This is a genomic window from Ruminococcus sp. zg-924 (genome assembly GCF_024433635.1).
Taxonomy (GTDB): domain Bacteria; phylum Bacillota; class Clostridia; order Oscillospirales; family Acutalibacteraceae; genus UBA7067.
The window spans coordinates 1-57,671 of sequence record NZ_WNJZ01000003.1 but is presented as its reverse complement, the minus strand read 5'-3'; the positions used below and the strand labels follow the sequence as shown (position 1 = coordinate 57,671).

Sequence of the window (57,671 nt, the reverse complement as noted above, 5' to 3'; positions counted from 1 at the left end):
CGGTGCATTTTTGCCGTTCTCTTTAATTTTTTCAGCATATCATCAACCTCCCTGCACGCACAAACGCTTCATTGCAATGCGCCATATCAGCTTGCTGAGCGCCCAGAAAAAGATAAGCCAGAAAAGCTGAAGCGCAATGCTGCATATAATTTCACTCACATCATACATACCCATATAAAGCATAACGGGAGTATAGCTCAGAGATGCAAACGGCAGAATTGAAAGCACTGCCGAAAGCACTGGCGGCATAAACGCAAGCGGAATTTTTGAGCCTGACAAAAAGCTTATAACAGCGTCCTTAAGCACGCTGGAGCCCCAAAGGTTTTTGAGGAAAAACGCCAGAAAGCCGTAGCATACATTAAAGTAAAACGATATGAGGTATGCTATGATAACGCTCACCAAAAACAGAGAGAAGTTTGGCAGGCTGAACATTACAGTACCCGTGACGCAGAACTTATAAAGCTCTACGCCTATACACATAGGTGCAAGAACTATGCCCGTTTCAACTGCACGGCTTCCAAGCTCGTGAAACAGAAAATACATATCAAAGTTTACCGGCTTTATCATTCGCATAACAATTGAGCCGTCACGGATTTCCTCGCCTATTGCTATAGCACCGTCGCTGTATGTAAGAAAGCTTGCAGTAAACGATATAAAAAGGTACACCGTCATATCAATCATTGAAAAGCCCATAAAGGTGGAGCTGTCTGAGCTTTCAAAAACAGCAAGCCACACAAAGTACATTACAAAGCAGGAGAGCATTTCGCCTATAAGATGAAAGAAGAAATTAAAGCGGTACGCCATCATCTCCTGAATACCCGCCTTTGAAAACGGCAGGTAAATTCTTAAAAATCTACGCATCCGCAATCACCTCTTTTTTATAAAGGCGGCGGATAATTTCCTCTATATCGGCGTCCCTAACGCTTATATCCTGAACGTGGATTGATGAAAGCGTATAGGAGAGCATATCTCCAACGGGAACACAGTCGCTGTTAAAGCGGACGGTAACCTTGCTTTTATCGTTCTTTACGGTTACGTCCTCGTCCGTCAGCCCGAATTTAGCCTTGTATTCAAGCTTTGTCAAATCACCCTCGTTTGCAAGCTCAAAGTGAAGCTCTCTCATCTGACCGAAATTAGACTTAAGCTCATCTACTGTTCCGTCAAAAACATTTCTGCCCTTGTCTATCATAACAATTCGCTTTGACAAAAGCTCAATGTCGCTCAAATCATGGGTTGTCAGTACAACAGTTGTCTGCTCCTCCTCATTTATTTGTGCGATTGCACGTCTGATATTGTCCTTAACAACAACGTCAAGACCGATAGTCGGCTCGTCAAGGAACAAAACCTTTGGACTGTGCAGCAACGATGCGGCTATATCCGCTCTCATTCTCTGACCGAGCGATAATGTTCGCACAGGACTTTTGATAAAATCCTGCAAATCAAGAACCTCATTTAATAGGTCCATTTTCCTTTTGTAGGCACTGTCCTCCACCTCGTATATTTCCTTTAACACCGCATAGGTTTCACAAAGCGGAAGGTCCCACCACAACTGAGTGCGCTGACCGAAAACAACGCCGATTTCCTTAACATAGCTTTTCCTGTTTTTCTGCGGATTTTTACCGTTGATAGTGCAGGAACCGGCTGTTGGCGTGAGGATGCCCGTGAGCATTTTTATAACGGTAGATTTACCTGCTCCGTTAGGCCCGATAAAGCCGAGTATTTCCCCCTTCGGCACGTGAAAGGATATGTTATCTACTGCCACGACCTTTTCTGTTTTCGGCTTGAACAGTGACTTTACACTGCCGAGCAGACCCGGCTGCTTTATAGTCTTTTTAAACTCTTTTCTTATGCTGTCAACATAAATCATTTGTTCTCACCTTTCCTTTCAGCCGTTTATTACACAATGGCAATATAAGCCTATTCTGTAAAAAAACGACTACACAATAATAACACACCGATAAGCGTCTGTCAGCAAACTGCGGTTTACAAACAGGCAAATTATAGTTGCAAATATGCGCTTCGGTATGCGGCAGCTCTGTGCAAACTTAAACATTCAAGCTGCCCTTTAGGAATTTGCCGCGGTAAGACAGCGCTTAGGCAAATGCATGGAATTCACGGTTTCACATATAAAACCTTATCTCAGGGACTGAATCAGGCGGTTGACAACGACCCAACCGCCGCCGCATTATGAGGCTGAAATTTGAGTACTTTTTATGCGGCAGAAACGCATAAAAGCGTTTGCTGTTGATAAAGGCTTTATAGCTTTGCTTTGCGCCGTAAAAAGATAATACTACAAATTGTTTCAACTATCAATAAAAAATGTTAAAAAAGTAAAAAACAGGAATTAAGAGTCGGGAAACTTTGTTTTATCAAGAGCAAAAAGACCGAAACGCAATAATAAAATCGCATTTCGGTCCTTTGATTTTTGCCGTTGTTATTTCTATTACGGTTTTGATTACGCCTTTTCCGGCTCGTCGTACTCCACTCCGAAGGTTTCTGCTGTTACGCTCTTTATAACCTGCGGGTCAAGCGGCTTGTCGGCATAGTCTGTGTCGCACTCGGCTATCTCGTTTACAACTTCCATACCCTCTGTGATTTTGCCGAAGGCGGCATACTGACCGTCAAGATGAGGTGCGTTCTTGTGCATAATAAAAAACTGTGAGCCGGCGCTGTTCGGCATCATAGACCTTGCCATTGAAAGTACGCCTTCTGTGTGCTTCAACTCGTTTTTAAAGCCGTTTGTGCTGAATTCGCCCTTAATGCTGTAACCTGGGCCGCCTGTGCCTGTGCCGTGAGGACAGCCGCCCTGAATCATAAAGCCGTATATTACACGGTGAAAGGTAAGACCGTTGTAATAGCCCTTGTTTACAAGGCTTAAAAAGTTGTTTACTGTGTTCGGTGCAATTTCAGGGTACAGCTCGGCTTTGAACACCTTGCCGTTTTCCATTGTAAAGGTTACTATTGGGTTTTGTGACATAAAAATCATCCTTTCAGATTTTGTTTATGAGGAAATTATAGCATATTAAGGATAATATTGTTTACGGAATTGTTAAGGATTCAGGGGCAGAAAATTTTTATATTACAAATAATACGTAATTATGCACACATTGATATTAATTTAACATTATCCATTTTCTCTTACGGAAACAACCTATTCAATTGACTTAAGTGACTCTACCATATCAATATTCTTCATTTTAAAGTACATAAAGAAGTTTACTATAATTGCAAAGAGGAACGTAAGGCCAAGAGCATACAAAAAGCTCTGCGGCATTATTTCTCTGCCGAACATTACAATATCAACCTCAACCGTCCGGACTATAAATCCTGTCAGGAATATTCCAAGCACCAGTCCGGCTAATGCGCCTAAGATGGTGAGGATTACGTTTTCACGGTAAATATATCCGCCGACCTCTCGGTTGTAAAAGCCCAACACCTTTATTGTTGCAATCTCTCTTGCTCTTTCGGCTATGTTGATATTCGTAAGATTGTAAAGCACAACAAACGCAAGAGCACCTGCGCTGACTATCATAACATAGACAACCATATTCAGAGTGCTGAGCATCTTGCGGAAATTGTCAACGCCGGATTCGGTGTAGTTTACCGCAACAATCTCCTTATCCTCAAGCAGAGTATTCGCAAGGGCGTCACGCTGTTGCTCGGTTTCATAGTTAAAGTGCGTGTCTACCATATTGTACTCAACGTCTTTACCGAAGCACTCGTTATAATAGTTAGGCGTGATATATACGTAACTGTAAAGATAGTTTTCGCATATTGCAGAAAGCCTTAGTGTAATTATATCATCATTGACGTCCTTTATTTTGAATTCGTCGCCAACTGCAAGACCCATATTATCGGCAAGCTTCTCACTCATAACACAGCCGCCGTCATCAAGCTCAATTTTCTCGCCCGTCTGCCTGCTGTGCAAATCTATTATACTGCGAAGCTCCGACGGTCTTGACGGAACAATAAGGTATGTGTCACCGTAGGTACTATCACTTTTATTATCATACACCGTAATTTCATTCTGATACACCGGCATTGAGCTTTCAAGATTGTACCGGTCTGTCAGGCTTTCAACAAAGCTGTCAGCGTCGTCAACTGTTTTACTGTCAGAAAATACTATACTCAGATTATAGCTGTTTATCTCTCCGAATTGCTTATCGACGATACTGCCGATTGCGTCCTTCAAGCCGAATGCCGCCACAATAAGCGCAGTACAGCCTGCAACGCCGATTACTGTCATAAAAAATCTCGCCTTGTAGCGGAACAGGTTTCTCGCTGTAACCTTTGAGGTAAACTTCATTTTATTCCAGATAAAGCCTATTCTCTCCAGCAGGTTGCGCTTGCCTGCCTTTGGAGCTTTTGGACGCATAAGACTTGCCGGAGAGCGCTTAAGCTCACTGCGGCAGGTAAACCACGAAACAATTGCCGTACATATAATGGCAACAATAAAGCCGCCGATTATACATTCCCAGGGCGTAACCTCGTCCATAGCCTTTATCTGGTACATCATAGCGTAGGCGTTAAATATAATTCTCGGCAGTGTGGCACAGCCAACTGCACAGCCAACTGCACAACCTATTACGCCTGCTGTGGTTGAGTAGATAACATACTTTGAGATTATCGTGCCGTTTGAGTAGCCCAGAGCCTTGAACGTGCCTATTTCCGTTCTGCGCTCCTCAACCATTCTTGTCATTGTTGTAACGCACACAAGAATTGCAACAAGCACAAAGAAAACCGGAAACACTGTTGCAACTGCCTCAACTCGGCCTGCGTTGTCCTGAAATTCAGAGTAGCCAGGACTGTCATCTCTTGTTGTTACAACCGATTTCAAATCGTCAAACTGCTCAAGCTCCTTTTGTGCGTCAAACAGCTTTTTCTTTTCCTGTGCAAATTTATGATCCGCCTTTATTTGATTGCTCTGAAATTGCTTTCGTGCAGCGTCAAGCTGTGATTTACTTCTTGCTATCATAGCTTTGTTTCCGCTTGGCACTACAAGCTTTTCAAACTGCGTTTGTGAAGAGTTTATATTATTATAAGCTGTTGCAAACTCGTCGTTTGCATCTTTTTCTGCCTTTATGAGGTCGTCTTTTCCGTCGGCAAGCTCCTGACGTTTCGGCTCAATTTCATTTTTGTCAAACACCTTAAGGCGTTCATCACATACAGTTTCAAGCCGTTTCTTTAGTTCGGCAATCTCGTTATTATATTCATCGCTGTAAGGGTATACGCCGTTTTTTGTGCAGTCCGACACAAGATACAGCTCGGTGTAGCGTTCACTTGTGAAATCCTGCGGCAGTATCAGCATATAGTAGGAAATTGTGCCGTTGCCAACCGTTGTCTTTCCCTTCTGGAAAGAAATGTAAAGCGGCGACTTCACCTTTCCCACAACGGTAAATTCATTACATTCAAGGGGTATTTCCTCTTCCTTGCCGCTTGTCCGTGACATAATGGTACTTTCAAGCGTTATCTTTGAGCCTATCTCAATCGGATTGGCGTAGGACGCCTCTTCCACCACAATCTCGCCTGAGCGCTGCGGCAACCTGCCCTCAACCAGCAAAGGAACATTCATTTTATCGTCCTCGCCCAAGCTGTGAAGCCTGACAACGCTTTTTTTGCTTTGGTCACTCATAACAGCGTCGGTGAAATAACCCGCCTGAACCTCGGCAACTCCCTGAGTTTTAGCTATCTCAGAAACATCGTCATCGTCAAAGCCAACGCTTGACACAAGGCGAATGTCCATCATATTCTGTTCATCGACATAATTGACAAGGGTATTTACCATTGACGGACCTGCCGCCTTAACGCCGACAAAAAAGCCGGCGCCAAGCCCGATTATCGCTAAAATAGAAAGAAACCGAGCCTTGGTGTCCCATATTTCCCGTATGATATTTTTAAAAACTGAGCCTTTCAAATTAACCACCCCTATCGAGAATTACCATTCAATGTTCTCAACCGAAATCGGACTTTGATTAATTTCATTGCTCGTTATTTTGCCGCTTTTCATTTTTATAACCCTGTCTGCCATAGGCGTTATAGCCGAGTTATGGGTGATAAGCACAACAGTCATACCGTCGCTTCGGCATTTATCCTGCAAAAGCTTCAATATCGTTTTGCCGGTATTGTAGTCAAGCGCACCGGTCGGCTCGTCGCACAAAAGAAGCTTTGGCCGCTTTGCAAGCGCCCTGGCTATTGACACTCTCTGCTGTTCGCCGCCTGAAAGCTGGGCAGGAAAGTTGTTAACCCTGTCGCTTAAGCCTACGCTTTCAAGCGCCGCCAATGCGTCCATTGGGTCTTTGCAAATCTGTGCGGCAAGCTCAACATTTTCCTTGGCGGTAAGGTTAGGAACAAGGTTATAAAACTGGAAAACAAAGCCTATATCAAATCGGCGGTAAGCGATAAGCTCTTTGTTTTTAAGAGAAGTTATATTTTGCCCATCAACCGTAACAGTGCCGCTGCTTGCGCTGTCCATACCGCCGAGTATATTCAGCACCGTTGTTTTGCCCGCTCCGCTTGAACCGACAACAACTGCAAATTCACCCTCGTTTATCTCAAAGCTCACGCCGTCAAGAGCGTTAATCTCGACCTCACCCATTTTATATGTTTTCTTTACGTCCTCAAATTTAACAAGCGCCGACATAACTATCCCTCATTTTCAATGTGTATTCATAATAAAATTATACCATTCTGAGGTAAATAATTTTTACGGAATTGTTAATATTTATCAATCTGAGTCAGAAAATGGTTAAAGCTTAACGTCACCGAGTACAAATTGTTATGTGTTTCGGTTAAGGGCTAAGCTTACTTTCTTGTCAGCTTATTCTGTTCAAGGTACTCGTCATAGCTCTGGGTTATATCCTGTATACCCTGCGGCTTGATGAATATGATTCTGTTTGCGACCGTTGAGATAAACTCGTGGTCGTGTGAGGAGAACAGAACAATTCCCTTGAAGTTTGTAAGGCCGTTGTTTACGGCTGTGATTGACTCAAGGTCAAGGTGGTTTGTCGGCTGGTCAAGCACCAAAACATTAGAGCCGAACATCATCATTCTTGCAAGCATACACCTTACCTTTTCGCCGCCGGACAAAACCTTAACAGGCTTGAACACGTCCTCGCCTGAGAACAACATTCTGCCAAGGAAGCCTCTTAAGTAGGTTTCTGTTCTGTCGTTGCTTTCATTGTAGTCGCCGAGCCACTCAAGAATACTCTTGTCACAGCCATCAAAGTATGATGTGTTGTCAAGCGGGAAGTATGACTGGCTGGTGCTTACCCCCCATTTAAACGTTCCCTCGTCAGGCTCTAAGTTGCCCATAAGTATTTCAAACAGCGTTGTTATTGCAATTTCGTTATCACTCAAAAATGCAATCTTGTTGCCTCTTTCAACCCTGAACGATACGTTGTCAAGCACCTTAACGCCGTCCACTGTTTTTGTAAGACCCTCAACCGTCAGAATCTCCTTGCCGACCTCTCTGTCCTGATTAAAGCCTACAAACGGATAGCGACGGCTTGAAGCCGGCATTTCCTCAACAGTCAGCTTTTCAAGAAGCTTCTTTCTTGATGTAGCCTGCTTTGATTTTGACTTGTTAGCCGAGAAACGCTGAATAAAGCTTTGCAGCTCCTTGATTTTCTCCTCTGCCTTTTTATTCTGCTGTTTCATCATAGCCTGCATCATCTGGCTTGACTCGTACCAGAATTCATAGTTGCCGACATACATTTTAATCTTTGTGTAGTCAACGTCAACAATATGTGTGCAGACGGTGTTCAGAAAGTGTCGGTCATGGCTTACGACAATAACCGTTCCCACATAGTCAAGCAGGAAATCTTCAAGCCAGTTTATCGCCATAACGTCAAGGTTGTTGGTCGGCTCGTCAAGCAATATAATATCAGGGTTGCCGAAAAGAGCCTGTGCAAGCAAAACCTTTACCTTTTCATTACCTGTGAGTGAGCTCATCAGAGAATAGAGCAGGCTTTCGTCAAGGCCAAGACCCTGAATAAGCTTTGAAGCGTCGCTTTCAGCCTCCCAGCCGTCAAGCTCTGCAAATTCAGCTTCAAGCTCAGAGGCACGCAGTCCGTCCTCGTCGCTGAAATCCGGCTTAGCGTAGATTTCGTCCTTCTCCTTCATAATATCGTAAAGCTTTTTGTTGCCGTATATTACGGTGTCAAGAACGGTGTAGGAGTCGAACGCAAAGTGGTCCTGCTTAAGCACAGACATTCTTACGTTTTCCGGTATTGTAATTTCGCCCTTTGAGGTTTCCAGCTCGCCTGAAAGAAGCTTTAAAAAGGTTGATTTTCCGGCACCGTTAGCACCGATAATGCCGTAGCAGTTGCCCGGCGTGAATTTGAGGTTTACGTCCGTAAACAGCGGCTGTCCGCTGAAGTTCAGGCTGACATCAGTTACAGTTATCATAGTTTAATTCCTTCCTTTGACAATACAATATAATTTATGCTCAAAGCTTACGGTAAAATCAAGGCTTTCTGCGCTTAAACAGTCGCCTTGCCGCCGCCTTTGCCCGTAAAACAGACACACGGATATAAAAGAAATCGCACCACAGGTGGACATACGCCCTGTAACCCTTATGGCTTACGCTGTAAGTTTTACCGTTGCGCACAAATGCAGTCAGCACACCGATTATCTGCTCGTCTGTTACTCCGTATTCACGTCGGGTACAATGGTCGCCGCAAATTACGTAATCATTTTCACGCACCTTGAGTATCCTGTGCAGTACATACTGCCCATTTGGACGCTTATAAAGCGGTACATCATATTTTTTTAATCTGCCGTTTGGCTTTTCAATAATAATTAAATCACGCTTCTGGCGTAAAAGCGGCATCATGCTGTACCCTACGTTAGTATAAACAAGCTTGCCGTTTTTTTCAAGCTCCTGTTCAAATGTGCTTTTCATCAAGCGCACCTATTTTCCTCAGAGTTTGCAGAATTTTTGAAACATCTGCTTCAACCACAGCTTTGTCTGCAACTTCAAATTTTGCAAGAACAGCGTTAACAATCTGCTGCTGCGTAGTTTCGGTTTTTAGTTGCTCCACTATAAAAGCGGCTGTTTTGTTGCTGCGGACAATGCCGCTGAACCCTCCGCCGGTTGACACCATTATCTGTTCGCCGTCAGAATCGTATGTAACAAAATTTTCCTTTAGCTTCATATTATTCCTCATTTCATTGCGTTATATGCGATTTGAGCCGCCTGTATGTCCATATTACAGCCAAGGCGGAAAAGCCCGACGCAATCTGCAAGTCGGTCTGCAAGCTTTAATGCTTTCACTGTTTTTATCGGGTCACACGGGCGGTGAGTCTGCTGAATTAAAAGCGGCAGTGCAGTGCGCTTATCAATTCTTTCAATACTGTTTTGCTGCGCTCTGGTTAACACGCAAACAGCCTTAAGCCGTGCAGACATATTACAGCCAAGGCGGTGCTTGCCGTTCCATGGTGTGCCGTAAACAGTTGCAGCTGAGCCTTGTATGCGGATAAACGGCTTATCGTCGTTTATCATAACGGCTCGCTCGCCAAGGTATTTGCGCCAAAGAGCCGTATGGGTAGATTTGCCCGTTCCGCTTTTGGCTGTAAAAATATAAGCCTCGCCGTCAACGGCAATTGCCGATGCGTGAAACAGTATGCAATCGCTTTCCACCATATTATCCGCTATTTTACGGTAAAGTGCAAGTGTTTCAAGGTATTCATCTGAAAATTTTTGCGCCTTTCTTCCCTCAACGGCGGCTTCACGGTTTGATTTTTCACGTTCAAAGGCAATGTCGGCACTTGTGGACGTTACCGAAAAATCAGGCGAATCATCGCACAAATAGTCCCTGCACATACTGTGAACCGCCGGGTAACAAGAACTTATGCTGATTATTTTATCTGCAATTTTATATGTATATGTAATCATAGTCACCTGCTAAAAAATACGGCAGACGGATAAACCGCCTGCCGCCTTTTGATTTAATTTCTTATAAAGCTTAGTCCCACTCGCTGTCTGCCGGAGTGCTGTCAACATCATAGTTGCCATCGTCCTGAATGTCGTCGCCTGATAATGCGCTTGTTGTGATAATATCCTCAGCGTCAAAAACAACTACATCCATCTGAGCTTCTTCGTAAATGTCTTTTGTTATCATTCTTATACCTCCATACTATTATGCATATGTTCTTGAAACAACATCACTGTAAATAACGCTTGTGTTGCCGGCTCTGTCCTTTACAACAACGAAGCCTCTTGCATAAACATTATTTGTTGTATGTGTGCCAACATTGAATCTAAGCATCATTGTGCCGTAGCGGCTTGTTGATGAAGGCTGAGCCTTGTAAACCTTATTCTTAAGTGTATTGCCCTCAGCGTCGCTGAACTTGAGCGCCTCGTCTGCCTTGCCGTCGCCAAATGTGCTTGCGCTGATACCGTAAAGGATACCGTGCTTTACAACTGTATATCCGGCAGGAACAGAACGCTCAGCTCTGAAGCAAACGTAATTCTTGCTTCCGCTTTGCAAAGAATAGTTCTGAGTAATAAAGATGCTCGGCTGCGCTGTAACTTCTTCTGTGTTGTCAACATAGTTTGCAACTACTGTAACGTCTGAGTAAACACGGAAGCCGTAGCTTCTGCTTGTTGAACGAACACTGCCGTTTACAGTCCAGTTCTTAAACTTCTTGCCTTCAACGCTTACTGCATTTGCAACAGCAAATCCACCCTCTTCAACAGTTGTATCAATTTCATAGGTTGAAGCGTCTGAATCGTTAGAAATTTTTACCGAGTAAGTCGGAACTGTCGGCTGCTGCGGTACAAGTGCTACTGTGTAGCTTGTTTCGCCCGAAATGTCATTTGCGTCAAAATCATACTCTTCAAGTATCTTGTGTGTCAAAGATGTTGAACCGCTTTCTGCTATAACCTCAAACTGAGCAATTACAAGAACATCCTCTGTTCTAAAGTCTATATTGTTTGCACTCATACATGAGTATGCAATGCCAACGCCCTCTACTCCGTCAACATATTCTCTGTTAACCATGTAAGAGCCAACAGAAGAAAGCTTCTTTGAGAATGCTGCATCGTTTGTTTCAAATTCTTCCGTAAGCTTAAGGAAAGCACTGTCATACTTAATGAAGCCCTTAATACCGGAGATAAGCGTGTCGTTCTGATGTCTTACAGTAATCTGAACGATGTCACCCTTATTGTACTTTGTTCCGTTAATTTCCACTCCCAGCGGGTCTGTCTGAGGGTCTGTCTGCGGGTCTGTCTGCGGGTCTGTCTGCGGATCTGTCTGCGGGTCTGTCTGTGAGTCTGTGCCCCAGCCGTATGCGAGAAGTTTGTTTTCTTCATCACGTTTTCCATCTGTGTAATATCCCTCAAAGCCGCCAAGTGTTATGTCTTCTGTCTGGTCTGTACCGTTTGTGAAGACTACCTTTGTTGCGCCTTTAGGAATATCTACTGAGTAATTCTTCTGTCCCATACCGTTGTCTTCGGGGTTGCCCATTGCGATTCCGGGCCATGCTCCGCCGATGCCGGACTGATTGTCTGAGAAGAAGTATGCATAAATTGTGCCTGTTTCTCCCCAGCCCTGGTTGTCTGTAAACTTAACAACTTTACCTGAAGGTTCTACAGGATCTGTCTGCGGATCTGTCTGCGGATCTGTCTGCGGATCTGTCTGCGGATCTGTCTGTGGATCTGTCTGTGGATCTGTCTGTGGGTCTGTCTGAGGATCTGTCTGTGGATCTGTCTGTGGGTCTGTCTGTGGGTCTGTCTGCTGCTGCGCACCATAAGTGCTCCATGTGCCGCCGGCTTTGTCCCATACGTTATCAGCAATCTTATTCTCATATGTATAAAGGTCGCAGCCCTCAGGTATATCTGCAAATACCAAATCATCGGTCTGGTTCCACTTATTATCCCAGTTGTTCTCGCTTGCGTTAGGATTCATACGGCAGAAGATGATGGTTGTCCAGTTCTTATCCTGCGGAACTGCTACTGAATAAACATCTGTTTCGCCCTCAACCAATGTCATATCATACCATGCATTATCCATGCCTGCAAAGCAATATGCCGCATAACGAGAAGAGCTCTCCTTCCAGCCTTCATTATCGCCGAAGTTCTTAAGGCTTAAATAGTATGTTGATGTCGCAACAGGGTCTGTCGGGTCTGTTGGGTCTGTAGGATCTGTCTGTGGGTCTGTTTGCGGGTCTGTCGATGTTTCAACCTTTTCATATGTCAATGCTGTACCGTTTTTAGCGTTATCGGCAATAGACAATTTGTATGTGCCGTTTAAGACCTCTGTAAAGTTAGCAGAGCCCTTGCCGAAGCTTATGTCCCAACTATCATTTGCACGAGCTTTAAAATCATTTTTTCCGCCTGTGAATTCAATCTGAACACTCCATATGCCGTCGGCATAGGTAAGCTCATAGCTTTCACTGTCCCAACCGCCTTTACCGTTAACAGTGCCGATAATACCAACGCTGTTAAAGATATTGCCCATTGGGTTTGTTTCAGTTGGCTTAGTGGGTTCAGTTTCGCCGGCAGCGTTCTTCCAGGCGCCATCGTAATAGTTATAGGTCATATCAGACGGCCAATCCATGTCACCTGTCTGATCTGATCCGTTGTTGAAGATAACCTTGGTATAATCCTTGTCTGCCGTGTAGCTCCACAAGCCGTTGCCTTCGTCTTTCATAGCAACGCCCGGCCATTGGGCATTGTTGCCATAATCGTTCCAAGCATAGCAATTAACCTTTGCCCAATTATTTGTGTTCTTGAAATAAATTGTATCACCTGTTGCAGCAGAAGATGCAACTGTTCCAACACAAATACAGCTTACAAGCATCATAATTACAAGCACAATACTTGCAAATTTTCTGAGTGAGTTTCGCATAAATATTCCTCCTTGTATTGTATATTACTCGTGCTATTTATACACATTTTAATTATAATACACAAAAAGTTTTATTAATTCCTAATTGGAAAAAACCCTTATTATGTTCAAAATCCATTGCCAAATTTTTCTCAGCTTTTTTGTAAAAAATAACGGAAGCCACAATGTGCTTCCGCATTTTCTATATGTTTTAATTTAAGCCCGACACGGGTCAACACGCAGGCTGACCCGTATTGCCTCTTGCAGCACTAAGCTCGCCTGTGGATAGATTTTTGTATACGATAATTTCTTCTTTGGTGTCGCAGTCCGCTGCAATTGCCACTATTTTATATTCACAGCCGTCTGCTTTTTTTACGATTGCTCCAACGCTCGGCTTTAAAGATTCTTCAGCTTTCATCTCTTGTGCTGTGGGTGCATACTCAGGCTCGGTCTGCAACTGCTCTGTTTGCTGCGGCAAAGCGTTTAGGCTTTCGTTCTGAGTATATTCAAGCTTGAAATCGCCGTTATTTAGCACAAGAATTCTTGCGCTGTTGGCAGGAATGTTGATTTCAACATAGCCTGTGGCGGCAAAGCTTTCGTTATTATTGAGTACATCCGTAAGCGTGCTGCAACCGCCGTCAATATTAAATCCTATTCTCTCGTCGTGGTCGCACAGGTTAAACGCAACATATGCTGTCTGACCCTCTGCACGGCGGCAGAACACAAGCTGCTCATTCTTTATAATTGTATTTTCAAAGCTGCCGTTCATAATTGCAGGTAGCTTGCGGTGTATAAACCCAAGCTTTGAAATATACTGACACAGCTCATTATCAGCGTTTGGGATATTGTTTATGTCAAGGCAGGGTCTTAAAACCTCGTCGCTGTCCCACGTGCGCTGACCCTCTATGCCCCATTCACTGCCATAGTAGATTGACGGTGCGCCCGGCATTGTATACATAAGCGCATAGCAGTTTTTCAGGTGTCGCTTATCCTTCAGGTTACTTGCCAGACGGTTTACATCGTGATTGTCAAGGAAGTTGTATGTGTAAATATTTCTGTATATACCGCCGTTTGCAAACTGCCTTTGCAGAGAATGAGCAATCTCAAAATAGTTATGGTCATTGTGCGAGGAATAAATTCCCTTGTAGCACTCGTAGTTTGTTACGCTGTCAAGCATTTCCGGGTTTGCCCAGCGGCTGTAATCGCCGTGAATAATCTCGCCCATAAGCCAGAAGTCGCTCTTCTTGCCTTTGCAGAAGGAGCGTAAGCGGCGGAAAAAGTCGAAGTCAACGCAGTCAGCCGCATCAAGGCGCAGTCCGTCTATTCCAAATTCGTCCATCCACATTTCGACTGCACCGATAAGGTGGTCTACAACAGCAGGGTTACGCAGGTTAAGCTTTACAAGGTCATAATGACCGTTCCAGCCCTCATACCAAAACGGGTCGCCGCAAGGGCTGCCGCCGCCAAAGTTTAGGTTATAAAACCAAGAGCAATATTCACTGCTCTGACCCTTTTGCTGAACATCCTTAAACGCCCAGAATTCACGTCCAACGTGGTTGAACACGCCGTCAAGAACTATCTTTATGCCGTTTGCGTGAAGCTCGTCGCAAATTGACTTAAATGACGCATTGTCGCCCAAGCGAGTGTCTATTCTATAATAATCCTTTGTATCATATCCATGCTTAGTGGAGTCAAAAACAGGACCGAGATAAAGCGCATTTACATTAAGCTTGCGCAAATGCGGTATCCATTCCTTAATTTTGTCAAGGCGGTATTCCTGCTTGCAATCGTTATATTGCGGTGCTCCGCAAAACCCGATAGGATAAATCTGATAAAATACTGCCTCGTTAACCCAACTTCCCATTGTTATCACCTCAGAAGAAAATTCTTGCACATTATAGCATATATGTCTATTTTTTGCAAGTCCAAAAATTAAATATTTGGTATTTTTGCATTATCCTTGCGTTTTTTCTTTTAGTGTGGTACAATCTATTTAATAAACTTTTTGTATTATCAGATTTTCCGTCAAACACATTGCGCACAAACATTTTCTAAGCTACCAAAGCTATACAGAGCCAATCACTATACCGGTATTAGAAAGGATTGTTATTATTATGAATATCTGGCATGATATTGATTCATCAAGAATAGGTGAAAATGACTTTTTTGCCGTTATTGAAATTCCAAAGGGCAGTAAGTGCAAGTATGAGATGGATAAACAGACGGGTCTTTTAAAGCTTGACCGCATACTTTATACCTCAACCCACTACCCCGCAAACTACGGCTTTATCCCCCGTACCTACGGCGACGACCTTGACCCGCTGGACGTTCTTGTTTTGTGCAGTCAGGACGTATACCCGATGACGCTTATACGCTGTTATCCAATTGGCGTTATAAGAATGGTTGACAACGGCAGAAACGACGAGAAGATTATTGCAATTCCGTTTAATGACCCAACCTACAACGAGTACACCGATATTTCACAGCTGCCAAAGCATATTTTCACCGAAATGTGCCACTTCTTTACTGTTTATAAAAGCCTTGAAAACAAGGACACCGCCGTTGACGAGGTTCAGGACGCCAACACCGCAAAAGAGATAATCAAAGCGGCAATTGAGGCATACAACGATAAGTTCAACGTAAAGGAATAAACATATACTTATAATGTGAGGTAAAAATGTCTAACAAAGCTATAAGAAAAATTTCACAGCAGGATGAAGTGCTTGAGTCTAAACGGACAAAGCGCATAAGGCTTGCAATTTGCGTATTCTATATTATAACAATGGTGATGTGCGCTTTTCCATATGTACAGATGAAAGCGCCTGACGGAAGTATTCAGTTCTTCACCGTATTCAATATGATTTTTGACGGTCTGCGCCTTGCAGACGGAACGGCAGGCATAGTAATTTACGGCATTATACTGTTTGCTCTGCCGGCTGTCGGGTTCTTGTTTGAGTCATTCGACAAAACAAGGTGCTTTAAATGTCTTACAGGCATTTTATGCCCTATTGCCGCCGTTGCGCTTATTTGCTTCGGGCCGGGCAGAATGTTCAGCCTTGGCGCTATGCTTTCTATTTTGTTCTATATTATTATCACATTTATGTCGGTTTACCTCTTTCTTGTTGTTCAGGAGGAAAAGCGGCAGGCGTTGCAGGCGAAAAGCGACGGTAAGCCACAGCATAATTTTAAGGTGGAAAAGTAAAATAACAGAATATATAAACGAGCCGGAACATTCAGCGTTCCGGCTCTTGCTTTACCCCTCAATCTCTGAGCTTAATAAACATTCCGGAGTAAATTGTGTTGGGGTCGTCAAAATTGTTTTTTTCTATTATTTCGTTCACAGTTATGCCGTAGTTGGCGGCTATGGTGTGAAGCGTGTCGCCCGGACGTACTGCGTACCACTGCGGAACATTTCTGTTGCCTATCGGTATTCTCAGCCTCTGACCAGGATAAATTCTGTCCGGAAAGGCAAGTCCGTTGTATCTTGCTATATCATTTACCGTTACGCCAAAAAACTGCGCTATGCCCCACAGGGTATCGCCCGGCTCAACGGTGTAGCTTACTGTTGTCATTATAATACTCCCTTCAATTTCAGCTCAATATATGATATGAAAACTTCATTTTTTCGGTGAATACTCTGCCCTGCCTTTGGCAATAATAACAGAAAACAAGGAGGACGAAATTATGAGCTTTTTCATTAAAAGAGTACGTGGACGAGAGATTATTGATTCAAGGGGCAACCCGACAGTTGAGGCAGAGGTTACGCTTGAATGTGGCATAAGCGCCCGTGCCGGCGTTCCGTCGGGTGCATCTACGGGTGAGTTTGAGGCGGTAGAGCTTCGTGACGGCGACAAAAAGCGTTTTAACGGTCTTGGCGTGCAAAAAGCTGTTGAGAACATCAGCCGTAAAATTTCACCTGCTTTGTGCGGCAAAAATCCGCTTAAGCAGGAGGAGCTTGACAATATTATGATTGAGCTTGACGGCACTGACAACAAGTCAAGGCTCGGCGCAAACGCAACCTTGGCGGTGTCAATTGCCTGTGCAAGGGCTGCCTCGGCAATGCTGGAAATTCCGCTTTACCGCTATATCGGCGGCTGTTTCTCTCACACTTTGCCTATGCCGATGATGAACATTTTAAACGGCGGCGCACACGCCGACAACAACCTTGACGTTCAGGAATTTATGATTTTACCCGTAGGAGCAGGAAGCTTTGCAAACGGTTTGCGACAGTGCTGTGAGGTTTACCACACTCTTAAAAAGATACTAAAAAGCAACGGCTTGTCAACGGCTATCGGCGATGAAGGCGGCTTTGCTCCGTCACTTCAAAGCGAGAACGAGGCAATCGACCTTATATTGCAGGCGGTTGAGCAATCAGGCTACGAGCCGGGCAAGGATTTTATGATTTCACTTGACGCTGCTGCAAGCGAATGGAAGGGCGAAAAAAGCGGCGAATATTTCCTGCCGAAAAAACAGACGAAAAAGACAAGCAAGGAGCTTTTAAGCTACTGGAGCGAGCTTAGGGACAATTACCCGATTTTCTCAATAGAGGACCCTCTTGACGAGAACGATTGGGACGGCTGGGCAATGATGACTCAAAAGCTTGACAACCGCCTTGCGCTTGTAGGTGACGATTTATTCGTTACGAACTATCAGCGGCTCAAAAAGGGAATTGCACTGCACTGCGGCAACGCTATATTGATTAAGCCGAATCAGATAGGCACGCTCAGCGAAACCGCAAGGGCTGTATTTGCCGCCAAGACGCACGGATACAGAACAATAATGTCGCACCGTTCCGGTGAAACCGAGGACACAACAATAGCCGATTTGGCGGTTGGTCTTTCCACAGGCTTCATCAAGACAGGAGCGCCGTGCAGAACGGACAGAACCGCAAAGTACAACCGCCTGCTTAGAATTGAGGAACAGCTCGGCAAAACAGCGGAGTATGGGATAAAATAAACAGTTAATATTCGGCACAGCCGCTTTCGTGTATAACGGAGGCGGCTTTTTTGTACAAAGCAACGGCTCTTCATATTATATATTGTACGATTATTCTATTATTGTTTTTAAGTTATTGACAAGAAAATCCACAAATGATATATTTGAACTGACTTAAGGTTTTATGGAAATTTTAAATTACAGGCTATAATGGCACCTCTGATTTTTGTGAACCAACCGGACGGGTCGCTTTTGAACGCTTTAGGATTGTCGGCTTTGTCGGGGTATGTTTAATATTATCTATATAAAATTTGAAACGAGGTAAAGTAATGAAAAGATTTAAAAGAAGCTTTGCGGTTCTAATGGCGGCGGCTATGGTTGCCGGAACTTTGGCGACGTCGCAGCTATCCGTAGGCGCAGTAAGTGCAAACAATGTATACGCAGGCGAAACGGCGTCAGAACAGTCAGATAACCAGGACGGTCGCTATGAGTACGTTATTCTTGATGACGGCACAATAATGCTCACAAAGTATATCTACTCACTTTACAGCGTTACAATGGAAATTCCCGAAAAGGTGGACGGTTATACTGTTTCAGGCATAGGCTCATATTTATTCTCAGCTTCAACAGACAACAAGCTTATTGAAGGGGTTGTAATTCCAAAAACTGTAAATAGTATTTCTGCATCTGCGTTTTATAATTGCGATAACCTTAGCCGATACGAGGTTTCTGCAGAGAACCCGAATTATTGCTCAGTAGACGGAATATTATACAACAAAAGCAAGGACACGCTTATCAAGGCTCCAAGAGCATATAAATTCCCTGACGAATTTATTTTTCCACAGGAGTGTACAACTATTGACCGTGCCGCTTTTGCCGAATGTATTAATCTAAATAGTATAACAATTCCGTCGCAAGTCAAAAATTTAGGAAATGAAATCTTCAGAAGCAGCAGCGTTTCATCCGTTACAGTTGAATCCGGCGGCGTTGAGAATATTTCTGCCGGTATGTTTGCGTCATGCCTGAATCTTGACAGCGTTTCTTTGCCGGATGGAATCACAACAATAGGTAACAATGCGTTTGAATACTCCAAGCTTCCGTCAATCAAACTTCCGTCAACAATTAAATCAATCGGTTCGCACGCTTTTTATGAATGTGACCGAATCACACAGCTTGATATTCCTGATTCCGTAACAACTATTGGAGAAAATATCTTTTATGCTTGCAGCAGCCTTGTGAGCGTTACATTGGGCGAGGGCGTAACCGTAATTCCAAACAACGCCTTTAACAGCTGCTCATCTCTTAATGATGTAAAAATGTCTGATAACGTAATGTCAATAGCTTCAAAGGCATTTAGCGACTGCACCTCACTTAAAAAATTGTTTATACCAAAGAGAGTTGACGCTATTGCCACAGACTCTTTCCAAAAGTCGGCGCTTAGCACTGTAATAGGATATAAGGACACCCGTGCCGAATACCTTGCAAACGTTGTTCTGGGATGCGATTTTGTCGAGGTTAAGCTTGGAGATGTTACCCGTGACGGTTCAATAAGCATATCAGACGCAATAACCGTTCAAAAACATATTGCTAATATAATTCCTTTGAGCAACGGACAAATTCAGGACGCAGACATAGACAAAAACGGCAAGGTTACAATATCAGACGCAATTCTTATTCAAAAGCATATTGCAAACATCAGCGTCATCGGGTAAGCTGATTGTTGTCAGCATTTAATAAAGCAAATAAAAACGGCGCAATGACGGCGCCGTTTTTTATTTTCATATTGCAATACGAAATATATTTATAGCGAAGAAATAATTTGTGATAAATAAATAGAAATAAATTAAAGTGCATTATAACAATTGAAAACAAAACGGCATTGTGCTATATTTTAGTTGGCAATAAATTGGCAAAAAATTAATAAATATAATTTGAAAGGAAGATAAAATGAAAAGGAAAAGTTTTATTTCAATTATCCTTGCGGCTGTTTTTTTGCTTAACGTATCTGCTGCCCCAATAACAGCGGGTGCAGTGACAGCGGAACAGGAAACAGTAAGCGGCAGTGTTTACGGTGACTATGAATACACTGAGCTTAGCGACGGAACGATAATAATTCAAAAATACACAGGCAATGCGTCAACGCTTTCTATACCCGACAAAATTAATAATAAGAGCGTTACCGTTATAGGATCCAGTTCATTCAGTCATTGCTCCGGCCTTACAAGCATAACAATTCCAAACAGCGTAAAGGAAATCAGAAGCTATGCATTTTCCGACTGCGCAGGATTAAAAAGCGTTTCACTTGGCACGGGAGTAACAACTATTTATAATAATGCGTTTTCTGACTGTACAAGCCTTTTAGGAATTACGATTCCGGCAAACGTAACAAGCATTGGCAATATGCTGTTTTCCGGCTGTTCAAGCCTTACAAACCTTAACGTAGCCAGCAACAACCCCTCCTACAAATCTATTAACGGGGTAATATATAGCAAAGACGCAACAACCCTGCTGCAATGTCCCGGCGGCAGAGCAGTGTGCGAAATACCAAGCAGCGTAACAGCTATTGGCGGTCAGGCGTTCATGAATTCCAAAAAGCTCACAAGGGTTTCAATTCCGGACAGCGTTACCACGATTGAATACAGTGCTTTTGAGGGCTGCTCGGCAATAAGGAGCATAACTATTCCGAAAAGCGTTGAACACATTGATTACGGTGCATTTACAAGCTGTAAGAATCTTATAAGCATCAATGTGTCGCCGGACAATCCTGCGTTTACATCAAAAAACGGCGTTCTGTACAACAAGTATTGCACAATCCTGATTCAGTGCCCCGGTGCAAAAACCGAGTGCAATATTCCAAGCAGCGTTAGCGATCTTTTCTACGGCTCGTTCCAAAACTGCACTAAGATTACCAATATAGTAATTCCCGACAGCGTGACAACAATAGGAGTTAGCGTTTTTTCCGGCTGCACAAACCTTAAAAGCGCAAAGATAGGCTCTAAGGTCAAAAAAATCAGTTATGGAATGTTTGCGGACTGTTCAAGCCTTACAAGCATAGCTATACCAAACAGTGCCGCCGAAATTGACGACTGGGCATTTTCCAACTGTACAAGCCTTAAAAGCGTAAGCATAGGCAGCGGCGTGACAAGCATTGGCAAAAATACGTTTCTGAACTGCACGGGTATTGAAAGCATAACAATGCCGAGCAACCTGAAAACTATTGATAACTATGCGTTTTGCGGATGTACAAACCTTGCTAAGGCGCAGATTCCAAGCAAGGTAACAACTATTGGCAATGCAGCGTTCAGAGATTGTGCAAAGCTTACCTCCGTAACCATTCCGAAGGGAGTTAAAACCGTCGGAAAATATGCTTTTGAAAGATGCAAGGCACTTGCAAGCCTGAAATTATCAGAAGGATTGGAAACTATCGACGACCTTGCGTTTGCAGACTGCTCAAGCCTGAAAAGCGTAACGCTTCCCGCTGCATTAAAATACATTAATAACGGTGCGTTTGTCCGCTGTTCAGGGCTTACAAGCGTAACAATTCCAAACGGCGTTACCGAAATTTCACAGATTGCATTTGCAATGTGCGATAATCTTAAAAGCATAAAAATTCCAAAAAGCGTTACATATATCGGATTTCATGCGTTAGGATATAACGGCAGCAGCTCCGCATCTAAGGTAGCAAACTTTACTATACAAGGAGTTGCCGGCTCATGCGCAGAAAGCTATGCAAAGCAGAACGGATTTAAATTTGTTGCCTACAAGCCTGTGGTAATTCTTGGGGACGTAAACGGCGACAACAAAATTTCAATTTCAGACGCAATATTGGTGCAAAAGCAAATTGCGAACATAATAACCTTAAGCGGCGACAGTTTAGAGGCTGCTGATGTTAATAAAAGCGGAAATCTGTCGATATCCGACGCAATCCTTATTCAAAAGCATATATCAAATATAATAACAATAAAATAAGCAAATACAGCCGCTTTCGTGTATAACGGAGGCGGCTTTTTTTACTGCCGTACTCACCAAAAACAAACTTCGCCGTAATATAAGATATAAGCACCGGTTGTTGTGAGGATGGGAGTAGTGTGAAATGAAAATACGCAGCTTTTCGATAATAGGCGGAGATAAGCGCCAGCTTTACTGCGCACAGGCTATGCAAAGCGAGGGTTATAAGGTGTATATCAGCGGCTTTGACAGGCTCGAAAACGAATGGAGCCTTGAGCATTTGCCGATAGACAAGACCCTGCAATTAAGCGACTGCGCCGTTTTGCCAATGCCGCTTACTAAAGACGGCAAAACGCTGAACGCTCCGTTTGCTCTTAATGACATTCCGCTTGACGACAGCCTTGCACGCCGATTAAAGGGTAAAAGGGTTTTCTGCACAATGAGCGGCAGGCTTAAATCGCTTTCCCCTGTATGGGAAGACGTTTATCTTTGCGACTATTTAAGCCGTGAGGAGCTTGCCGTTGAAAACGCCGTGCCAACCGCCGAGGGTGCAATTGAGGTTGCAATGCGTGAATACCCCGGTACTATACACGGCTCTAAATGCCTTGTTGCAGGCTTTGGCAGAATCGGCAAGGTGCTTTGCAAAATGCTCCTCGGTCTTGGCGCTACGGTTTATGCGGCGGCAAGAAAAAAGAGCGATTTGTCGCTGATTAACGCTCTTGGCTACAATACCGTCAACACAACCTGCCTTTGCTCATACGGCGGCTTCGACATAGTATTCAACACAGTGCCGGCTATGATTTTCACGGCGCATACCCTTGCGAAAACGTGCAAACAGGCGCTTGTTATTGACCTTGCATCATTACCGGGCGGAGTTGATTTTGACAGTGCAAAAAGACTTGGCATAAAGGCTGTTCACGCACTGTCGCTTCCCGGAAAGGTTGCGCCGAAGGCTTCGGGCGAAATAATAAAGAACACAATTTTCAATATGCTTGAGGAGGATTAAGCGTGGAAAAAACCACAGTTGGCTTTGCACTTTGCGGGTCATTCTGCACATTCTCCAAAGCAATCAAGGAAATGGAACATCTGGCTTTGGAGAAATATGATATTGTTCCGATAATGTCCTGCACAGCCTATAACACCGACACACGCTTTGGCAAGGCGCAGGATATAAATGAAAAAATAAGGGCGATTTGCAGTAAGGATATAATTCACTCAATAGAGAAAGCTGAACCTATTGGACCTAAAAAAATGTGCGACATTCTGGTGGTTGCCCCCTGTACGGGCAACACCCTCGGCAAGATAGCAAACGGAATAACAGACACACCGGTAACAATGGCTGTAAAGTCACAGCTTCGCATAGGCGCACCTGTTGTTTTGGCGCTTGCAAGCAACGACGCACTCGGAGCTTCGGCGCAGAACCTTGGAAAGCTGCTGAACACAAAGAATATTTACTTCGTTCCAATGTCGCAGGACGACCCACAAAAAAAGCCACGTTCGCTTGTAGCTCATTTTGACAAGCTTAAAAAGACGATAGAATCGGCGCTTATAGATATACAGCTTCAGCCGGTTTTTGCGTAAGACTCGCTCTTATTAAATTTGCGTCGTGTTCGCATGGGTGCACCTGCGTGTGCACCCGATATTTTTCTTTCCAATTCCGGCATCACATTTTTTCCTTTTGCGACAGCCCCCTGTTTTGTTGTATTTATTATTATAACATATATCCGTTAACCGCAAGCCACTGTACCGACTGCCTAAGAGCCTGTACCGTTTTTGTTTCAACAACACAGCGGCAACTACGCTCCTTTGCAACATTCAATCTTTGCGTCAGGTCAACTTCGCCTGTTCCAAGCGCCATATGGTCTTTGTTTTTCAGCGAATCATGAATATGAAAATGTCGCAGTCTGCCCTTATTATTCAGTAAAAAATCTTCATCAATATTTTCACTGCTGTTTGAATGACCTATATCCCAGGTCAAGGCAAATTTGTCGCTTTCAAGCAAAACGCCGATTGCCTCCTTTTCATAGCTGCGGTAGCCGTCTGTGTTTTCAATACAAAGCTTAATATCGCTCTGTCCGATTGCATTTTCACACATTCGACGGAAGTCTGTAAAAGATTTGAGATACTCGTCCTTATACTGCTCAAAAAGCTGAACCTTTTTGTCGGGCAAAGTAAAATGTACACCGTGATTCATGTGCATATTAATTACAGGAATGTTAAGCCTTTTTGCTATATCAACCGTGCCCAGTACAGTTTGAATATATGCGTCGGCAACTGCCTTGTTAAAGTCGCTTATATTCAAATTTTCGTCAAGGTGAATTGTATAGTATACTCCGTATCTGTCGGCAAGGCTTTGAAATTCATCTGTGCGGCTAAGCCTGTCAAGCTGATACTGCGGCAGATTCATATTAAGCTCGACAAATGACAATCCGAGTTCACTGCAAAGCATAAGTGTTTCATCGAGCGTTTCAAGCTCGATAAGAGTCGGCATACCGAATTGAATTTTATTCATTAATATCAACACCTTTATACTGTATATTTTGTCTGTCAGACATTCATAAGAGCGAGCAGGAAATTACAAGACTGCTATAACAGCATAATAAAACCTCTTAATCGCAGGTGCGGCTTTATAAAGCTCGCCTCTTGCTTTTTCGGCATAATTTTGTAAAGTGTTCAGCTCTTCGCTTGTTACGCTGTGTTGGCTGAAGCTTGCCTTTGCACCTATATCATAGATTTCCTGAGGTATGCTCTTTTTTGCGCAGGCTTCACACCGCTTAATATAGCGATAGATATATACGGCTCTTTTGCTTTTGCCGCCGCTTATAAACCTCTTTCGCCTTAAGGCTCTTATCAATAACACTCTCAAAGAAACAATCAATAATGCCGCTGCCACGCTCACAACTATCGCCCACATAATCAAGCCTGAGTTATCGTCTGAGTTATTGTCTGATGAAACTTCTGAAGAGGTCGGCTGTATTTCAGCTTGGTTTGTTTCCGTTTGAATTTCAGTCGGCTCAGTTTTCTCCTCTATCGGGTCGGCAACCGGTGACGAAGGCGTAAAAGACGGCGGCGTTGCCTCAAGCGGCGTCCAGCCTATGCCGTCAACAAAGTATTCTGCCCAAGCGTGGGCGTTGTCTGTGGTGACTGTTGTGTACGGTGTTTCCGACGAGGTTTTAACATAGTAGCCTGTTACATAGCGTGACGGTATGCCGTATGCTCTGAGCATCATTACAGCGGCTGTTGCAAAGTGTACGCAGTAGGCGGTTTCCATTCCGCCATCTTCCTTGAGCAGATAGCTTGCTATATCCTCACCATCGGGAATCCCCTGCGTTTCAAGCGAATACTCGGCGCTTGAAGATACTATCTCCTGAATAGCCTGAGCAACAGACTGTGGATAAATCGGCATGTCCATATCACTGTCAGGGACATAATAGCTTGACAGTGCTTGGTTTAAACTATCATCTATGACTTTATCAATATCATATTTTCCGCCAATCTCCTGTAACTCTTTGCAAAGCTCGTCTGAAATTTGGGTGTAGTTCTGATACACAAAGTCGGCATATTCTTCATACGAGTTTTTCTCAATACTATCCACACTCAAATCAACCAGAACAGGATATGTGCGGTAATCAAGAGTATACGAGGTTTTACCCTCTTGATTATTAAGGGATATATCCGCATTCTGAGATACTCCGATTGGTTTTTGACTTAAGAAATACGGAAAATATACAACGTCCTCCTTGTTCTTAGTAACAATTTTCATACTCATATCTCCGCCTGCGCCGGAGAAAGAATAAAACGGGTTCCATGCCCCTGTGCTTGGGCATAATGAATATTGCTGTTCGTTGAGCGTTGACCACTTGTTTTTATCATAGTTTGCATACGCTGTTCCCCTAAGATATATAGTTTGCTCAGAGTCATCATTATAAACCTGCATAACAACCTCATGCGTTTGCTTTGGAGCCTCGGCGTTGCCTAAATCAATACGTTTAACATCTGTTGTTCCTTCACCGGCGCCGTTTTGCTGAGGCTGTTCACCAACAAATTCAAGTCCTGCCCTATGCCGCAAATCCAACAAAAGCTTATCCTGCCAAGGCTCTCTTTTAAAGCTGTCGGCAGGATAAGCGATATACACCAAAGCTAAAATGCACATCACTGTTGCAAAGGCTGCGGACGATACAGCGGCGCAGTGAGCTACACCGTATCTGCGAAGCTCCGATGTAAGCAGCAGTACCGAAATGGCGGCAATTGACAGAAACAGCGGGAGCAAATTTGGGCAGGTGCTGATAAGGATAAAGCATGGCGCAACAAGCAAAACCGAGATTATCACAACAGGAACGGTTGTTTTCTTCTTTACTATGCAGAATGTGAAAAGAAAAATCAGCGCACATTCAACAAACGCAAGCAGAATTGTTGCGTCATACTCTTTATGCGTGCCGATTGAAACGCTCTGCGGCACAGGAATATATTTTGAAAAATCAAAAAATGCTGAATTAATTACATATTCAAACTGATTAATAAGCGAGTCTGCTTCAAGCAGCAAAAACATAACCAAAAATGCAAACGCAGCTGCGCAGGCGGCAAGGGCTTGCTTTGCTGTTTTTATCAGAGCAAATGCAAGAGCTGCCAAAAGCGTTGACATTACTGATGTAACAACCGCAACTTGAAGCTCCGCCTTGAGATTAAACGATGTGACAAGACACCAAAGCACAGACGGAACAAGCACAGTGATTATTATTGAGTCAATCACTATGGCTAAAACGCTTGATTTCTTCACAGCTCGCTCACCTCCTCGCTATCAGGCAGAATATTGTAAACTGCGGCGTTATCAAGGCATATCTCCTGCTTTGCTCCGCTTTTACTGTATAGGAAAACGAGAAAGCGGCGGACATCGCTTTCATTTTCAATTTTTACAGCTGCTCCGCTTCGACTGTTAAAAGCGTAAAACACCGCTTCGTTTTTTATAAGACAAGAGCAGACATATATAAACCTTGCAAGGATAAAATCGTTTATTTCCGGGTTGTCTGTTATTTCCGGCTTTATTATCAGCCTTTTGTAAATCGCCTCGCTCGGCTCTTTTACTATTAAATCATCGTATTTTGACGACAGCTTCCAGTGAATATTTTTTAAACTGTCGCCGCTTTGGTAGGGTCTTAGCTCGTAGTAATCCGAAAAACCGCCGCCCGATTTCGGCTTGTAGCCAAGTATAACTGTGCTTTGGCTGTCCGGCTGTAAATACGGTGCTTCGGGTATCGGCATTATCACCGTACTGCCGCTGAATTTTAATCTTATCGGCAAAAAGAATATCCCCGTAAAATCGTACACTCTGCCGTAATTCGCCTTAATATTCACCAAACCACAGTGTTGTGCAAGGGTGTCGCTTCTGATTACAACAGGCTTATTTATCACTCCGCCGTATTTCAGTAAAGCGCTCTTTGACTTACCTGCAAAGCTGTTTGAGGTCTTGAATTTTACCTTAAGAAACGGACAGAACAAACGCTTTCCGTTTTTAGTTTTAATTCCAATATTAACGCTGCCGAAATTTTCAGCCGTTTCGTCACAAAAGCAGGAAATGCCCTTTACAGCCGCATAAATCATAAACGGCAGGCTTATTGCAAGCGACACAAGCGGAATACAGATTATCACAATCAAAAGAAACCACGAAAACCAAGCGTAATAAAAAACGCTGAAAGCAAACGCAGCCGCAAAAATTAGCAGATAGATAAGTATATTTTTAAGCATATTATATCCTCGGCGGCTTCACGCTGCTGCAAACGTCAGCTAAAACGCTGATTGTGTCAAGCTTCTGCGACAAAGCCTCTGCGCTTAGCATAATGCGGTGGTTCACCGTACTTTCAAACACGCTCTGAACGTCCTTTGGCGTTACAAAATCTCTGCCGCATAAAAATGCGTTTGCCTTGGACATTTGTGCAAGCGACAATGTAACCCTGGGGCTTGCTCCCCGGCGGATAAAGCGGCTGTTCCTCGTTTTTGTAATAAGCCCGACAATATACCGTGCAATACTTTCGTGCATAAAAACAGCCTTGACCTGCTGCTGCATTTCAAGCAGACGTTCCTTGGTTACAATACAGCTTACACTGTCAAGCGGATTGCCGTTTTTGCGGCTTAAGAGCATTTTAAGCTCGGAATTGCTGTCAGGATAACCCATTGAAATTCTAACGGTGAAGCGGTCAATCTGCGAGTCGGGCAAAAGCTGAGTGCCGGAAGCTCCCACGGGGTTCTGCGTTGCAATAACTGTGAACGGCTTTTCAAGCGGATATGCTCTGCCCTCAACAGTTACCTGCCCCTCCTCCATAGCCTCAAGAAGCGCCGCCTGAGTTCGGCTGGAGGTTCTGTTAAGCTCGTCCGCAAGAAAGAGGTTGCAGAAAACCGCACCCTTTTTGTACCTCATTTTTCCTGTTTCCTTGTCATAGATTACAAAGCCCGTAATATCGGACGGGAGTGTGTCGGGAGTAAACTGCACCCTGCCGTAGCTAAGTCCCAAAGCCTTTGAAAAGGCAAGTGCAAGAGTTGTTTTGCCAACGCCCGGAATGTCCTCAAACAATATATTTCCGTTTGTAAGTATTGCAAGAAGCGAGGTTATTATTGCGTTGTCCTTGCCGTTTATAACCTTTTTAACCTCTGTGATTACAGCTTGAAGCTCGTTCATAATTTTCACCTTTTATATTTTTAATTTTAATGACTTTTATATTATTATTTAATACATAGGATAGCTTTTTACACTATATTGCATTGCAACAATTCCACAATTCAAACACACAATTCCCTAAACGATTAATTTTTACAATCATATTATACACACATACCAATACCTAAACAATACATTTTACTTTTTTTATACAATAAACTGATTCATATTGTGGACTTTGCCATTAAAGCGTGGTAAAATCTAAGTAAAATAAATACAAACGAGGGATAATATGAAAAAGCTACTTTCTGCACTTCTTGCAATTGCAATGCTGTTATCGTTTACAGCCTGCTCTTCCCAACAAAACAGCTCAGCGCCCGACACCTCCTCTGCACTTCAAGCTGACGCTTCAAGCGAAACAGAACCGGAGGAAAGCGTTGAGGAGCTTTTTTGGGTTGACTACGCCGAATACAATCTTGAAGAGGACGTTCCTGCAAAGAACATAATTCTTATGATAGGCGACGGAATGGGCAAAAACATTATAAAGGCTTGCGAGGTTGTTAAGGGTGACAAGCTTGTTATGAGCGGTATGAAGCACAGCACAACCGTTACTACATATTCACAGTCGGTAACGGACGGAAGCGCCGAATATACCGACAGTGCGGCGTCGGCAACGGCTATAAGCACAGGCGTAAAGACGACAAATGATTTTATCGGCGTTGACCCCGACGGGAACGACCTTGAAACCATCTGCGAGTATGCTCAGGGTCTTGGAATGAAAACAGGTCTTGTTGCTCGCCAGGTAATCTGCCACGCAACTCCTGCGGGAATGGTTGCCCACAACGGCTCAAGGCACAATTACCCGAAAATTATGCTCGATATGGTCAGGTCAGACGTTGACTATATGCTCGGCGGCGGCTCACAGTATTACACCAACTACAAAAAAATTCAGGACGAGGTTAAAAGCCACGACTACAAATACATCACCACAGAAAATGAGCTTTTATCGCTCACAAATGATGACAGCAAGGTTTTGGGTATGTTCTCCTATGACAATATGGGTGCTCCCGATATGTCGCCGTCACTTATGGAGATGACCTCAAAGGCTCTTGACTCTCTCGACAATGACAAGGGATTTTTCCTTATGGTTGAGGGCAGTAACATTGACACCTATGAGCATAAAAGCGATATGGAAACAACGCTTGGGCAAATGCAGGGCTTCGACCAGACGATAGACTATGTTCTTAAATGGGCGCAGGAGCACCCCGGCACTCTTGTAATTGTTACAGCCGACCACGAAACAGGCGGCGTAACCCTGCCGGAGAATCCAAAGCCGGAGGATATTAACAACGACTGCTTTACCTCTGACGGAAATCACACAAACGCCGATGTTGCACTAATGGCAAGCGGAGCACAATCGGCAGGGCTGTGCGAAAAGGAGCTTATCGACAACACCGACATTGCAAAGTATATGCGCAAGGTGCTTGCGGATTCGCACAAGTAATTCAGACAAAAATATAATCGGGATGATGCCGAAAACCGCTTCATCCCGATTTTTTACTGTCTGTTAAGACGATAGGCTTTATTCGCCCTTGAGCTTTTTGCGTGTAATTACAACTACGCCTGCCGCTGATACAAGAATTATAATCAGTGCGGCTGTGCTTGTGCTGTCGCCTGTTGCAACCTTGCCTGTTGCTGTTTTGCCATTTTGAGCAGGTGTTGTTGATGATGTTGCTAAACCGGAAGCCGAAGTCGGTGCTGTTGTCGGCTTGTCTGTCGGCTCATCTGTCGGCTTGTCTGTCGGCTCGTCTGTCGGCTCGTCTGTCGGCTCATCTGTCGGCTCATCTGTCGGCTCGTCTGTTGGCTCGTCTGTTGGATTCTCCGGCTGAGTCTTTGTTATTGAGAATGTATCCAAGCTTTCTGTTGCCTCGTTGTTTGGCGTATCAGGGTTGTCATAGGTGCTGTATGATTCAAAGGTGATTTGACCGTCTGTTACCTTTACAACCGTATACCCCGGAATCTTATCCTGCTGTGCTACTGCTGTTGAAAGCGGATATACGCCCTTTAAGTACTCTTCAGAGCCTTTTAAGCCGTTTGCAAGATACGGATACTCTGTGTTGTCCTTAACATAGAGCTTCTCTGTGTCAAAGATGTTGTAATACTTAAGACCTGAGCCTGTGTTGCAGGTGAGGTAAACCGTACCCTGAGGGTCTGTATAGTTGCTTGTAAAGTCGCTTACTCTTTGACCGTTGCACATTGCATAGGTTCTTGCATATACGTGGTCGTGACCTGCAAGAACAACGTCAACCTTGAACTCGTCCATAAGCTTTTCAAAGCCTGCCTCAACGTAATACTGAATATCTCTGTCGGCAACGTGCTGTGCTACTGATTCGGTTGATTTGTGATGCTGTACGAAAAGCCACTTGTAATCAGGGTAAGCTTTCACAGCGTTTTGAAGAGTCTGTCTGAAAGCGTCGATATACGGCTTTGCCTCCTGTGTGCTTGCAGGATATGATGAATCGTTAAGCACTACAAACAGGGCGTTGTTGAAGCTGTAAAAGTAGTTGCCCTTTGCTGTTGTAACCTCATTTGCGGCAGGTGTTGTGTCGAGATTTACTATTGAGTCAACATTCTGCTCGTTTGGCAGGTTATAGTGATAAAGGAAACCTGCATGGCGGTCATGGTTGCCTACTGCTGCTGCAAACGGAACCGACTGCATTACGTTTGATGAGAACAAGTCGGTGTATTGGCTCTCGTTGCCGCCTTTTGTATCGTCAACCTGGTCACCGGCGGAAGTAATCAAATCTACATTCTTATCGGCCAAAGCCTTAAGAGTATCGTTCCAGCCTGTTTTTGTTGTCTTGTCTGCGCTGAATACCTTACTGTTCTTGTCCTCGTTGCCGGCGTTTAGCTGTGGGTCGCCGACAAAACCAAAGGTAAAGTCACCCTGTGCAGGAGTTTTGTAGCTGTACTCCTTTGACCAGGTGATTCCGCCGTCCTCGGAAACGCTGTAAGTGTAATTTGTGTTCGGTGTAAGGTTGCTTACAGTTGCCTTGCAGGCTGTTTTGCCCTCAACCGCAGGCTGAATTTTTGCGTTCTCAGTAATCGTGTTTTTGCCGTCGCTGAACTTAACCTTAACGTCTGCATTGCTGTTGTCTGTGTACCAATTAAGGTTAATCTGTGACGTACTGCTGCCCGGCTGCAGGGTTAAATCCTCAACAGCAAAGCCGCCGTTAGCTGCAAGGGCTGTCTGTACTGCTGTGGCTGTAATTACAGCCGCAAGTGAAGCTGCGATAACAGCTTTTCTGATTCTCTTACTTTTCATTTTTCTTCTCCTCCGTCTTTTTATATTTTCCTTTCAGAACGCTTACGAGTATAACGCCGCTTTGTAAAGTATCCAAATTGTTTTTGCAAGGATTGTGTAAAGCTTTGATGATATTAAAAACATAATTTTTTACAAAAAATTTTAATAATATGCCGCAGACGCAGGTAAGTAATGTGTGATGAAAAAATTATCAATGTATCAGTTGACTATAATCTCTAAAAAGTATAACATATTTAACAAAGGGTTATAGATAATACATTTAGATTTATAAATACGGGTGAGTAATATGAGCAAAAATAAAAAGCAGGCGATTGCCTGCATAATCAGTGCGGCGTTCTTTTTTGCACTGATGAATTTGTTTGTAAAACTGTCGGGCGATTTGCCTGTGTGGCAAAAGAGTATGTTCAGAAATTTGGTGGCGATGTTCATAGCTCTTTTTGTTGTTATAAAGGAAAGGACAAGCATAAAGCTTGAGAAGAAAAATTTTCTTCCTATGGCTGTAAGATGTCTTGCAGGAACAGTCGGCGTGATTTGCAACTTCTATGCAATAGGAAAGCTTAATATCGCAGACGCTTCTATGCTAAACAAGCTGTCGCCTTTTTTTGCTGTAATTTTTTCTGTATTTATTATGAGGGAAAAGCCTAAAAAGGTTGAGTGGGCGGCAATAATAATTGCATTTATCGGCGCATTGTTTGTAATCAAGCCCACATTCAATATGGACTCCTTCCCTGCAATAATGGGAGTGATAAGCGGTATGGGCGCAGGACTTGCTTATGCCTGTGTTCGCAAGCTGGGTACCAACGGAGTTGCAGGACCTGTAATTGTGTTCTTTTTTTCAATGTTTTCGTGCTTGTCGGTGCTGCCGTGTGTTATTTTTACCTATAAGCCGATGTCAGCTTTACAGCTTGCCTTTCTTGTGATGGCAGGCTTATCAGCAGCCGGTGGTCAGTTCTCAATTACGGCTGCTTATTCAAAAGCACCGGCAAAGGAGATTTCGGTGTTCGACTACACTCAGGTTTTGTTTGCCGCAATGCTAAGCTTTGTATTCCTCGGCGATTTACCCGATTGGCTTAGCTTTTTGGGGTACGCAATAATAATTGGAGTTGCTGTTTTCAAGTGGAAATATGAGTCTTTAAAGCAATAAAATATCTGAAAAAGATGTTTTGAGTTTTAGTCTTCTCTTCCCGGTACAGTTGTCCATTGGCGAAATTTAATTTTTATTGACATAATCGTCCTGCGTGATTATAATATGAATAGGATATATTTATCCTATTTGTGTATAATATATTTGGAGGTATATTTATGAATGTTAATACAAAATCTCTTGTTTCAATTACCGAAGCAAATCAAAATTTTTCAAAGGTTGCAAGACTTGTTGATGAAAACGGCTCAGCCGTTATTCTGAAAAACAATGTCCCTCGCTATTTAATTGTTGAGTTCAGTCAGGCTGAAAAAGAACAGCTTGCAAATAACGAAGATGTTATGGCTGTTTCAAAACGACTGATTGCCAAAAACAAGGAAGCATATAAGGTTCTTGCCAAATGATTATTCTATCCAAATCTCAAATTATAACGATGCATAAATCATTACTTGAAGAAACCGGTGGACTTGACGGCATCAGAGAAGAGGGGCTGCTTGATTCTGCAATCAACGCACCATTTCAAAAATTTGACAATACTGATTTATTTCCATCTATTCAGCAAAAAGCTGCCCGTCTGGGGTATGGTATCATAAAAAATCACGCTTTTATTGATGGTAACAAGCGAATTGGTACTCATACTATGCTCGTTTTTCTTGCACTTAATGGCATTGAACTGGATTACACACAAAAAGAACTCTACACAACCATATTAAATTTAGCAGGCGGCAAACTTGAATTAGACGATTTAACAAAATGGATAATTGAGCACCAAAACTAATGCAATTCCAAACCTTGTTTTTTATCATTTATCTTCTGTTGCAGGATTATCCGTCCTCTGTGCATTATTATCCTTTACAGTAACAAGCTTTCCGTCACTGTTGTATGTGTAACTCTGAGTTGCGTCCTTGATAAGATAAATATTATCGTAGTACACCTTGTTGCACTGTCTGTAATAACGCAGATATACGCTTATGCTGACAGGGGTTTTGCTTACAGATGTGCTGTCACTCTTTTGGACTCTATATTTTTAAATACATCCGGATTGTATATAGCTTTAAGAGTTATTTATTTCCCACAATTTTAATATTCTAATTTCATCCTGAGAAGCATAAGAAATTTGTGTTATTTTATTTGCCATAACAAAACAATATCCGTCTTCAAAACCATATTCATCTACTATCTTGATTTTACATAACCCATTATCTATACTTTCTACAAATCCAACCACATCATCATATCCGCTATCCACTAATTCTAATGATACAATCTGTTTTGATTGCAATGCTATTTCTAACAATGAATATTGAATATTTGTTGGATCTATGGAATAATTAAATGGTTGCATTTTAGATAAAGAACATAGCTTTTTCATCTTTTCGTGATACTGCCCATCAATTTCGATACGAATTATATCATATATTTTCTTCATCAAAATTCCATCAAAGAATCCGTCAGGTGAAATCATATATATTGCTACTTCTTCATAGTTAACGCAAAGGATATAACCGTAACAGAATTTTGAAGGTTCGTTTATATCTGTATAGATGGATACCCTTTTGTCACTCTTAGCCATTTCTTTTAAAGTCTCAACAATCATCTTTCTTCTCCTTAATTAAATATATTAACAATAAAGTCCCATATCTGTTCATATATTGGTTTTTCACCGGTGTTTGGTATACCCTTAAATTCGTATTTATCATAATAATTTGGAAATAAATCCGGTAGTAAATCCCTATTCCGGTACTCTTCGAGTGGTACTGCTGTTTTAGGCGTAGGAATGAGGGATTCAATTCTTCGTTTGTTTGAACGATCCTCTCTACGTTCATCACCTTTTTCACCTTTTTGATCTAGTTTTTTTCTTGCTTGACCTTTCTCATGCCTTGCTTTATTGGCTTTGTTAGTTGTACCTTTTTTGCTATGTTCCTTGTATGCCATAAAATTGGTGTCTATGGCAGTTTTTGGATTGTATTGTTTGCAAACATAACAAAAATTTGGTACACCTGGTACAGCTGTTTTTATAACCCACTTTGTGCCGATATATGTACCTGCGTTTGTATATTGAGCTACATAACAGAGTCCTGTTGGATCTATAAACATCAAGGGATTATTCCCACAATACGCATTCATGTTAGCATCCAGAACACCCAATCCCGTCTGGAAATAACCGTCCGCATTTACGAACCTATGCGTTACCGGGTCATAGTAACGGCTCATAAGGTAATACATACCTGTTTCCGTATCCATATAATACCCACGATAGCGGAATGGGTTGAGGTTGCCGACGTGGTTCGGGTCTGTTATAGCATTGCCGTTGCCGTCCTTTATAGCTGTAACATTGCCCCAGCTGTCATAGGTTTCTTACTGTTTTGCAACAAAGGCTAACCCTACATTCAAGCAACTAACTTAACATTTAGATTTAAATTATAGTTTTACATGGTTGGTACAATATTGTCTATGTAATAGTTTATAAAACCAAGTGACATTAACACAGAACCAATACCATAGATTATCATAACAATTGAGATGAATATAATTTTCCTATTCGTCTGAAACTTTATTTTTTTCAGTTTCAATACAAGGAAAACTATTCCTAATATTCCAACCGGTATTCCGATTACAAGCATAATAACCTGCATAATTCTTAATAAAATAACTAATTGTTCCATTATACACACTCCTGCTATATTTTATTGTAAGTTAATTATAAATAAAACAAAAAACAACGGCGCACAAAACGCATCAACAAGCAAGGAAAATCGAATATTAATTTTATATACCGCATAAAACAGCGATTGGAATGAAAGTGATTTTTTATAATAACTTTTACTTTCTTCATCAATATAAAATTCTATAAAGCACTCATCCTTGAATAGTATAACAGCTATAAACATATTAACGAAGAAAAGCGACAAAATAAAGAACATGATATCAATTTTCAGTTCGACCACAATTGGACTTAAAAACGTTATTGCAGCAACCTCGGCAAATGATATAACATAAACAATCATCTTAGCTATATGAAGCTTAATTATTTTCATCATTCGTATTATCCTTTCTTTACTAAACATTCAACCAACCAAAGAAAAAGACATAACGGCGCAAATATTCCCTCAATAATTGATACAACACTTAGATATATTCTTATGCCTTTTGCTTTACGGCAAACACCTTGTGATTTTTCTTTTTCGATTTTTTCCTTGTGTCTTTCCGTCATGCAATCGTCTTTAAAAATCAAAAATGACGATAACTGACCTGTCAGGAAGATTGAAATGATTAATAATGGCGATAAAACCGCAGAGCCTGCAACCGCTTGAATAATAGCTAATTGAATTGCCGATAGAAGTATTGAAACTACCTTTGCTATAATTATTTTATATTCGGTAAGCATATCTATTTTCCTTTCTAAAGCAAAAGTCAGACTTTTATATGGGGGCAACCACATATACTACATACTTTGTATGTAGTCCCACCTATGACATAATATTTAGCATTTCCTATTTTATAATATTGGTTTTTCTGATCAACAACCACATCTCCAATTTGATATTTTTGTTGTCCCATATTCATAACTACAGTATTTTCAGTAGAAGATCTCATCACATGAATATCGACTCCAGCACCAACACCGACAGAACCTGAAATCCCACTTAATGCATACGATGCCTTATCCATCCAAATCAAATCGGCACCACCACTAACGCCGCCACCGCCCGAGGCACCAAATTGTGTTGAGCCTCTTTCTACTAAATCATAAACATCCTTGCAGTCCCATATATAAGTTACGCTTAAGCCTGCACCAGCCCATAAAGAGGCTCCCAGGTAAATAGTATCCATTCCATTAAAATCTGTATACGCATAGCTTTTTTGCAGGGCGACATTTCCTTCAGAATCAAATGCAATCCCACTACCAGCACTTATCCCAGATAAAAAACCACAGGAGGCATTTCCGGAAACAACAAGTACCCACATTCCTGAATAATCAACACAATTCACCGGGTTATTTCCACAATACGCATTCATGTTAGTATCCAGAACACCCAATCCCGTCTGGAAATAACCGTCCGCATTCAGGAACCTATGCGTTACAGGGTCATAGTAGCGGCTCATCAGGTAATACATACCTGTTTCCGTGTCCATATAGTACCCACGATAGCGGAATGGGTTGAGGTTGCCGACGTGGTTCGGGTCTGTTATAGCATTGCCGTTGCTGTCCTTTATAGCTGTTACATTGCCCCAAGCATCGTATGTGTATTTCGCTTTTAGGTCGCCGTTGCCGTTGTATATGCCGACTATATCTCCTCGCCAGTTGTGAGTGTAGTAATATACATATTCCGTGCCGTTCGGGGTCAGGCGGTAGTTCACCGCACAGAGCATGCCGTTTGAGTCATAATAATAATGGAAGTATTTTTCGCCTCTTGTTTCATAGAGCAACATTCCGTCAAGATACTCAAAGGTACATTTCTCTCCGTTTATAGTTTTGCTCACTCTTATTCCGTCTGAATCATAGCTATATTGTATATTATTTGTGCCCTTTTGTAAAGAGGCAAGTTGACGTCCGTTTTGCCATGTCATCGTCATTCCGTCACGGTATGAAAGCGGATTGCCGATTGCATCATATGTTATGGTTTCCCCATTGTATGAGGTCATCTTATCCGTCCAGTTTGAATCGGAATAGCTGTAACTTATACTTTCCGTTCTTGAAACTTCATCGCTGTTAGGACTATCATAATAACTTGTAACTTCCTGTAAAATGTTGCCTCCACCGTCATAGCTATATTTCTTTGACGTATTATTAGTATAATCTCTTTCATGCGTAAGCTGACCGAATGAATCGTATTCATACGTATATAGCGTTGTATAAACACCGTTTGTTTTCTTCTCAATTTTTGTTATGTTGCCTGAATCGTCATAGCTGTAACGGTATTCCTCGCCGTCTATAATCTCATTATTTATCTTGGTTGTTCTGTATTGTTCTTGTCCGCTTGAATTAAGCTTTGATAGCTTATATAAATATGACGTTTCAATCGGTCTTGCTGTCGTTATTTTTGAACTTGTCAGCCTGCCCAGCCCGTCATATGTATAATCGACACTGCGGTTAGTTCCCATTGTGAACTTCTCAAGAAGGTTATCCTTTCCGTAGGTGTAGTTAAACTTCTTCGTTCCGTTGGGCGTTATATTCACAAGCTTGGTTATGTTGTTATTGAGGTCATAACCGTACTCAACCATATACTTTGTTCTGTCGGTCGAGCTTGCTTTTGAGGTATCAAGTGCAGTTTGGCGAACAAGTCTTCCTGTTGTGTCGTAATCATAGCTTGTTTCAAGCTGATTTATAAAATCACTCTGCCTTATAACGCTTCCGCTTCTGTCACTGAACCATTTGAACGCAGTTGTACCGTTGTATTTCTGTATACTTGTATTGCCGTAGTTGTCATATGCATAGCTTACTGTATTTCCGTTACCGTAGGTTACGCTTTGAAGTATGCCATTGTTTGTATCATAGCTGTACTGAGCAAGGCTCTGATTACCAACAAGAGTATTCGTCTTGTTGTTAAACTTATCATACTCTATGTTGTAGTTCGTGCCGTTATGGCTTATCTGCGTAAGGTTTCTGCCTGTTCCGGCTGTGTATGAATATGAGTTGGTTACATTTTCTTCACCCAAGTTGTCCCACTTCGCTGTTACGCTTGTTAGCTGATTTGTATTTGTCAGACCGTTAGTTTGCTATAGGCTTACTTCAAGCTCCACCTCACGATGAACGCCCTTGCTCTCAGCTAACAGTTCTACTGCCAAGTCTGTAGCGGACTTTCACCACCAAGCACTAATACGTACCGAGCACACAACATGATAAGGCTGAGCGGTTAAACTCTGCCTTTCTTGAATTTTCTCTGTAATTCAGCACTATAAGCGTTGCAAATTGCTTTGCACGTCTTTCATAATCGGTTATTAATAGGTGTAAGCTCTTGGTCTGCTATCCAAGCCTACTCTGTTTCTGCCCGGCATTGTCAACACAAGACTAACAATCAGGAAACGAAGTACGGACGCACTACTTCACCGATTCTTTCAACTTCAGTCGGGATATTTAAGCAATATTTCATTACAAAAATACTGTCTTGTATAGTAACTTCGTTATCTTCTGTAACATCAGCACAAGGCATTTGATTTCCAGATAATTCAATTATAGATAATGCACTTTTCTGGGTTAGAATTGCATCTGCAAGATTTATGTCACCGTCTGAATTCACATCACCTAAAATAAGGTGTACTTCAACTAAGCTTTCATATGCTGCCTGATATTTTTCTATCATATTCTTGAAATCTTCTATTGTTGCAAATTCGCCCCTATACATTAATAAAATATTCGCTTCAAGATGAGCCGCAAGATAAGCGTCATAGCTCTCCTGGGTATATTTTCTATACCAAGCCTCCGGAGTATAATCAAAACTCCAAAGCCAACCATCATGATAGTTATCCATTGCGCTCAAATCAAACCTTATCATTGCATACTTTGTCTTTTTAAGCTCTTCTATTATTGCTTCATATTCTTCATCTGTTGTCTTTTCATCCGCCAAAAGCTCTTCTGCTTTTAGTTCTGCGGCATAATAATCTGTATATTCTTTATAATAATCCTTATAATCCTGAGAATATGAGAATGACTCCTCAGGATCATAAGGAGGATGCCATTTCTCGGAAGTGTAATCCAATGCAGTAGAATAATATTCCAATAAGCTTATCAGCTCTTGTTTCGGATTCTCCAGATCGGTAGGATCGGTTGGTGTTTTTTTAACCAGATTATCCTGCACCGTTAAAAATTCATCCATTGCGTTTTTGCAGTCATCAAGAGTAGAGCTTTCATCATCACGAATCGCACTCGCTCTTTCGTATGCTTCAAGATAATCGTCATAGCTATCTTTGGTGAAATAATCATACCAATACTCAGGAGCATAGTAAAAATCCCATTTAAAACAATTAAGCATAAATCTCAATTCATATTTTATCAGATTATATCTTGTGTTCTTAAGCTCAGCTATTATTTTTTCAAATTGTTCATCCGTAGTCGCTTCATTCGCCAAAAGTATCTCGGCATTTTTCTTTGCTTTTGAATAATCATTATCCGGCTGATAATCCTTATATGGAAACGGATTATACCAATCTTCAGATGAGTAATCCAACTCGGTATTATAGTAGTCGAGTAAGCTTATCAGCTCTTGCCTTGATGTACTGTCAGATGCCGCCGCAGAAATATTTGCTATCGGAACGACTGCAAATATCATTACGCAGGATAAAACCAGCGATAGTATCTTTTTCATATGAATTCTCCTTTACTGTAAATATTTATCAGTTTTCTTTAGGAAGTGGACGGTTGCAGAATATCAGAACCATCCCACTTCTATGAAATCACAAGCTTAAAATATCAAATAACTAAAAATCAGAAACCAGTTCTGCTAAAATTCTCCTCAGTTATATAATTTAATTCACTTACGCCAATTTCTTTTGCTCTGTTGTAGAAGAAATTTAAATCTTCCTCTCGTTTGCAATATAAATCCACATAATCGCAATCAATCACATAAAACATAAGCTGACAGTCACTTGATAAATAGTCATCAAACGATTCAATTTCATTTACAACTCCATCAAATGCTTTTATTGAAATCAGCATAATCAGATTTGTAGGTCTTTTTATTATAGAATCAAATTCAATTCCGCTATACGCTTTGCTTTCAAACAAATCGTTGTTATCTTCATCCCACGCTTGTTCATTATATACATCCCAAGTGTATTTTGAAAAATCAAAGTCAGTGAAAAGCTTTTTTAATATGTCCGAACTTGACTCATGCCATTCAAAATCAATACCTATAACCAAAAAATCACTCCTATCTTATTACTATTCACAAGTGGAAAAATACTGCCAAATAGTTTCCCGGAACGGTCTTTCACCTGTTGGTGGATTGTAATAATATGGCAAATCAAAATGGAAATCGAAAGATGGCGTATAATCCCATGATATTTGACTTGTCCCTTGTTATACAGTCTTTTCTTCAGAATAACCGGACACAACTCTATATTGTAGTTCGTACCGTTGTGTCTTATCTGAGTTAGATTCCTGATAAATGAATTACTTAGTGTTAGTAAGTGACATCACGTAAATTGTGCTTCTTATATAATTTCTTTGTATGCTGATAAATCAACATTTAAATCATTTACACTCGATGAAACTTTTTGATTGTTTATCTCGTTGCAGTCAATTAAAATATAGTTACTATTTACATCCGATTTTATAAGTATGCTATCTTCGTTGCTATAACATTTATCAAATTCGCCTGAAAAATACAGTTTAGAATTACCTATTAAATCAGCAGAATTAAAATCCAGTAATTTATATACTTCTATTTTCTCAGTTTCTTTATATGGTACGCTGGCAAAAAAACAATTATTTAATTTAACCATATATCTATCTCTATTGCTTTCAAATCTATCGCCAATATTGTAATCAGCAAAATTTCTACTGCTAAGTAAATTTTGGCATCCGGTTAATGATGTGAAAAAAATAATAACTACAACAGCTATGGACAAAAAACCTTTAAATTTCATAAGAAAACACCTCATATAAATCGCTAAGAGTTATTGTAACGACATATTTCCTTTTTTGTAAACCATTGCTTATCGTTAGTTCGTTTTACTTTGATTGTACAATTATCTGCCCGTGAATGGGTCATAAGAATAGATTGCTACTATATTTCCGTTCTCGTCAACTATTCTTCTTATATCGCCCTGCAATTTCTTAACATAGTAATACATTGCATTGTTGTATTGAACCGAGCTTACGCTTCCGTTTGCATCATAATAGAACATCAGTTTTTTATCGCCGACTGTCATTGAAACAAGGTTATTACTATCATCATAATAATACTTTGTTGCCAGTCCGTCAATATTTTTTTGTGTTCTAATGCCGGAAATATCATATGTATAGCTTGTCGTCTTGTTGTCCTTTGTCAGCGTAGCAAGCTGTCTGCCGTTTTTCCATGTAAACTTCATTCCGTCACGGTAATCTATTGGGTTACCTACTTCGTCATAAGCATAAAAAAACGCCCTCACATTGTGGGAGCGGTTAATTAATAATACTGATAGAAATGATCTCTGTTTCCAGCAATCCATACATCGTATTATTTTTCTTTGAGTAAATATCAAGCTGAGCGACTTCAGGCTCATTGTTCAGGGCAGAGGTATAACCCCTATACTCCCCCTCAATTATTATTCCACCCTCGCATACTATCCTGAGTTTCGTCTTGTCGCTCAAATTCTCGATTTTCTTTAATTCGTTTAACAGAACCAATGAAATCACTCCCTTTTCGGCACTATGTGAGTACCTTTGTTACTGTAATGGATTTTAAAGATTTTAGTAGCAGTTTCTATTACTGTCAGATCATTTACATCATAGCCTATAACATCATTTGAAGTAACAACTTCCTGCTTTGACCATTTTCTGCTTTTTGTTCTTATCAATGCGCCTGTTCCGGCATACGCATTAACAAGCTCTTGTGCCTCTTCAGTAGAAATTGTGATATAGCTTCAGCCTTCAATAAAATTATTGTGACCTTTAATATGCTTTCCTTGTTTACCATCGTTAATCTTCAATTCGACTTTGCCGCTTCTGATTGCTTTTGAAATAGCCGCATTACTGTTCCCGCAAAAGGTTGGTAGCGACAGCAAGCCGCAGCGAGGGCGTTTACAACCGAGCAGGCGAGCCGAGCGTGACCTTTTGCGGAAAGGAGTAGCAAGGGAGCGGGCGGATGACGCTTTTTTGCCAAAGGCATAAAAAAGCGTCGGAGCAAAGCGGACTTTGCTATGACGTGTCAAAGGACTATAAAAAAGATTTCTGTGCGTTTTATCGGTGTGAGTTGAACTCTCATACCCGCAAGAGGTTGGTAGCGACAGCAAGCCGCAGCGAGGGCGTTTACAACCGAGCAGGCGAGCCGAGCGTGACCTTTTGCGGAAAGGAGTAGCAAGGGAGCGGGCGTATGACGCTTTTTTGCCAACGGCATAAAAAAGCGCCGGAGCAAAGCGGACTTTGCTACGACGTGTCAGAGGACTATAAAAAAGATTTTCTGTGTGTTTTACCAGTGGAAGTTGAACTTTCGTAACCCGCAAAAGGTTGGTAGCGACAGCAAGCCGCAGCGAGGGCGTTTACAACCGAGCAGGCGAGCCGAGCGTGACCTTTTGCGGAAAGGAGTAGCAAGGGAGCGGGCGGATGACGCTTTTTTGCCAAAGGCATAAAAAAGCGTCGGAGCAAAGCGGACTTTGCTCCGACGTGGTGGAGGTGAGGGGAATTGAACCCCTGTCCGAAAATCGCTTACCGAGGCTTTCTACGAGCGTAGTTGATGCTTTAGCTTCCCCAAGGGCAGCGCCCATCAACAGGCTTTGCTTTTGGGTAGCCCTTTAAGTCATGACCGAATACAAGGCTCTTTCCGGTTCACGTTCACTGCTAATCGACGCTCTTATCCAATCCGCAGTACTATCGGACAGAACGGCCGCCTAAATCAGGCAGCTAATGCAACTTTATTGTTGTCGTTTATTTTTTAAAATTGCGGATTTTATAGCGGTCCCGCACCGCTGCTCGCTTACCGGGGCTTACAATCCCCGTCGAAACCTTTACACCCCCGTATATGGTCAATATCATTAGTAAACAACATTGAACGAAGTCTGCCTTGCATCAGGTAAAATATTTGCCACGCAAATATGCACTTTTAAATTAATTTATCTGTTTTGCTCCTTCAATGCTCGCTCCATTGTGCGCTTTGCGTCCTTTTGGGCAATGTCCGCTCGCTTGTCATAGAGCTTTTTGCCCTTGCACAGTCCAAGCTGAAGCTTCACTCTTGACCCTTTGAAATACAGTGACAGCGGTATAAGCGTATATCCGCCCTGCTTTACAAGTCCGAAAAGGCGCAGAATCTCTCTTTTATGCAGAAGAAGTCTGCGAACCCGCATTGGGTCACGGTTGAAGATATTGCCCTGCTCATACGGACTTATATGCATTGCGTTGACAAAGATTTCGCCGTCAACCACACTGCACCAGCTGTCCTTTAGGTTCACCCTGCCTGCACGCAGTGACTTAACCTCTGTTCCGCATAGCTCAATGCCCGCTTCAAGGCTTTCAATGACAAAATATTCGTGATGCGCTTTTTTGTTCTGAGCTATTGTTTTTGTGCTTTCCTTTGCCATTTTATCGCCTCCGAACGCAAAGATTGTATCATAATTCGTGTGTGATGTCAAATAGCGAAAACGAATATTACAGGCTCAAAAAGCCGCAAAGCGGCGGCGCAATTCTTCATTATTCATTATTAATCGCCTCACCGACTGCAACTATATTATACCGTCGCACCGACGTAAAATGTGTAATATCCTGTCTGTCACTCGTTTATTGTGCAAACAGCGTGGGCAGATATACCCTTAAGCTCGCCTGTAAAGCCGAGCTTTTCCTCGGTGGTTGCCTTTACGTTCACCCTGTCATTTGACACGCCGCACACACTTGCAATATTGCTCTTCATCTGAGCGATAAACGGCGCAAGCTTTGGTTTCTGAGCGATTACTGTGCAGTCTATATTATTAACGCTGAAACCCTTTTCATTCAAAAGCCCCACCACTCTTTCAAGCAGCTTCATACTGTCGGCTCCCTCATACTTAGGGTCGGTATCGGGAAAATGCTTACCTATGTCGCCAAGTGAAGCCGCACCCAAGAGTGCGTCGCTTACGGCATGCAGCAAAACGTCTGCGTCAGAGTGGCCGAGCAAACCAAGCTCAAACGGAACATCAACTCCGCCCAAGATAAGCCTTCTGCCCTCGACAAGTCGGTGTACGTCATAGCCGTGACCTATTCGCATTTTAACCCCTCCATAAGCCTTTGTGCAATCGGAATGTCCTGCGCCGTTGTTATCTTTATATTGTCATAGCTTCCCTCGCTGACAAACACAGCACATCCGCTTTGCTCAAGCAGAGCGCAGTCGTCGGTGTATTCCTCGCCGCTTTGCTGTGCCCTTTTCATAGCCGCAAGGTATTTTTGTTTTTCAAATATCTGCGGCGTTTGTATCGCAACCAAACTTTCTCTGTTTGGCGTTGAGGCTATCATTCCGCTGTTTTCTATTATTTTTATTGTGTCCTTAACAGGAACTCCGGGTGCCGCCGCACCGTATTTTTCGGCGGCTGTGGCTGTGCGCTCAATTATTTCTCTGCTTACAAGCGGTCTTGCGCCGTCGTGAATTGCCACATAATCGCACTGCTCTGACACAAGCGGCATAGCGTTGAAAACCGACTCCTGTCGGCTTTTTCCGCCCTGAGCAAAGCACTTGAGCTTTCTGATACCGTACTGCTTCATCAGCCTTTCAAACTCGGCGCGCTCCTCATTTCTGCACACAATTATAATCTCGCTTACAAGCTCTGAGCGTTCAAAGGCAAGTGCTGTATGCGCAAGCACCTCAACTCCGCAAAGCTTCATAAGCTGTTTGCTCTGCTTAGCTTTCATCCTGTTTGAGCTTCCCGCCGCAGGAATAATTACAGATAGCTTCATTTCAACCTCACTGGAAAATTGCGCCAACCGTTGCATTGTAAAGGTCAACGCATATTGTTTCGACGTTTTCATCGTCCACATTAGACAGAACAATTACGTTTATGCCGTAGTCAAGGCTCATCAAATCCATTGTGTAGCAAGCCATTGACTGTCCTGTGTGCCAATAGTAGCCGTTTTGAGAAATAAACCAACCGTAGCCGTAGCCCATCCCGCTGTCACCGAGCATTTGATACAGCGAGTTTTGGCTTACAACCTTGCCGCTTGTCAAGCCGTTTAGCCACCTGCTCATATCAACCGTACAGGACGCAATCTCGCCTGCCGCACCGAAATATGTGGTGTCAGACTTATCTCCCTCTGTTCCGTCTATGAGGTATCCGACTGCGTCGGCGTCATTCATATTCATCGAGGTGTTAGTCATTCCAAGCGGCTTTAATATATTTTCTTCAACAAACTTTTCATAGGTCACGCCGCTTTGCCTTGCTATTATCTCACCAAGAAGCATATAGTTCGTGTTTGAGTAACTAAACGAGCTTCCCGGAGTAAACTCAATTCCGTTTGAGTTTGCAAAGCTCAAAACGTCCTCAAAGGTTGCAGGCTCCATCATATCAATTTCCCCTATACTTTGCAGGTAAATCATTGAATTAAGAAAATCCGGTATGCCTGAGGTCATATTTAGCAGGTTTTCGACTGTCATTTGGTCGCCGAAATCGTACTCAGGGATATATGTATCAACCGTATCGCTGACAGACAGCTTGCCCTGCTCCTGCAGCTGCATAATTGCCACCGAGGTGAATTGCTTTGTAATAGAGCCAAGCTCTATCTTAGTGCTCCTTGTGTTCGGCGTAGCGTTTGACTTATCCGCAAAGCCGTGAGAATACTCGGCAAGGTCAACGCCGTCAACAGAAATCAGTATTGAGCCTGAAAAATCGCACTGCGCCATATATTCGTTAACAGCAGTTTGCAGTCTTTCACGGCGCTGTTTTGTAAGCTCATCTTCCGTAGCAGGCTCGGTTGTCGGCTGAAGTTGAGCCTGTTGTGCTTCGGTACTCAGTGTTGAAGCTTCGCCGCCCGATACTGTGCCGTTGTCAGCGCAGGAACACAAAAGCAAAAGCGATGATGTAAGTACCGACACAGCCGTGACAGCTGTTTTTTTGATATGATGTTTCAAACCTTTTCCTCCTTGCAGGAATTTATTTAAAGCAGGTTTTGGGTTATTCTAATTAAATGTTTACAAGCTTTCATCAAATCTTTATTTTTCATTATCCCTCAGGATAATTAAGCTGACTGTCCCCTATATTTTCAAGGGTTTCGCTTAGAAACTTTTTCGCCTCAAGCTTAGCCATAGGCAAATTCTGGTCAAGGTAGTTTCCGCAGGAGAACGCATCTGCCCCGGGAATTTCGCCCTCAAAATCAGCCATAAATGCGAACATTTCCGTAACAATCGGCACAGCGTCACGTGAGGTTAAATCGCCCTTTAAAATAAGGTAAAAGCCTGTGCGGCAACCCATAGGGCCAAAATAGATTATTTCGTTTTTATAGCTTTCGTGGTTGCGCAGAAATGTTGCGCCAAGATGCTCCATTGTGTGCATTTCAGCTATGTTTATTACAGGCTCTCTGTTCGGCTTTTTAAGGCGAATATCAAAGGTGGTTGCAATAATTGAGCCGTCCTTGCCGTAATCTCTGCGGGAAACGTACAATCCTCTGTCGAGGAGAATGTGGTTTATTTTAAAGCTTTCTATTTTTTCCATTAATGGGTTCCTTTCTGTTTAACGCTATGACAAGAGCGAACACATTTATGCCTGTCTTATTAAACGGAGGCGCCTGCCGTGAGCAGACCTAAAAATGCGGGCGCCGCTGATTACTTTTTCGAGGTTATCTTCTTTTCTGTGCCGTTTAAAATTCGCTTGATATTCTCCTTGTGCTTAAGCACCACCGTTAAACCGACAAGCGCCATACAAACCGTTGCAACGGCTACATACACAATTGTGTGGCTGTTTGCCTCGCTTTGGCTTGGCAGGTAGTCAAGGAAATATGTTACGCAGAAGGTATAAACCGGCGTCATAATTGCAGCAAGTATGGAAGCCTTTGAAATAATCTTTGTGATAAGAAATACTATGCCAAAGGTAATTATAACCGCAAGGAATATTCTCCAATCCGCCACAGCCATCATAGCCGCTGCGGTTACAACGCCCTTGCCGCCTCTGAAACCGAAATAAATCGGGAAGATATGGCCGAGCATACAGCACATACCTGCGATAAACTTGCCGTATGAGATAATCTCGCTTTGCAGCACTGCGCCGCCGTCAATAGTTGCAATAGTTGAGAACAAAAGCCAGCCGATTACAACCGAGATTACTCCCTTTAAAAAGTCGAAAACTATTGTAAACACAGCCGGCCCCTTGCCGACAGAACGCAGAACGTTTGTAAAGCCTGCGTTGCCGCTGCCCATTGTTCTTATATCGGCGTGGTTATTTACAATTCTTGTTATAATAATTGAAAAGCTGATACTGCCGAGCAGATAAGATATAACCATTGTCAGCGTCAACTGAAGCCAGCCGTTTGATAGTAGGGTTAAATATTCCTGCATATTATAATCATACTCCTTTTATACCTCTTATGCTCTTTATTCCTTTTCTCCTCTTTCTCTTATAACAAACCTTATCGGAGTTCCCTCTAAGCCGAAGGTTTCTCTTATTCTGTTTTCAAGGTATCGCTGATAAGAAAAATGGAACAGCTCCTGATTATTTACAAAGCACACAAATGTAGGCGGCTTTGTTGAAGCCTGAGTCATATAATATATCTTTAATCTCTTGCCCTTGTCAGACGGCGGCTGAACCCTGAGGGTAGCCTGCGACAAAAGCTCGTTTAGCTTTCCTGTGCGGATTCTCATAGCGTTTGCATTAGCCACCTGCTTGATAAGCTCAAAAAGCTTGTCAAGACGCTGACCTGTTTTTGCAGAAATAAAAATCATCGGCGCATATGACATAAACGAAAAATCAACGTCAAGCTTTTTCTTGTATTCGTTCATTGTCTTATCGTTCTTCTCAATAGCGTCCCACTTGTTTACCGCAATAACGCAAGCCTTGCCTGCCTCGTGCGCAAGCCCTGCAACCTTTGAGTCCTGCTCGGTAAAGCCGTCCTCAGCATTTATCATTATAACACAAACATCACAGCGTTCAACAGCCATTTTAGCTCTTATTACGCTGTACTGCTCTATTTTATCCTCAACCTTGTTTTTGCGGCGAAGCCCTGCTGTGTCAATAAAATTAAACTGCCCGTAATCGTTTAACACAAGAGTATCAATAGAATCTCTTGTAGTACCTGCAATGTTTGAAACAATGCATCTTTCCTCGCCCGAAATTTTGTTTATAAGCGATGACTTGCCTACATTCGGCTTGCCGATAACCGCAACGCTTATCAGCTCGCCGTCATCATCGTTATCGTTTTTTTCGGGAAGATACGAAAATGCCTGCTCAAGCAGGTCGCCTGTTCCGTGACCGTGTACGGAAGAAACCTGCACAGGGTCGCCAAGCCCCAAGTTGTAAAACTCGTAAAACTCAGGCTCAGGCTCACCGATTTTATCGCACTTGTTAACACACAGCACAATAGGTCTGCCGCTTTTCTGGAGCATTGCTGCAACGTCCATATCGGTTGCAACCACGCCCGAACGCAAATCGGTTACAAGTATAATAACGTCTGCCGAATCAATGGCAAGCTCAGCCTGACGGCGCATTTGCGAAAGAATAATATCGTCCGAATACGGCTCTATTCCGCCTGTGTCAATAAGAGTTGCCTTTCTGCCGCCCCATTCGACCTCGCCGAAGATTCTGTCCCTTGTAACGCCGGGAGTATCGTCTACTATTGAAATTCTCTTGCCGGTCAGCTTGTTAAAAAGCGTGGATTTGCCCACGTTTGGTCTGCCGACAATAGCAATAACAGGTTTTGCCATTTCGCATCATTCCTTTCTGTGTTTGAATATCAAGCCGTTTGAAATGTATGATTAACTTTTGCAATCAGCACTGCTTAGTGCTTTGCTATGAAGGCTTAATGTTCTTAAATTAAAGCTTCAAAGCAGCAACAATAATTATTCGTCATTCATTGCAGCAACGCCGCAAGCAGCCTTTGCCCGTCATTCGGCACGGCTTCAAGCTTTATATCAAGCTCTTTTTCAACATCATCTGTCGATGTGTCGTCCAAAAACAAATCCCCCTCACGGCGGAGCATAGAGCTTGAAATAATCAGCTTTTCACCCAAGGCTCTGCCCTTTAGCCTGCTTATAAGGTCGCCGCCGGTTACAAGACCGGTTACGTCAATCTCGCCGCCGAAGAATTTGTTTTCAATCCCCACAACCTCAACGGTTATGTTTGGAAACTTATCTTTAATTCCTGCAAAAAGCGACCTTAAAAAAGCTTCCGGTGCTTTGCCGCAGGCGAGAGTTATTTTTCTTTTTATGTCGGAGGGTTCAGCCTGCTCAAGCGCCCAATCAAACTCATCCTTTAAGCAACTCAGCATACCTACGCCGTCCTCAAGCTGCATAAATCCTTCGTAAAAGTCGGCGTTTTGAAGCGGTTTTTGCGCCCTTAAATAAAACTCGTCAGAGGCAAACACAATTCGCCTGCCGTACTTTTCAAGAAACTTATCTCCCCTGCTTTCAATCTGCAAAAGAGTGGTCAAGGCAGTTTCCCTTGTGTACGATTCAAGCGGATAAAGACCCTCTCTGTGCCCCGTAAGGCCAACGGGAACAACGGCTATGCTTTCAACCTGCGGAAAGAGCTTTTCAAGGTCGTCAAGAGTGCGGTCAAGCTCCTCCCCGTCATTGATTCCCGGGCAGGAAACAATCTGGCAGTTTATCATTATTCCGCCGTCTGCAAACCGCTTTAGTATAGACAGCGCCTTGCCCGCAAAGCGGTTGTTCAGCATTTTGCACCGAAGCTTTGGATTAGTTGTGTGCACAGAAACATTTATAGGACTAATGTGCATTTTTATTATTCTGTCAACCTCGTGCTCGGATATATTTGTAAGAGTTACGTAATTGCCGAACAGAAACGAAAGGCGGGAGTCGTCGTCTTTAAAGTAAAGGCTTTGACGCATACCCTTTGGAAGCTGGTCTATAAAACAGAATATGCACTTGTTGCGGCAGGAATGTTGTTTATCCATAAGGTAGGTTTCAAATTCAAGCCCCAGCTCCTCGTACTCGCCCTTTTTTATTTCTAACTTGCGCACCGTGCCGCAGTCAGAGCGTATTTCAAGCGTAAGATTTCTGTTGAGCTGATGAAAGCGGTAGTCAAGCACATCGGCTATTTCCTCGCCGTTGATTGTAAGCAAGCTCTCGCCCGGCAACACTCCGGCTTTGTCGCATCTTCCGCCTTTTGTAACTGATTTTATCACAACAGCCATTTTGTATACGCTCCTTTCTGTTCAGCGCTTTGAATTCAAGAAAAAAGCGGAGAGGATTTTGCCTTCCTCTCCGCCTTTGAGTCTTAAAAAAATTAAGCTTCCTTCTTAACTACTTCTCTGCCTTTGTAGAAGCCGCAGTTCGGGCAAACTCTGTGAGCAAGCTTGAACTCACCGCAGTTTGAGCATTTTGAAAGTGCAGGAGCAGAAAGCTTCCAAACGTTAGATCTTCTTGTATTCTTTCTCTGTTTTGATGTTTTATTCTTCGGTACTGCCATTTTTGGGCGCCTCCTTAATTATAGTTTGTATTAAGATAATAATTGCCTCAGAACCTCAAGCCGAGGGTCTGTTGCAGTCTTGCTGCATTTACATTCGCCGTTGTTCAGGTTTTGACCGCAGCTTTGGCATAAGCCCTTGCAGTCCTCCCTGCACAAATACTTCAGCGGAAGCTCCAGCGTTATGTCTGTTGCAACAAGCTCGTCTAAATCAATAGTATAATCCGGCACTTCAATGTAGTCGTCATTACTGTCGCCGCTTAGGGAAACAACAAGATTATGTTCAAATTCCAAAGACATATTCGTGTTGGTCAGCGAAAAGCAACGGTCACACGGTCTGGAGTATAAGAATTCAGCTTTAATAATAAGTCTTACAGTTCCTGCCGTATTAACCGCCTCAGCCGTCACAGCCACAGGCTCGGGCATGGGGTTAACTCCGTCCACCGCAACTGAGCTTAAGTCAAGCTTATAGTCTGCCAGGCGGTGTACTCCCTCGTTTAAAAATACGTTTTTTAAATCAAGAAGCATACGCACACCTCTTTGACACAAATTGCGGTGCATTAAAACACCGAATAATATTATACATTTTAGGCACTGCTTTGTCAATGATTTGTCGGTGATTTACAGGAATAATTCGGATGGAATTTTTGCCGTAATTTTTGTTTATTTTGTCGAGCAACGTGCAAAAACACACCACATTCGCAAGCGGCGGCAGAAGTGCTTTGTCAAACATTCATCAAAGCAAGCCGTGTATACTTAAATTCACCAACAAAAACGTCCCCTGCACCAACGGAAACAGAAGACGTTTAATTATAAAAAAGCAATTAGTCCTGCTCAGCTGTTCTTAACTATATCCGAAACAACCTTTGCAATATTTTCTTTTGAAAGGCCAAACAGCTTCAAAAGCTCCTTTGCAGGGCCTGAGTAGCCAAAGCGGTCCTGAATACCGATTTTTGTAACGGGAACAGGACATTTTCTTGCTGTAACGTCGCACACGCTGTCGCCAAGTCCGCCAACTACGTTATGCTCTTCAACTGTTACAATTCTGCCTGTTTCCTTTGCCGCCTTAACGATAATATCCTCGTCAATCGGCTTAATTGTGTGCATATTAATCAGCCTTGCGTGAATACCCTGTGCTTCAAGCTGCTCAGCCGCCTCTAAGGCGTCCTTAACAACAATGCCTGTTGCAATAATTGTAATATCGTCGCCTTCGTGCAGTGTTATGCCCTTGCCGAGAGTAAAGCTGTAATTGTCGGGGTCGTTAAAGCTGTCAACGGCGAGTCTGCCCAAACGCAGATAAACAGGTCCGTCATACTCAACAGCCGCCTTAACAGCCTCTGTCATCTCCCAGTGGTCGGCAGGGTTTAAGATAACCATGCCCGGCAGAGTTTTCATCAGCGCAATATCCTCACAGCACTGGTGTGTTGCGCCGTCCTCACCAACAGAGATACCTGCGTGAGAGCCTGCAATTTTTACGTTCAAGTGCGGGTAAGCCACCGAGTTTCTTATCTGCTCGTATGCTCTGCCTGTTGCAAACATTGCAAAAGAAGCGGCAAACGGAATTTTTCCGCAGGCGGCAAGACCTGCCGCTGTGCTTATCATATTTCCCTCTGCAATACCGCAGTTGAAAAATCTCTCCGGAAAAGCCTTCTGGAACATAGCGGTTTTTGTTGAGCCGGAAAGGTCGGCGTCCAATACAACAATGTCTTTATTTGTTTTTGCAATCTCGCACAGAGCCATACCAAAGCTCTCTCTTGTCGCCTTGTTTACTGTTTCTGCCATTGCTTACGCCTCCTCAATCTCTTTAAGCTGCTGCTCAAGCTCAGCCATAGCCTGCTTGTACTGCTCTTCGTTAGGTGCAACGCCGTGCCAGCCAACCTGATTTTCCATAAACGAAACGCCCTTGCCCTTTACGGTTTTTGCAATAATAGCAAACGGCTTGCCCTTGCACTCACGTGCGGCGTTCATAGCCTTTTCAATATCCTCAAAGCAGTGGCCGTCAATCTCAATAGCGCCAAAGCCGAAAGCTTCAAACTTCTCTTTCAGCATACAAAGTCCGGCAACGTCCTCAACCTTGCCGTCAATCTGCAAGCCGTTGTTGTCAACTATTACAACAAGGTTGTCCAGCTTATAGTGAGAAGCGAACATTGCAGCCTCCCAAACCTGACCCTCTTCGCACTCGCCGTCGCCTAAAACGGTGTAAACACGGTAGTTCCTGCCGTCAGCTTTAGCCGCAACAGCCATACCGCAAGCCGCCGAAACACCCTGACCAAGTGAGCCGCTGCTCATATCAATACCGGGTGTACCCTTCATATCCGGATGACCCTGAAGCATTGCGCCAACGTGGCGGAGCTTTTCAAGCTCCTCAAACGGGAAATATCCCTTAAGAGCAAGAGCTGCATAAAGACTTGGACAGCCGTGACCCTTTGAAAGAACAAAGCGGTCTCTTTCGGGGTTCTTCGGGTTTTCAGGGTCAACATTCATCTCTTTAAAATAAAGATAGGTGAAGATGTCTGCGGCTGACAAAGAGCCGCCCGGATGACCCGATTTTGCATTGTAGGTACCGATAATTGCGCCCATTCTTGCCTTACAGGCGAGCTTTTTAAGCTCAAGAATTTCTGCACTGTTCATAAGAATCTTTCCTTTCTTACTATGACTGTATGAAAACGCATATTTACATTATTAAACATTGTAAGCTGGCATTATGGCAAATTGCCTTCTTCACGTCTAACAATAATATCATAAATGCATTATGCTATTTTTCGGAAAAAGCAAAATAAATACCTTTTTCCACATATTTTGCAAATGCGGCAAGACCTGCCGCTGCGATAATGCAGTAATTTTAACTCAATTTTTAATTTTATTGCACAGCAAAAATAAACTTGCTATAATAAATAAAACGCATACAGGGGTTGGTATTATGAGTACGGTTAATTCAATTTTGGAATTTCTTCGCCGTGACGGATATATTTCCGGACAGGAAATATCGGATTCTCTCGGCATTTCACGCAACAGCATAAGCAAGCACATTAAAGCCCTGCGGCAAAAGGGTTATGTAATTGACAGCGTTACAAACAGGGGCTATAAGCTGTTAAGCGAGCCTGACGAGCTTTTACAGCAGGACATAAACAATAAAATCACCACGCTGTTCATAGGCAGACCTACCGTTATTTTAGACAGCGTTGACTCGACAAACGAGGAAATAAAACGCCGTGCAAAGCAGGGCGCCAAGCAGGGCTTAACGGTTGTGTCTGACGAGCAGTTCTCAGGCAAGGGCAGGCTTGGCAGAGTTTGGAAATCACCCAAGGGCACAAGCGTTTACGAGAGCATATTGCTTCGTCCGGAACTTGCGCCGTCACAAGTGCCGTGCATAACTCTTGCCGCAGGTCTTGCAATGTGCCGTACAATAAACAGTATTGCAGACTTCAACGCAAAAATAAAATGGCCAAATGATATAATCATCGGCAGAAAAAAGCTTTGCGGAATTCTGACTGAGATGGCAATTGAGGACAACACCGTATCGTTTGCCGTTGTCGGAATGGGCATTAATATAAACAATCGCTCCTTCCCTGAGGAAATCAGCAAAAAGGCAACCTCGCTATATCTTGAAAAGGAAAGGGAGTTCAGCCGCAGTGATATAATAATAAGGCTTGCGCAGAGCTTTGAGGACATATACAACGAGTTTATAATGGGCGGCTTTGAGTCAATCAAGGACGAATACATTTCGCTTTGCGCCACAATTGGCAGAAGCGTAAGCGCAAAGCGAAATGACGGCGAAATAAGCGGAACAGCGGTTGACATTGCCCCTGATGGCGGCTTGATTGTTGAAACCCAAAACGGCGAGAAGAAATATATCAGCACAGGTGAGGTAGCGGTACAAGGGATTTATTAAATATTTACCAATTTTTCTCCTCTATTTTCTTTCAACTTGACGATATTAAAAGGAGTGCAATAATAGTATAATTTAGTTGCACATTTGATGCGGAAAGTTTAAGAAAACGGAGGAGTTTTTATGAAAAGATTTTGTCTGACAAAAAAGCTGACGGCACTGTTTTTGTGCCTGCTTATGGCTGTTTTGCCGTTTACGGGCGCAGTTGCGCTTGAGGGCGATGAAGTAGCCTTGGGCGTTCCGTCTTATATACAGTCAAGCACTGACAAGGCTGTCTGGCTTGACGGCTGTTCAGCCGATGGTGTAAGCGAGATTGACGCCGTTAAATGGTTTTTGGACAAGGACGGCGTCTATTACTTCTTTATGCCGACCTCGGCAGATGTTCAGTCGGCTGTAATCTACCACAACTTTGACAGCGTAAGCATAAGCGGCAAGGCTGTTGCAAGCGGCGATACTCTGACAGATTTGCCGATAAACCAAAAATTTACGGTTACTGCCGACGGCAATGATTACACCGCTTTCATTATGAAGTCATCAGGAATTGCGTCAATGTTTCTGACAACAGAAAGCGGCAATATGGACGCTATAAACAACGACAAAACACACGAAACAGCGCAGGCAGGTCAGCTTTTGCTTGTTGACAGCGAGGGTGCTGTTTCCTATGACGGTGAGCTAAACTCTATCAAGGGCAGAGGCAACACAACCTGGCGGCTTGACAAAAAGCCGTACAACATAAAGCTCCCTAAAAAGGCAAGCCTGCTTGGAATGAAGTCGAGCAAAAAGTGGTGTCTGCTTGCAAACGCACAGGAACATTCAATGATACGCAACCGTGTTGCTTACGATTTGGCGCACGAGGTTGGCCTTGACTTCTCGCCGGAGTCGCACTTCCTTGACCTTTACGCAAACGGCGAGTACCTTGGCACATACCAGCTGACCGAAAAGGTTGAACTTGGCAAAAACAACCTTGTAAGCATTACAGATTTACAGGGCAACACCGAGGAGGCTCTTTTAGCCGCAGGTGAAAATGATGATATCGAGTCATACTCGCTTAAAACGGCACAAAACCGCCGCAGGCAGGGCTACTCTGTTCCCGTTAATCCGTCAGACATAACAGGCGGCTATCTGCTTGAATACGTTGTATCGCCGGAAGAGCCTTGCCACTTTATTACAACAAGAGGACAAGCGGTTGACCTTAAAACAGTAAACTCAATTGAGCAGGTGGGCTATATTGCCGACTTTGTGCAGGATATGGAGGACGCACTTTATTCCGAAACAGGCTACAACTCAAAGGGCAAGCACTACACAGACTATGTTGACATTGAGTCGGCGGCTCTTATGTATCTGCTTGACGAGCTTGCCGTGAATATAGACTCAGGCATTTCAAGCTGCTACTTCTACAAGGACTCTGATACAAATGGCGACGGCAAGCTTCACGCCGCACCTGTTTGGGATTATGACGTTGCGTTTGGCAATCTTGCCTCAAACAAGGACGGAGTCAACATGACCTCAACCAACCAAATTTTTGCAGGAATTGCAAAGCGCTACAACACAGATTATTATACCGTTATAGCTCAGTTTGCACAGCACAGCGATTTTATGGAAAAAGCAGGCGAGCTTTGGAAAACAAGATACGCTCCTGCCTTTGACATTTTAAACGGATACACAACAGCTCAGGGCAGGCTCAAGAGTTTTGACGAATACTCAAAACTTGTTTCAGACGCTTCAAAAATGAACTATACTCGCTGGGACGTTACAACCAACCTGCTTGTGCCGTCCGGCGGAACAACGCACACAGAACAGCTTAGGTACTATCTTGATTGGATTTCAAAGCGAGAAGGCTTTATGAGCAACTTTTTTACAGACCTGCAAACAGCTCAGAAAAACGCCCTTGCAAGCCTTGAAAGCTATAAAAATTCGTTTATCAAGTCCGATTATGAAGCCGAAGCTTGGGACAGCTTTTTGGCGGAATATCAAAAAGGAATTGATAATATAAATGCGGCGACAACCAACACCGAGGTAGGCACGGCACTTAATGAAGCAAAAACGGCAATGCGCACCGCACTTGGCAATTTTTACGTTTACTTTGACAACTCAAAAACTCAGTGGGACAAGGTTTACATCTACTGGTGGAGCGCACCCGAAGCGGGAACACTAAGCTGGCCGGGCGTTTTGATGACCGACTGCGGAAACGGCGTTTGGAAATATAAGCTTGACCAAAGCGTAGTGAATATACTCTTTGACAACGGCAACAATGGCGAACAGTCAAAGGACCTTACGTTTGGTGAAAAGCCAAATCAAATATGGGTTCCCGACATTAATAATGCGAACACAGACAATCCGTACAAAACCGTTTTCAGCGGCGAATGGAAGGACTATATTACTAAGGGCGATGTAAACGGTGACGGAAAAATAAATCTGTTTGACTCCATAACCGTACAAAAAGCGGCTCTTCAGATGTTAAACCTTGACGAACAAGCAACCGCTAAAGCCGACGTAAACGGCGACGGAAACATAACAGTGTATGACGCAATTGCTATTCAGAAGTTAGCGTTAGCATATATAGCATAACACAAACAGCTTAAAAAGCCCCCTGTGGTAGTGAACAAGTCCGTAAAAAATGGACAATAGAAAAAAGACCCCTCTTGATGTAGAATATACATCAGGAGGGATATTTTTATGCCAAGAAGTTATCGACATGTAAAGGAATATGAAACAGAAATAATAAG

57 protein-coding genes, 1 other RNA gene and 1 pseudogene (1 of these 59 running past the window's edge) are annotated in these 57,671 nt (G+C 42.9%); 14 read left to right on the top strand and 45 right to left on the bottom strand.

Translation table 11 applies throughout. The features are described 5' to 3' along the window. The 13 genes from GMA13_RS02235 to GMA13_RS02175 form a co-directional block, all read right to left on the bottom strand. Positions 1 to 38, bottom strand: the start of a protein-coding gene (locus GMA13_RS02235) for an ABC transporter permease (RefSeq protein WP_255882581.1). The gene continues 766 nt to the left of window position 1, outside the view; 38 of the gene's 804 nt are visible here — the first part of the coding sequence; it begins with the start codon at positions 36 to 38; its stop codon lies off the left edge, out of view. 4 nt (positions 39 to 42) lie between these two features. Then, positions 43 to 861 carry an ABC-2 family transporter protein gene (locus GMA13_RS02230; RefSeq protein WP_255882580.1) on the bottom strand — a complete coding sequence of 273 codons (819 nt, stop codon included), beginning with the start codon at positions 859 to 861 and terminating at the stop codon, positions 43 to 45. After that, positions 854 to 1,867 (bottom strand): ATP-binding cassette domain-containing protein, encoded by a 1,014-nt coding sequence (locus GMA13_RS02225; RefSeq protein WP_255882579.1) that lies wholly within the window; start codon positions 1,865 to 1,867, stop codon positions 854 to 856. Before GMA13_RS02225 ends, GMA13_RS02230 begins: the two co-directional genes overlap by 8 nt. Before the next feature lie 588 nt (positions 1,868 to 2,455). After that, positions 2,456 to 2,977 carry a peptidylprolyl isomerase gene (locus GMA13_RS02220; protein WP_255882578.1) on the bottom strand — a complete coding sequence of 174 codons (522 nt, stop codon included), beginning with the start codon at positions 2,975 to 2,977 and terminating at the stop codon, positions 2,456 to 2,458. A 174-nt stretch (positions 2,978 to 3,151) separates the two neighbouring features. Beyond that, the gene (locus GMA13_RS02215; RefSeq protein WP_255882577.1) at positions 3,152 to 5,914 is read right to left on the bottom strand and encodes an FtsX-like permease family protein; all 2,763 of its coding nucleotides are present in this window, start codon (positions 5,912 to 5,914) and stop codon (positions 3,152 to 3,154) included. Between the two features lie 21 nt (positions 5,915 to 5,935). Beyond that, positions 5,936 to 6,640 carry an ABC transporter ATP-binding protein gene (locus tag GMA13_RS02210; RefSeq protein ID WP_255882576.1) on the bottom strand — a complete coding sequence of 235 codons (705 nt, stop codon included), beginning with the start codon at positions 6,638 to 6,640 and terminating at the stop codon, positions 5,936 to 5,938. A gap of 161 nt (positions 6,641 to 6,801) precedes the next feature. Continuing rightward, positions 6,802 to 8,406 (bottom strand): ABC-F family ATP-binding cassette domain-containing protein, encoded by a 1,605-nt coding sequence (locus GMA13_RS02205; RefSeq protein WP_255882574.1) that lies wholly within the window; start codon positions 8,404 to 8,406, stop codon positions 6,802 to 6,804. Positions 8,407 to 8,464: 58 nt separating this feature from the next. After that, positions 8,465 to 8,902, bottom strand: coding sequence for a S24/S26 family peptidase (locus GMA13_RS02200; RefSeq protein ID WP_255882572.1), 438 nt, complete (start codon positions 8,900 to 8,902; stop codon positions 8,465 to 8,467). Further along, positions 8,886 to 9,155 (bottom strand): PqqD family protein, encoded by a 270-nt coding sequence (locus tag GMA13_RS02195; protein WP_255882571.1) that lies wholly within the window; start codon positions 9,153 to 9,155, stop codon positions 8,886 to 8,888. The genes GMA13_RS02200 and GMA13_RS02195 overlap by 17 nt, the downstream gene beginning before the upstream one ends. Before the next feature lie 8 nt (positions 9,156 to 9,163). Beyond that, positions 9,164 to 9,823, bottom strand: a complete 660-nt coding sequence (locus GMA13_RS02190; protein WP_255882570.1) for a hypothetical protein — start codon at positions 9,821 to 9,823, stop codon at positions 9,164 to 9,166. Positions 9,824 to 9,965: 142 nt separating this feature from the next. Continuing rightward, the gene (locus GMA13_RS02185; protein ID WP_255882569.1) at positions 9,966 to 10,121 is read right to left on the bottom strand and encodes a hypothetical protein; all 156 of its coding nucleotides are present in this window, start codon (positions 10,119 to 10,121) and stop codon (positions 9,966 to 9,968) included. An 18-nt stretch (positions 10,122 to 10,139) separates the two neighbouring features. Then, positions 10,140 to 12,851, bottom strand: coding sequence for a starch-binding protein (locus GMA13_RS02180; RefSeq protein ID WP_255882568.1), 2,712 nt, complete (start codon positions 12,849 to 12,851; stop codon positions 10,140 to 10,142). Between the two features lie 211 nt (positions 12,852 to 13,062). Then, entirely contained in the window at positions 13,063 to 14,694 is a 1,632-nt protein-coding gene (locus GMA13_RS02175; RefSeq protein WP_255882567.1) for an alpha-amylase family glycosyl hydrolase, read from the bottom strand. A gap of 250 nt (positions 14,695 to 14,944) precedes the next feature. Between GMA13_RS02175 and GMA13_RS02170 the strand changes: the two genes are divergently transcribed. Together GMA13_RS02170 and GMA13_RS02165 are read left to right on the top strand one after the other, a co-directional pair. Next, positions 14,945 to 15,481, top strand: a complete 537-nt coding sequence (locus GMA13_RS02170; protein ID WP_255882566.1) for an inorganic diphosphatase — start codon at positions 14,945 to 14,947, stop codon at positions 15,479 to 15,481. 26 nt (positions 15,482 to 15,507) lie between these two features. Beyond that, positions 15,508 to 16,032: a hypothetical protein gene (locus GMA13_RS02165; RefSeq protein WP_255882565.1), complete on the top strand. Its 525-nt coding sequence runs from the start codon at positions 15,508 to 15,510 to the stop codon at positions 16,030 to 16,032. A 58-nt stretch (positions 16,033 to 16,090) separates the two neighbouring features. Here GMA13_RS02165 and GMA13_RS02160 read toward each other — a convergent pair whose 3' ends face one another. After that, complete coding sequence (locus tag GMA13_RS02160) at positions 16,091 to 16,402, bottom strand: LysM peptidoglycan-binding domain-containing protein (RefSeq protein WP_255882563.1); 312 nt, start codon at positions 16,400 to 16,402, stop codon at positions 16,091 to 16,093. 112 nt (positions 16,403 to 16,514) lie between these two features. Here GMA13_RS02160 and eno point away from each other — a divergent pair, with 112 nt between their 5' ends. From eno to GMA13_RS02135, 5 genes are all read left to right on the top strand, one after another. Then, positions 16,515 to 17,786 carry a phosphopyruvate hydratase gene (gene eno, locus GMA13_RS02155; protein ID WP_255882561.1) on the top strand — a complete coding sequence of 424 codons (1,272 nt, stop codon included), beginning with the start codon at positions 16,515 to 16,517 and terminating at the stop codon, positions 17,784 to 17,786. Between the two features lie 308 nt (positions 17,787 to 18,094). Beyond that, positions 18,095 to 19,477: a leucine-rich repeat protein gene (locus GMA13_RS02150; RefSeq protein WP_255882559.1), complete on the top strand. Its 1,383-nt coding sequence runs from the start codon at positions 18,095 to 18,097 to the stop codon at positions 19,475 to 19,477. A 235-nt stretch (positions 19,478 to 19,712) separates the two neighbouring features. Continuing rightward, complete coding sequence (locus GMA13_RS02145) at positions 19,713 to 21,734, top strand: leucine-rich repeat protein (protein ID WP_255882558.1); 2,022 nt, start codon at positions 19,713 to 19,715, stop codon at positions 21,732 to 21,734. 124 nt (positions 21,735 to 21,858) lie between these two features. Further along, positions 21,859 to 22,719: a dipicolinate synthase subunit DpsA gene (dpsA, locus tag GMA13_RS02140; RefSeq protein ID WP_255882557.1), complete on the top strand. Its 861-nt coding sequence runs from the start codon at positions 21,859 to 21,861 to the stop codon at positions 22,717 to 22,719. 2 nt (positions 22,720 to 22,721) lie between these two features. Next, entirely contained in the window at positions 22,722 to 23,294 is a 573-nt protein-coding gene (locus GMA13_RS02135; protein WP_255882556.1) for a dipicolinate synthase subunit B, read from the top strand. A gap of 130 nt (positions 23,295 to 23,424) precedes the next feature. Here GMA13_RS02135 and GMA13_RS02130 read toward each other — a convergent pair whose 3' ends face one another. The 4 genes from GMA13_RS02130 to GMA13_RS02115 form a co-directional block, all read right to left on the bottom strand. After that, positions 23,425 to 24,225: a sugar phosphate isomerase/epimerase family protein gene (locus GMA13_RS02130; protein WP_255882555.1), complete on the bottom strand. Its 801-nt coding sequence runs from the start codon at positions 24,223 to 24,225 to the stop codon at positions 23,425 to 23,427. A gap of 63 nt (positions 24,226 to 24,288) precedes the next feature. Beyond that, a complete protein-coding gene (locus tag GMA13_RS02125; RefSeq protein ID WP_255882554.1) occupies positions 24,289 to 26,490 on the bottom strand; it encodes a transglutaminase domain-containing protein in 2,202 nt (733 codons plus the stop codon). Continuing rightward, positions 26,487 to 27,455, bottom strand: coding sequence for a DUF58 domain-containing protein (locus GMA13_RS02120; protein ID WP_255882553.1), 969 nt, complete (start codon positions 27,453 to 27,455; stop codon positions 26,487 to 26,489). The genes GMA13_RS02125 and GMA13_RS02120 overlap by 4 nt, the downstream gene beginning before the upstream one ends. 1 nt (position 27,456) lies before the next feature. Then, positions 27,457 to 28,383, bottom strand: coding sequence for a MoxR family ATPase (locus GMA13_RS02115; RefSeq protein WP_255882552.1), 927 nt, complete (start codon positions 28,381 to 28,383; stop codon positions 27,457 to 27,459). A 271-nt stretch (positions 28,384 to 28,654) separates the two neighbouring features. Between GMA13_RS02115 and GMA13_RS02110 the strand changes: the two genes are divergently transcribed. Continuing rightward, on the top strand, positions 28,655 to 29,866 hold the full coding sequence (locus GMA13_RS02110; protein ID WP_255882551.1) for an alkaline phosphatase: 1,212 nt from the start codon (positions 28,655 to 28,657) through the stop codon (positions 29,864 to 29,866). A gap of 78 nt (positions 29,867 to 29,944) precedes the next feature. Here GMA13_RS02110 and GMA13_RS02105 read toward each other — a convergent pair whose 3' ends face one another. Next, positions 29,945 to 31,687 (bottom strand): metallophosphoesterase, encoded by a 1,743-nt coding sequence (locus tag GMA13_RS02105; RefSeq protein WP_255882550.1) that lies wholly within the window; start codon positions 31,685 to 31,687, stop codon positions 29,945 to 29,947. A 286-nt stretch (positions 31,688 to 31,973) separates the two neighbouring features. Here GMA13_RS02105 and GMA13_RS02100 point away from each other — a divergent pair, with 286 nt between their 5' ends. The 3 genes from GMA13_RS02100 to GMA13_RS02090 all read left to right on the top strand — a co-directional run bounded on the left by GMA13_RS02100 (position 31,974) and on the right by GMA13_RS02090 (position 33,606). Then, complete coding sequence (locus GMA13_RS02100) at positions 31,974 to 32,831, top strand: DMT family transporter (protein WP_255882549.1); 858 nt, start codon at positions 31,974 to 31,976, stop codon at positions 32,829 to 32,831. A 158-nt stretch (positions 32,832 to 32,989) separates the two neighbouring features. Further along, positions 32,990 to 33,232 (top strand): type II toxin-antitoxin system Phd/YefM family antitoxin, encoded by a 243-nt coding sequence (locus GMA13_RS02095; RefSeq protein ID WP_255882548.1) that lies wholly within the window; start codon positions 32,990 to 32,992, stop codon positions 33,230 to 33,232. Continuing rightward, complete coding sequence (locus GMA13_RS02090; protein ID WP_255882547.1) at positions 33,229 to 33,606, top strand: type II toxin-antitoxin system death-on-curing family toxin; 378 nt, start codon at positions 33,229 to 33,231, stop codon at positions 33,604 to 33,606. The genes GMA13_RS02095 and GMA13_RS02090 overlap by 4 nt, the downstream gene beginning before the upstream one ends. Before the next feature lie 24 nt (positions 33,607 to 33,630). Here the strand turns inward: GMA13_RS02090 and GMA13_RS02085 are convergent, their stop codons facing one another. The 13 genes and pseudogenes from GMA13_RS02085 to GMA13_RS10605 form a co-directional block, all read right to left on the bottom strand. Then, complete coding sequence (locus GMA13_RS02085) at positions 33,631 to 33,762, bottom strand: hypothetical protein (RefSeq protein ID WP_255882546.1); 132 nt, start codon at positions 33,760 to 33,762, stop codon at positions 33,631 to 33,633. 120 nt (positions 33,763 to 33,882) lie between these two features. Then, complete coding sequence (locus GMA13_RS02080) at positions 33,883 to 34,425, bottom strand: hypothetical protein (RefSeq protein WP_255882545.1); 543 nt, start codon at positions 34,423 to 34,425, stop codon at positions 33,883 to 33,885. An 11-nt stretch (positions 34,426 to 34,436) separates the two neighbouring features. Further along, positions 34,437 to 35,168: pseudogene (locus GMA13_RS02075) on the bottom strand (RHS repeat-associated core domain-containing protein); the annotation flags it as partial. A gap of 89 nt (positions 35,169 to 35,257) precedes the next feature. Then, positions 35,258 to 35,494, bottom strand: coding sequence for a hypothetical protein (locus GMA13_RS02070; protein WP_255910328.1), 237 nt, complete (start codon positions 35,492 to 35,494; stop codon positions 35,258 to 35,260). A 21-nt stretch (positions 35,495 to 35,515) separates the two neighbouring features. Next, the gene (locus GMA13_RS02065) at positions 35,516 to 35,869 is read right to left on the bottom strand and encodes a hypothetical protein (protein WP_255910326.1); all 354 of its coding nucleotides are present in this window, start codon (positions 35,867 to 35,869) and stop codon (positions 35,516 to 35,518) included. A 5-nt stretch (positions 35,870 to 35,874) separates the two neighbouring features. Further along, entirely contained in the window at positions 35,875 to 36,216 is a 342-nt protein-coding gene (locus GMA13_RS02060) for a hypothetical protein (protein WP_255910323.1), read from the bottom strand. Between the two features lie 26 nt (positions 36,217 to 36,242). Continuing rightward, positions 36,243 to 38,489 (bottom strand): RHS repeat domain-containing protein, encoded by a 2,247-nt coding sequence (locus GMA13_RS02055; RefSeq protein ID WP_255910320.1) that lies wholly within the window; start codon positions 38,487 to 38,489, stop codon positions 36,243 to 36,245. Positions 38,490 to 38,848: 359 nt separating this feature from the next. Continuing rightward, positions 38,849 to 40,135: a dockerin type I repeat-containing protein gene (locus tag GMA13_RS02050; protein WP_255882539.1), complete on the bottom strand. Its 1,287-nt coding sequence runs from the start codon at positions 40,133 to 40,135 to the stop codon at positions 38,849 to 38,851. A 119-nt stretch (positions 40,136 to 40,254) separates the two neighbouring features. Continuing rightward, complete coding sequence (locus GMA13_RS02045; protein WP_255882538.1) at positions 40,255 to 40,689, bottom strand: DUF2691 family protein; 435 nt, start codon at positions 40,687 to 40,689, stop codon at positions 40,255 to 40,257. A 293-nt stretch (positions 40,690 to 40,982) separates the two neighbouring features. Next, positions 40,983 to 41,417: a hypothetical protein gene (locus GMA13_RS02040; RefSeq protein WP_255882537.1), complete on the bottom strand. Its 435-nt coding sequence runs from the start codon at positions 41,415 to 41,417 to the stop codon at positions 40,983 to 40,985. 102 nt (positions 41,418 to 41,519) lie between these two features. Continuing rightward, complete coding sequence (locus tag GMA13_RS02035; RefSeq protein WP_255910318.1) at positions 41,520 to 41,921, bottom strand: hypothetical protein; 402 nt, start codon at positions 41,919 to 41,921, stop codon at positions 41,520 to 41,522. Positions 41,922 to 41,934: 13 nt separating this feature from the next. Next, a complete protein-coding gene (locus GMA13_RS02030; protein ID WP_255882534.1) occupies positions 41,935 to 42,159 on the bottom strand; it encodes a hypothetical protein in 225 nt (74 codons plus the stop codon). Between the two features lie 5 nt (positions 42,160 to 42,164). Continuing rightward, positions 42,165 to 42,383, bottom strand: coding sequence for a polymorphic toxin type 50 domain-containing protein (locus GMA13_RS10605; protein WP_255882661.1), 219 nt, complete (start codon positions 42,381 to 42,383; stop codon positions 42,165 to 42,167). A 233-nt stretch (positions 42,384 to 42,616) separates the two neighbouring features. On the opposite strand from GMA13_RS10605, the gene GMA13_RS02025 reads away from it, so the two are divergent. Further along, on the top strand, positions 42,617 to 42,829 hold the full coding sequence (locus tag GMA13_RS02025; RefSeq protein WP_255882533.1) for a hypothetical protein: 213 nt from the start codon (positions 42,617 to 42,619) through the stop codon (positions 42,827 to 42,829). Positions 42,830 to 43,135: 306 nt separating this feature from the next. On the opposite strand, the gene ssrA is transcribed toward GMA13_RS02025, so the two are convergent. From ssrA to GMA13_RS01960, 13 genes are all read right to left on the bottom strand, one after another. After that, positions 43,136 to 43,485, bottom strand: a transfer-messenger RNA (tmRNA) gene (gene ssrA, locus GMA13_RS02020). A gap of 95 nt (positions 43,486 to 43,580) precedes the next feature. Next, the gene (gene smpB / locus GMA13_RS02015; RefSeq protein WP_255882532.1) at positions 43,581 to 44,045 is read right to left on the bottom strand and encodes an SsrA-binding protein SmpB; all 465 of its coding nucleotides are present in this window, start codon (positions 44,043 to 44,045) and stop codon (positions 43,581 to 43,583) included. A 188-nt stretch (positions 44,046 to 44,233) separates the two neighbouring features. Next, on the bottom strand, positions 44,234 to 44,704 hold the full coding sequence (gene ispF, locus GMA13_RS02010) for a 2-C-methyl-D-erythritol 2,4-cyclodiphosphate synthase (RefSeq protein ID WP_255882531.1): 471 nt from the start codon (positions 44,702 to 44,704) through the stop codon (positions 44,234 to 44,236). Then, the gene (gene ispD / locus GMA13_RS02005) at positions 44,695 to 45,387 is read right to left on the bottom strand and encodes a 2-C-methyl-D-erythritol 4-phosphate cytidylyltransferase (protein ID WP_255882530.1); all 693 of its coding nucleotides are present in this window, start codon (positions 45,385 to 45,387) and stop codon (positions 44,695 to 44,697) included. The genes ispF and ispD overlap by 10 nt, the downstream gene beginning before the upstream one ends. A 7-nt stretch (positions 45,388 to 45,394) precedes the next feature. Next, positions 45,395 to 46,555 carry a serine hydrolase gene (locus tag GMA13_RS02000; RefSeq protein ID WP_255882529.1) on the bottom strand — a complete coding sequence of 387 codons (1,161 nt, stop codon included), beginning with the start codon at positions 46,553 to 46,555 and terminating at the stop codon, positions 45,395 to 45,397. 91 nt (positions 46,556 to 46,646) lie between these two features. After that, entirely contained in the window at positions 46,647 to 47,135 is a 489-nt protein-coding gene (locus tag GMA13_RS01995; RefSeq protein WP_255882528.1) for an S-ribosylhomocysteine lyase, read from the bottom strand. Between the two features lie 110 nt (positions 47,136 to 47,245). Further along, positions 47,246 to 47,974 (bottom strand): glycerol-3-phosphate 1-O-acyltransferase PlsY, encoded by a 729-nt coding sequence (plsY, locus tag GMA13_RS01990; RefSeq protein WP_255882527.1) that lies wholly within the window; start codon positions 47,972 to 47,974, stop codon positions 47,246 to 47,248. A 36-nt stretch (positions 47,975 to 48,010) separates the two neighbouring features. Beyond that, a complete protein-coding gene (gene der, locus GMA13_RS01985; RefSeq protein WP_255882526.1) occupies positions 48,011 to 49,336 on the bottom strand; it encodes a ribosome biogenesis GTPase Der in 1,326 nt (441 codons plus the stop codon). Positions 49,337 to 49,482: 146 nt separating this feature from the next. Beyond that, positions 49,483 to 50,784 (bottom strand): DUF512 domain-containing protein, encoded by a 1,302-nt coding sequence (locus GMA13_RS01980; protein ID WP_255882525.1) that lies wholly within the window; start codon positions 50,782 to 50,784, stop codon positions 49,483 to 49,485. A gap of 92 nt (positions 50,785 to 50,876) precedes the next feature. Beyond that, positions 50,877 to 51,059 carry a 50S ribosomal protein L32 gene (rpmF, locus tag GMA13_RS01975; RefSeq protein WP_255882524.1) on the bottom strand — a complete coding sequence of 61 codons (183 nt, stop codon included), beginning with the start codon at positions 51,057 to 51,059 and terminating at the stop codon, positions 50,877 to 50,879. A 30-nt stretch (positions 51,060 to 51,089) separates the two neighbouring features. Beyond that, positions 51,090 to 51,584, bottom strand: a complete 495-nt coding sequence (locus tag GMA13_RS01970; protein WP_255882523.1) for a DUF177 domain-containing protein — start codon at positions 51,582 to 51,584, stop codon at positions 51,090 to 51,092. Between the two features lie 306 nt (positions 51,585 to 51,890). Then, complete coding sequence (locus GMA13_RS01965; protein WP_255882522.1) at positions 51,891 to 52,838, bottom strand: transketolase family protein; 948 nt, start codon at positions 52,836 to 52,838, stop codon at positions 51,891 to 51,893. Between the two features lie 3 nt (positions 52,839 to 52,841). Beyond that, positions 52,842 to 53,687: a transketolase gene (locus GMA13_RS01960; protein WP_255882521.1), complete on the bottom strand. Its 846-nt coding sequence runs from the start codon at positions 53,685 to 53,687 to the stop codon at positions 52,842 to 52,844. Positions 53,688 to 53,976: 289 nt separating this feature from the next. Here GMA13_RS01960 and GMA13_RS01955 point away from each other — a divergent pair, with 289 nt between their 5' ends. Continuing rightward, positions 53,977 to 54,948 (top strand): biotin--[acetyl-CoA-carboxylase] ligase, encoded by a 972-nt coding sequence (locus GMA13_RS01955; RefSeq protein ID WP_255882520.1) that lies wholly within the window; start codon positions 53,977 to 53,979, stop codon positions 54,946 to 54,948. A 120-nt stretch (positions 54,949 to 55,068) separates the two neighbouring features. Beyond that, positions 55,069 to 57,513, top strand: a complete 2,445-nt coding sequence (locus GMA13_RS01950) for a CotH kinase family protein (RefSeq protein WP_255882519.1) — start codon at positions 55,069 to 55,071, stop codon at positions 57,511 to 57,513. Positions 57,514 to 57,671: the final 158 nt, after the last annotated feature.

Excerpts from the sequence above, each read along its gene's own strand:
- GMA13_RS02230 (WP_255882580.1), bottom strand. The coding sequence starts at position 861 with ATGCGTAGATTTTTAAGAATTTACCTGCCGTTTTCAAAGGCGGGTATT.
- GMA13_RS02225 (WP_255882579.1), bottom strand. The coding sequence starts at position 1,867 with ATGATTTATGTTGACAGCATAAGAAAAGAGTTTAAAAAGACTATAAAG.
- GMA13_RS02220 (WP_255882578.1), bottom strand. The coding sequence starts at position 2,977 with ATGTCACAAAACCCAATAGTAACCTTTACAATGGAAAACGGCAAGGTG.
- GMA13_RS02210 (WP_255882576.1), bottom strand. The coding sequence starts at position 6,640 with ATGTCGGCGCTTGTTAAATTTGAGGACGTAAAGAAAACATATAAAATG.
- GMA13_RS02205 (WP_255882574.1), bottom strand. The coding sequence starts at position 8,406 with ATGATAACTGTAACTGATGTCAGCCTGAACTTCAGCGGACAGCCGCTG.
- GMA13_RS02200 (WP_255882572.1), bottom strand. The coding sequence starts at position 8,902 with ATGAAAAGCACATTTGAACAGGAGCTTGAAAAAAACGGCAAGCTTGTT.
- GMA13_RS02195 (WP_255882571.1), bottom strand. The coding sequence starts at position 9,155 with ATGAAGCTAAAGGAAAATTTTGTTACATACGATTCTGACGGCGAACAG.
- GMA13_RS02190 (WP_255882570.1), bottom strand. The coding sequence starts at position 9,823 with ATGTGCAGGGACTATTTGTGCGATGATTCGCCTGATTTTTCGGTAACG.
- GMA13_RS02185 (WP_255882569.1), bottom strand. The coding sequence starts at position 10,121 with ATGATAACAAAAGACATTTACGAAGAAGCTCAGATGGATGTAGTTGTT.
- GMA13_RS02180 (WP_255882568.1), bottom strand. The coding sequence starts at position 12,851 with ATGCGAAACTCACTCAGAAAATTTGCAAGTATTGTGCTTGTAATTATG.
- GMA13_RS02175 (WP_255882567.1), bottom strand. The coding sequence starts at position 14,694 with ATGGGAAGTTGGGTTAACGAGGCAGTATTTTATCAGATTTATCCTATC.
- GMA13_RS02170 (WP_255882566.1), top strand. The coding sequence starts at position 14,945 with ATGAATATCTGGCATGATATTGATTCATCAAGAATAGGTGAAAATGAC.
- GMA13_RS02165 (WP_255882565.1), top strand. The coding sequence starts at position 15,508 with ATGTCTAACAAAGCTATAAGAAAAATTTCACAGCAGGATGAAGTGCTT.
- GMA13_RS02160 (WP_255882563.1), bottom strand. The coding sequence starts at position 16,402 with ATGACAACAGTAAGCTACACCGTTGAGCCGGGCGATACCCTGTGGGGC.
- eno (WP_255882561.1), top strand. The coding sequence starts at position 16,515 with ATGAGCTTTTTCATTAAAAGAGTACGTGGACGAGAGATTATTGATTCA.
- GMA13_RS02150 (WP_255882559.1), top strand. The coding sequence starts at position 18,095 with ATGAAAAGATTTAAAAGAAGCTTTGCGGTTCTAATGGCGGCGGCTATG.
- GMA13_RS02145 (WP_255882558.1), top strand. The coding sequence starts at position 19,713 with ATGAAAAGGAAAAGTTTTATTTCAATTATCCTTGCGGCTGTTTTTTTG.
- dpsA (WP_255882557.1), top strand. The coding sequence starts at position 21,859 with ATGAAAATACGCAGCTTTTCGATAATAGGCGGAGATAAGCGCCAGCTT.
- GMA13_RS02130 (WP_255882555.1), bottom strand. The coding sequence starts at position 24,225 with ATGAATAAAATTCAATTCGGTATGCCGACTCTTATCGAGCTTGAAACG.
- GMA13_RS02120 (WP_255882553.1), bottom strand. The coding sequence starts at position 27,455 with ATGCTTAAAAATATACTTATCTATCTGCTAATTTTTGCGGCTGCGTTT.
- GMA13_RS02115 (WP_255882552.1), bottom strand. The coding sequence starts at position 28,383 with ATGAACGAGCTTCAAGCTGTAATCACAGAGGTTAAAAAGGTTATAAAC.
- GMA13_RS02110 (WP_255882551.1), top strand. The coding sequence starts at position 28,655 with ATGAAAAAGCTACTTTCTGCACTTCTTGCAATTGCAATGCTGTTATCG.
- GMA13_RS02105 (WP_255882550.1), bottom strand. The coding sequence starts at position 31,687 with ATGAAAAGTAAGAGAATCAGAAAAGCTGTTATCGCAGCTTCACTTGCG.
- GMA13_RS02100 (WP_255882549.1), top strand. The coding sequence starts at position 31,974 with ATGAGCAAAAATAAAAAGCAGGCGATTGCCTGCATAATCAGTGCGGCG.
- GMA13_RS02095 (WP_255882548.1), top strand. The coding sequence starts at position 32,990 with ATGAATGTTAATACAAAATCTCTTGTTTCAATTACCGAAGCAAATCAA.
- GMA13_RS02090 (WP_255882547.1), top strand. The coding sequence starts at position 33,229 with ATGATTATTCTATCCAAATCTCAAATTATAACGATGCATAAATCATTA.
- GMA13_RS02080 (WP_255882545.1), bottom strand. The coding sequence starts at position 34,425 with ATGATTGTTGAGACTTTAAAAGAAATGGCTAAGAGTGACAAAAGGGTA.
- GMA13_RS02070 (WP_255910328.1), bottom strand. The coding sequence starts at position 35,494 with ATGGAACAATTAGTTATTTTATTAAGAATTATGCAGGTTATTATGCTT.
- GMA13_RS02065 (WP_255910326.1), bottom strand. The coding sequence starts at position 35,869 with ATGATGAAAATAATTAAGCTTCATATAGCTAAGATGATTGTTTATGTT.
- GMA13_RS02060 (WP_255910323.1), bottom strand. The coding sequence starts at position 36,216 with ATGCTTACCGAATATAAAATAATTATAGCAAAGGTAGTTTCAATACTT.
- GMA13_RS02050 (WP_255882539.1), bottom strand. The coding sequence starts at position 40,135 with ATGAAAAAGATACTATCGCTGGTTTTATCCTGCGTAATGATATTTGCA.
- GMA13_RS02040 (WP_255882537.1), bottom strand. The coding sequence starts at position 41,417 with ATGAAATTTAAAGGTTTTTTGTCCATAGCTGTTGTAGTTATTATTTTT.
- GMA13_RS02025 (WP_255882533.1), top strand. The coding sequence starts at position 42,617 with ATGACGCTTTTTTGCCAAAGGCATAAAAAAGCGTCGGAGCAAAGCGGA.
- smpB (WP_255882532.1), bottom strand. The coding sequence starts at position 44,045 with ATGGCAAAGGAAAGCACAAAAACAATAGCTCAGAACAAAAAAGCGCAT.
- ispF (WP_255882531.1), bottom strand. The coding sequence starts at position 44,704 with ATGCGAATAGGTCACGGCTATGACGTACACCGACTTGTCGAGGGCAGA.
- ispD (WP_255882530.1), bottom strand. The coding sequence starts at position 45,387 with ATGAAGCTATCTGTAATTATTCCTGCGGCGGGAAGCTCAAACAGGATG.
- GMA13_RS01995 (WP_255882528.1), bottom strand. The coding sequence starts at position 47,135 with ATGGAAAAAATAGAAAGCTTTAAAATAAACCACATTCTCCTCGACAGA.
- plsY (WP_255882527.1), bottom strand. The coding sequence starts at position 47,974 with ATGCAGGAATATTTAACCCTACTATCAAACGGCTGGCTTCAGTTGACG.
- der (WP_255882526.1), bottom strand. The coding sequence starts at position 49,336 with ATGGCAAAACCTGTTATTGCTATTGTCGGCAGACCAAACGTGGGCAAA.
- GMA13_RS01980 (WP_255882525.1), bottom strand. The coding sequence starts at position 50,784 with ATGGCTGTTGTGATAAAATCAGTTACAAAAGGCGGAAGATGCGACAAA.
- rpmF (WP_255882524.1), bottom strand. The coding sequence starts at position 51,059 with ATGGCAGTACCGAAGAATAAAACATCAAAACAGAGAAAGAATACAAGA.
- GMA13_RS01970 (WP_255882523.1), bottom strand. The coding sequence starts at position 51,584 with ATGCTTCTTGATTTAAAAAACGTATTTTTAAACGAGGGAGTACACCGC.
- GMA13_RS01965 (WP_255882522.1), bottom strand. The coding sequence starts at position 52,838 with ATGGCAGAAACAGTAAACAAGGCGACAAGAGAGAGCTTTGGTATGGCT.
- GMA13_RS01960 (WP_255882521.1), bottom strand. The coding sequence starts at position 53,687 with ATGAACAGTGCAGAAATTCTTGAGCTTAAAAAGCTCGCCTGTAAGGCA.
- GMA13_RS01955 (WP_255882520.1), top strand. The coding sequence starts at position 53,977 with ATGAGTACGGTTAATTCAATTTTGGAATTTCTTCGCCGTGACGGATAT.
- GMA13_RS01950 (WP_255882519.1), top strand. The coding sequence starts at position 55,069 with ATGAAAAGATTTTGTCTGACAAAAAAGCTGACGGCACTGTTTTTGTGC.